At 61.2% G+C, this 55596-nt stretch carries 59 protein-coding genes (2 of these 59 cut by a window edge); 30 read left to right on the top strand and 29 right to left on the bottom strand.

Annotation, left to right across the window (positions count from 1 at the left end):
- Positions 1-305 carry the 3' portion of a sensor domain-containing diguanylate cyclase gene (locus tag J3A65_RS16730; protein ID WP_209902368.1) on the top strand. Its footprint begins 724 nt before the window's first position, so the window shows 305 of its 1029 coding nt (coding positions 725-1029); its start codon lies beyond the left edge, outside the window; the stop codon is at positions 303-305.
- A gap of 30 nt (positions 306-335) precedes the next feature.
- Here J3A65_RS16730 and J3A65_RS16725 read toward each other — a convergent pair whose 3' ends face one another.
- The 3 genes from J3A65_RS16725 to rplS form a co-directional block, all read right to left on the bottom strand.
- Positions 336-1172 (bottom strand): amino acid ABC transporter permease, encoded by an 837-nt coding sequence (locus J3A65_RS16725; RefSeq protein WP_113165675.1) that lies wholly within the window; start codon positions 1170-1172, stop codon positions 336-338.
- A gap of 40 nt (positions 1173-1212) precedes the next feature.
- Entirely contained in the window at positions 1213-2010 is a 798-nt protein-coding gene (locus J3A65_RS16720) for a transporter substrate-binding domain-containing protein (RefSeq protein ID WP_192077865.1), read from the bottom strand.
- A gap of 205 nt (positions 2011-2215) precedes the next feature.
- Entirely contained in the window at positions 2216-2752 is a 537-nt protein-coding gene (gene rplS / locus J3A65_RS16715) for a 50S ribosomal protein L19 (RefSeq protein WP_062462300.1), read from the bottom strand.
- 270 nt (positions 2753-3022) lie between these two features.
- On the opposite strand from rplS, the gene J3A65_RS16710 reads away from it, so the two are divergent.
- Entirely contained in the window at positions 3023-3769 is a 747-nt protein-coding gene (locus J3A65_RS16710) for a sulfite exporter TauE/SafE family protein (protein ID WP_209902366.1), read from the top strand.
- Here J3A65_RS16710 and trmD read toward each other — a convergent pair.
- From trmD to ffh, 5 genes are all read right to left on the bottom strand, one after another.
- A complete protein-coding gene (gene trmD, locus J3A65_RS16705; protein ID WP_113111881.1) occupies positions 3766-4446 on the bottom strand; it encodes a tRNA (guanosine(37)-N1)-methyltransferase TrmD in 681 nt (226 codons plus the stop codon). The genes J3A65_RS16710 and trmD overlap by 4 nt on opposite strands.
- A gap of 5 nt (positions 4447-4451) precedes the next feature.
- On the bottom strand, positions 4452-5018 hold the full coding sequence (gene rimM / locus J3A65_RS16700) for a ribosome maturation factor RimM (protein ID WP_209902365.1): 567 nt from the start codon (positions 5016-5018) through the stop codon (positions 4452-4454).
- Between the two features lie 131 nt (positions 5019-5149).
- Positions 5150-5515, bottom strand: coding sequence for a 30S ribosomal protein S16 (gene rpsP, locus J3A65_RS16695; RefSeq protein ID WP_062462306.1), 366 nt, complete (start codon positions 5513-5515; stop codon positions 5150-5152).
- Between the two features lie 58 nt (positions 5516-5573).
- The gene (locus tag J3A65_RS16690) at positions 5574-5888 is read right to left on the bottom strand and encodes a chorismate mutase (RefSeq protein WP_209902363.1); all 315 of its coding nucleotides are present in this window, start codon (positions 5886-5888) and stop codon (positions 5574-5576) included.
- 12 nt (positions 5889-5900) lie between these two features.
- Complete coding sequence (ffh, locus tag J3A65_RS16685) at positions 5901-7478, bottom strand: signal recognition particle protein (protein WP_209902361.1); 1578 nt, start codon at positions 7476-7478, stop codon at positions 5901-5903.
- A gap of 406 nt (positions 7479-7884) precedes the next feature.
- Between ffh and J3A65_RS16680 the strand changes: the two genes are divergently transcribed.
- From J3A65_RS16680 to J3A65_RS16650, 7 genes are all read left to right on the top strand, one after another.
- A complete protein-coding gene (locus tag J3A65_RS16680) occupies positions 7885-8958 on the top strand; it encodes an MBL fold metallo-hydrolase (protein WP_062462318.1) in 1074 nt (357 codons plus the stop codon).
- Positions 8959-9021: 63 nt separating this feature from the next.
- Positions 9022-9609, top strand: coding sequence for a biliverdin-producing heme oxygenase (locus tag J3A65_RS16675; protein WP_209902359.1), 588 nt, complete (start codon positions 9022-9024; stop codon positions 9607-9609).
- Positions 9610-9721: 112 nt separating this feature from the next.
- The gene (gene dapF / locus J3A65_RS16670; protein ID WP_209902357.1) at positions 9722-10642 is read left to right on the top strand and encodes a diaminopimelate epimerase; all 921 of its coding nucleotides are present in this window, start codon (positions 9722-9724) and stop codon (positions 10640-10642) included.
- The gene (mtaB, locus tag J3A65_RS16665) at positions 10639-11925 is read left to right on the top strand and encodes a tRNA (N(6)-L-threonylcarbamoyladenosine(37)-C(2))-methylthiotransferase MtaB (RefSeq protein WP_209902355.1); all 1287 of its coding nucleotides are present in this window, start codon (positions 10639-10641) and stop codon (positions 11923-11925) included. The genes dapF and mtaB overlap by 4 nt, the downstream gene beginning before the upstream one ends.
- A gap of 16 nt (positions 11926-11941) precedes the next feature.
- Positions 11942-13318, top strand: coding sequence for a signal recognition particle-docking protein FtsY (ftsY, locus tag J3A65_RS16660; protein WP_209902353.1), 1377 nt, complete (start codon positions 11942-11944; stop codon positions 13316-13318).
- Between the two features lie 55 nt (positions 13319-13373).
- On the top strand, positions 13374-14024 hold the full coding sequence (locus J3A65_RS16655) for a septation protein A (protein WP_209902351.1): 651 nt from the start codon (positions 13374-13376) through the stop codon (positions 14022-14024).
- Entirely contained in the window at positions 14021-14608 is a 588-nt protein-coding gene (locus J3A65_RS16650; RefSeq protein ID WP_209902349.1) for a DUF2585 domain-containing protein, read from the top strand. The genes J3A65_RS16655 and J3A65_RS16650 overlap by 4 nt, the downstream gene beginning before the upstream one ends.
- A 36-nt stretch (positions 14609-14644) precedes the next feature.
- On the opposite strand, the gene J3A65_RS16645 is transcribed toward J3A65_RS16650, so the two are convergent.
- The 5 genes from J3A65_RS16645 to ccmA are packed head-to-tail and all read right to left on the bottom strand — an operon-like array spanning position 14645 to position 17558.
- Complete coding sequence (locus J3A65_RS16645) at positions 14645-15259, bottom strand: DsbE family thiol:disulfide interchange protein (RefSeq protein ID WP_209902347.1); 615 nt, start codon at positions 15257-15259, stop codon at positions 14645-14647.
- Positions 15256-15429 (bottom strand): heme exporter protein CcmD, encoded by a 174-nt coding sequence (gene ccmD / locus J3A65_RS16640; RefSeq protein ID WP_209902345.1) that lies wholly within the window; start codon positions 15427-15429, stop codon positions 15256-15258. The genes J3A65_RS16645 and ccmD overlap by 4 nt, the downstream gene beginning before the upstream one ends.
- 1 nt (position 15430) lies before the next feature.
- On the bottom strand, positions 15431-16213 hold the full coding sequence (locus J3A65_RS16635) for a heme ABC transporter permease (protein WP_209902343.1): 783 nt from the start codon (positions 16211-16213) through the stop codon (positions 15431-15433).
- Positions 16214-16254: 41 nt separating this feature from the next.
- Positions 16255-16914 (bottom strand): heme exporter protein CcmB, encoded by a 660-nt coding sequence (ccmB, locus tag J3A65_RS16630; RefSeq protein ID WP_192077855.1) that lies wholly within the window; start codon positions 16912-16914, stop codon positions 16255-16257.
- Complete coding sequence (gene ccmA, locus J3A65_RS16625; RefSeq protein WP_209902340.1) at positions 16914-17558, bottom strand: heme ABC exporter ATP-binding protein CcmA; 645 nt, start codon at positions 17556-17558, stop codon at positions 16914-16916. The genes ccmB and ccmA overlap by 1 nt, the downstream gene beginning before the upstream one ends.
- Positions 17559-17839: 281 nt before the next feature.
- On the opposite strand from ccmA, the gene acnA reads away from it, so the two are divergent.
- The 4 genes from acnA (at position 17840) to J3A65_RS16605 (ending at position 23124) form a co-directional block, all read left to right on the top strand.
- Complete coding sequence (gene acnA / locus J3A65_RS16620) at positions 17840-20533, top strand: aconitate hydratase AcnA (RefSeq protein ID WP_062462356.1); 2694 nt, start codon at positions 17840-17842, stop codon at positions 20531-20533.
- 192 nt (positions 20534-20725) lie between these two features.
- Positions 20726-21463: a sulfite exporter TauE/SafE family protein gene (locus tag J3A65_RS16615; protein WP_209902338.1), complete on the top strand. Its 738-nt coding sequence runs from the start codon at positions 20726-20728 to the stop codon at positions 21461-21463.
- Positions 21464-21640: 177 nt separating this feature from the next.
- The gene (locus J3A65_RS16610) at positions 21641-22408 is read left to right on the top strand and encodes a thioredoxin family protein (RefSeq protein WP_062462362.1); all 768 of its coding nucleotides are present in this window, start codon (positions 21641-21643) and stop codon (positions 22406-22408) included.
- A 326-nt stretch (positions 22409-22734) separates the two neighbouring features.
- Complete coding sequence (locus J3A65_RS16605) at positions 22735-23124, top strand: DUF2794 domain-containing protein (RefSeq protein WP_062462366.1); 390 nt, start codon at positions 22735-22737, stop codon at positions 23122-23124.
- Positions 23125-23130: 6 nt separating this feature from the next.
- On the opposite strand, the gene J3A65_RS16600 is transcribed toward J3A65_RS16605, so the two are convergent.
- From J3A65_RS16600 to J3A65_RS16585, 4 genes are all read right to left on the bottom strand, one after another.
- Positions 23131-23688 carry a GNAT family N-acetyltransferase gene (locus tag J3A65_RS16600; RefSeq protein ID WP_209902335.1) on the bottom strand — a complete coding sequence of 186 codons (558 nt, stop codon included), beginning with the start codon at positions 23686-23688 and terminating at the stop codon, positions 23131-23133.
- Positions 23689-23812: 124 nt separating this feature from the next.
- Positions 23813-24559, bottom strand: coding sequence for a Bax inhibitor-1/YccA family protein (locus J3A65_RS16595; RefSeq protein WP_062581634.1), 747 nt, complete (start codon positions 24557-24559; stop codon positions 23813-23815).
- A gap of 156 nt (positions 24560-24715) precedes the next feature.
- On the bottom strand, positions 24716-27259 hold the full coding sequence (locus tag J3A65_RS16590) for an ABC transporter permease (RefSeq protein ID WP_209902333.1): 2544 nt from the start codon (positions 27257-27259) through the stop codon (positions 24716-24718).
- Positions 27256-27966, bottom strand: coding sequence for an ABC transporter ATP-binding protein (locus J3A65_RS16585; protein WP_113111718.1), 711 nt, complete (start codon positions 27964-27966; stop codon positions 27256-27258). Before J3A65_RS16585 ends, J3A65_RS16590 begins: the two co-directional genes overlap by 4 nt.
- Before the next feature lie 75 nt (positions 27967-28041).
- Between J3A65_RS16585 and J3A65_RS16580 the strand changes: the two genes are divergently transcribed.
- From J3A65_RS16580 to J3A65_RS16565, 4 genes are all read left to right on the top strand, one after another.
- The gene (locus tag J3A65_RS16580) at positions 28042-28692 is read left to right on the top strand and encodes an arylesterase (RefSeq protein ID WP_113167784.1); all 651 of its coding nucleotides are present in this window, start codon (positions 28042-28044) and stop codon (positions 28690-28692) included.
- A gap of 66 nt (positions 28693-28758) precedes the next feature.
- A complete protein-coding gene (gene thpR, locus J3A65_RS16575) occupies positions 28759-29346 on the top strand; it encodes an RNA 2',3'-cyclic phosphodiesterase (protein WP_092659293.1) in 588 nt (195 codons plus the stop codon).
- A gap of 20 nt (positions 29347-29366) precedes the next feature.
- Entirely contained in the window at positions 29367-29684 is a 318-nt protein-coding gene (locus tag J3A65_RS16570; protein ID WP_209903575.1) for a 4a-hydroxytetrahydrobiopterin dehydratase, read from the top strand.
- A gap of 64 nt (positions 29685-29748) precedes the next feature.
- Positions 29749-30150 (top strand): YkvA family protein, encoded by a 402-nt coding sequence (locus J3A65_RS16565; RefSeq protein ID WP_062462639.1) that lies wholly within the window; start codon positions 29749-29751, stop codon positions 30148-30150.
- Between the two features lie 18 nt (positions 30151-30168).
- On the opposite strand, the gene J3A65_RS16560 is transcribed toward J3A65_RS16565, so the two are convergent.
- Positions 30169-30732, bottom strand: a complete 564-nt coding sequence (locus J3A65_RS16560) for a sigma-70 family RNA polymerase sigma factor (RefSeq protein ID WP_062462388.1) — start codon at positions 30730-30732, stop codon at positions 30169-30171.
- Between the two features lie 417 nt (positions 30733-31149).
- Between J3A65_RS16560 and J3A65_RS16555 the strand changes: the two genes are divergently transcribed.
- The 3 genes from J3A65_RS16555 to J3A65_RS16545 all read left to right on the top strand — a co-directional run bounded on the left by J3A65_RS16555 (position 31150) and on the right by J3A65_RS16545 (position 34531).
- Positions 31150-31677 (top strand): invasion associated locus B family protein, encoded by a 528-nt coding sequence (locus J3A65_RS16555; RefSeq protein WP_062462391.1) that lies wholly within the window; start codon positions 31150-31152, stop codon positions 31675-31677.
- Between the two features lie 237 nt (positions 31678-31914).
- Positions 31915-33153 (top strand): 23S rRNA (adenine(2503)-C(2))-methyltransferase RlmN, encoded by a 1239-nt coding sequence (gene rlmN / locus J3A65_RS16550; protein WP_062581643.1) that lies wholly within the window; start codon positions 31915-31917, stop codon positions 33151-33153.
- A 307-nt stretch (positions 33154-33460) separates the two neighbouring features.
- On the top strand, positions 33461-34531 hold the full coding sequence (locus tag J3A65_RS16545) for a hypothetical protein (protein ID WP_348635222.1): 1071 nt from the start codon (positions 33461-33463) through the stop codon (positions 34529-34531).
- Between the two features lie 54 nt (positions 34532-34585).
- Here J3A65_RS16545 and J3A65_RS16540 read toward each other — a convergent pair whose 3' ends face one another.
- Both J3A65_RS16540 and J3A65_RS16535 read right to left on the bottom strand, forming a co-directional pair.
- Positions 34586-35227: a LysE family translocator gene (locus J3A65_RS16540; protein ID WP_062462396.1), complete on the bottom strand. Its 642-nt coding sequence runs from the start codon at positions 35225-35227 to the stop codon at positions 34586-34588.
- Positions 35228-35299: 72 nt separating this feature from the next.
- Positions 35300-36157, bottom strand: coding sequence for an SDR family NAD(P)-dependent oxidoreductase (locus J3A65_RS16535; RefSeq protein ID WP_192085702.1), 858 nt, complete (start codon positions 36155-36157; stop codon positions 35300-35302).
- Between the two features lie 150 nt (positions 36158-36307).
- On the opposite strand from J3A65_RS16535, the gene J3A65_RS16530 reads away from it, so the two are divergent.
- The 3 genes from J3A65_RS16530 to J3A65_RS16520 all read left to right on the top strand — a co-directional run bounded on the left by J3A65_RS16530 (position 36308) and on the right by J3A65_RS16520 (position 38184).
- Positions 36308-36562, top strand: a complete 255-nt coding sequence (locus J3A65_RS16530) for a type II toxin-antitoxin system ParD family antitoxin (protein ID WP_245341568.1) — start codon at positions 36308-36310, stop codon at positions 36560-36562.
- Entirely contained in the window at positions 36559-36849 is a 291-nt protein-coding gene (locus tag J3A65_RS16525; RefSeq protein ID WP_209902331.1) for a type II toxin-antitoxin system RelE/ParE family toxin, read from the top strand. Before J3A65_RS16530 ends, J3A65_RS16525 begins: the two co-directional genes overlap by 4 nt.
- A gap of 111 nt (positions 36850-36960) precedes the next feature.
- A complete protein-coding gene (locus tag J3A65_RS16520) occupies positions 36961-38184 on the top strand; it encodes an argininosuccinate synthase (RefSeq protein ID WP_092659300.1) in 1224 nt (407 codons plus the stop codon).
- Between the two features lie 59 nt (positions 38185-38243).
- On the opposite strand, the gene J3A65_RS16515 is transcribed toward J3A65_RS16520, so the two are convergent.
- Together J3A65_RS16515 and J3A65_RS16510 are read right to left on the bottom strand one after the other, a co-directional pair.
- Positions 38244-39419 carry a multidrug effflux MFS transporter gene (locus J3A65_RS16515; RefSeq protein ID WP_209903570.1) on the bottom strand — a complete coding sequence of 392 codons (1176 nt, stop codon included), beginning with the start codon at positions 39417-39419 and terminating at the stop codon, positions 38244-38246.
- A 37-nt stretch (positions 39420-39456) separates the two neighbouring features.
- On the bottom strand, positions 39457-39960 hold the full coding sequence (locus J3A65_RS16510; RefSeq protein WP_209902328.1) for a MarR family winged helix-turn-helix transcriptional regulator: 504 nt from the start codon (positions 39958-39960) through the stop codon (positions 39457-39459).
- Positions 39961-40151: 191 nt separating this feature from the next.
- Here J3A65_RS16510 and J3A65_RS16505 point away from each other — a divergent pair, with 191 nt between their 5' ends.
- The 4 genes from J3A65_RS16505 (at position 40152) to ppa (ending at position 45572) form a co-directional block, all read left to right on the top strand.
- Complete coding sequence (locus J3A65_RS16505; RefSeq protein ID WP_209902326.1) at positions 40152-42242, top strand: M3 family metallopeptidase; 2091 nt, start codon at positions 40152-40154, stop codon at positions 42240-42242.
- 150 nt (positions 42243-42392) lie between these two features.
- The gene (gene typA, locus J3A65_RS16500) at positions 42393-44216 is read left to right on the top strand and encodes a translational GTPase TypA (RefSeq protein WP_062581654.1); all 1824 of its coding nucleotides are present in this window, start codon (positions 42393-42395) and stop codon (positions 44214-44216) included.
- A gap of 200 nt (positions 44217-44416) precedes the next feature.
- Complete coding sequence (locus tag J3A65_RS16495; RefSeq protein WP_062462422.1) at positions 44417-44923, top strand: GNAT family N-acetyltransferase; 507 nt, start codon at positions 44417-44419, stop codon at positions 44921-44923.
- Between the two features lie 115 nt (positions 44924-45038).
- On the top strand, positions 45039-45572 hold the full coding sequence (ppa, locus tag J3A65_RS16490; protein ID WP_062462425.1) for an inorganic diphosphatase: 534 nt from the start codon (positions 45039-45041) through the stop codon (positions 45570-45572).
- A gap of 147 nt (positions 45573-45719) precedes the next feature.
- Here ppa and J3A65_RS16485 read toward each other — a convergent pair whose 3' ends face one another.
- Positions 45720-46013, bottom strand: a complete 294-nt coding sequence (locus tag J3A65_RS16485; RefSeq protein WP_062462428.1) for a YggT family protein — start codon at positions 46011-46013, stop codon at positions 45720-45722.
- A 142-nt stretch (positions 46014-46155) separates the two neighbouring features.
- On the opposite strand from J3A65_RS16485, the gene J3A65_RS16480 reads away from it, so the two are divergent.
- Positions 46156-47391: an MFS transporter gene (locus J3A65_RS16480; protein ID WP_062462443.1), complete on the top strand. Its 1236-nt coding sequence runs from the start codon at positions 46156-46158 to the stop codon at positions 47389-47391.
- 1 nt (position 47392) lies between these two features.
- Here the strand turns inward: J3A65_RS16480 and J3A65_RS16475 are convergent, their stop codons facing one another.
- From J3A65_RS16475 to hemC, 6 genes are all read right to left on the bottom strand, one after another.
- The gene (locus J3A65_RS16475) at positions 47393-48160 is read right to left on the bottom strand and encodes a glutamine amidotransferase (protein WP_092659304.1); all 768 of its coding nucleotides are present in this window, start codon (positions 48158-48160) and stop codon (positions 47393-47395) included.
- Positions 48161-48186: 26 nt separating this feature from the next.
- Positions 48187-48681 (bottom strand): TerB family tellurite resistance protein, encoded by a 495-nt coding sequence (locus tag J3A65_RS16470; protein WP_209902324.1) that lies wholly within the window; start codon positions 48679-48681, stop codon positions 48187-48189.
- Positions 48682-48708: 27 nt separating this feature from the next.
- Complete coding sequence (locus tag J3A65_RS16465) at positions 48709-50334, bottom strand: heme biosynthesis protein HemY (RefSeq protein WP_209902322.1); 1626 nt, start codon at positions 50332-50334, stop codon at positions 48709-48711.
- Between the two features lie 21 nt (positions 50335-50355).
- On the bottom strand, positions 50356-51720 hold the full coding sequence (locus J3A65_RS16460; RefSeq protein ID WP_245341567.1) for a mitofilin family membrane protein: 1365 nt from the start codon (positions 51718-51720) through the stop codon (positions 50356-50358).
- 83 nt (positions 51721-51803) lie between these two features.
- On the bottom strand, positions 51804-52517 hold the full coding sequence (locus J3A65_RS16455) for a uroporphyrinogen-III synthase (protein WP_062462456.1): 714 nt from the start codon (positions 52515-52517) through the stop codon (positions 51804-51806).
- 4 nt (positions 52518-52521) lie between these two features.
- The gene (hemC, locus tag J3A65_RS16450) at positions 52522-53451 is read right to left on the bottom strand and encodes a hydroxymethylbilane synthase (protein WP_062462652.1); all 930 of its coding nucleotides are present in this window, start codon (positions 53449-53451) and stop codon (positions 52522-52524) included.
- A 66-nt stretch (positions 53452-53517) separates the two neighbouring features.
- Between hemC and tsaD the strand changes: the two genes are divergently transcribed.
- Together tsaD and J3A65_RS16440 are read left to right on the top strand one after the other, a co-directional pair.
- Entirely contained in the window at positions 53518-54615 is a 1098-nt protein-coding gene (tsaD, locus tag J3A65_RS16445; RefSeq protein WP_209902318.1) for a tRNA (adenosine(37)-N6)-threonylcarbamoyltransferase complex transferase subunit TsaD, read from the top strand.
- A gap of 11 nt (positions 54616-54626) precedes the next feature.
- Positions 54627-55596: the 5' portion of an NAD(P)H-dependent glycerol-3-phosphate dehydrogenase gene (locus tag J3A65_RS16440; RefSeq protein WP_209903568.1), read on the top strand. 17 nt of this gene lie beyond the right edge of the window; the window shows 970 of its 987 coding nt (coding positions 1-970); it begins with the start codon at positions 54627-54629; its stop codon lies off the right edge, out of view.

The raw sequence follows: 55596 nt of genomic DNA, 5'->3' as shown, positions 1-55596 counted from the left end.
AACGCATTACCGAATGCCTCGGTGTCCAGGAAATTGCCGTCAGGATGGGTGGCGACGAGTTCGCCGTCTTTGTTCCGAACCTTGCCAATGCCGATGCGCTGGCCGGTCTTTCGGAACGCCTCGTGAAACGGTTCCGCAGCCCGTTTGCCGTGGGCAGGCATATCGTCAATGCACGTCTGAGCGTGGGTGCTGCCCTCGCACCGCATGCAGGGTCGGATCGCCTCAGCCTGTTGCAGGCCGTGGATGAAGCGCTGTACGAGGCGAAGGCATCCGGCCGCGACAGGTTCGTCCTCAGGTCCTCCTGACGGCTCGCAAAGGAAACGTCCTGCGCCGCACTATCGGCGGCTTGCCTTTCTGATCCCCTGTTCCCGCATCTTCTTTTCGACCTGCCGCAAGGCAATCGACAGGCCGATCGTCAGGATCAGGTAGATATAGGCGACGATCGAATAGGTTTCGAAAAACCGGAACGAGCCGGACGCATAGATCTTGCCGGCCTGGCTGATATCGGCCACGCCGAGAACCGAAACGAGAGAACTGTCCTTCACCATGGCAACGAAGTCGTTCGAGAGGGGTGGGAAGATCACCCGTATCGCTTGCGGAAACACGACAAGGCGAAAGCGCTGACCCCGCGTCAGCCCGAGCGCCATGGCCGCTTCGACCTGGCCGCGATCGATGGACTGGAAACCGGCGCGAAAGATCTCGGCGATAAAGGCGGAATAGCCGATCGTCAGCGCAATGATCGCTCGCCACATCAGCGACAGATCGCGGACCTGCATCGGCTCCAGCCAGCCGCCGTCGACCAATGGCGTGATCAGGACATTGTAAAAACCGACGATCGCCGGTGCGCCGGCAAAGGCAATGTAGAATAAAAGCACCAGGATCGGGATGCCGCGCACGACTTCCACATAGAAGCGCGCCGCTTGCCGGAGGGCCAGGCGATCGGAAAGGCCCGCAAGGGCGATGGCCAGCCCCAGAGCGGTGGCAAGCACGAAGGCCGTGACCGTCACGAACACCGTCACCCAGATGCCGCGCGAGACGGTGGCGAAAACCTGGGCATAGAGATCGTTGACGACGATCACGGCTGCGAGCGCGAGGCCTATGACGACGACGGCTGCGAGCCACCACGGACGATCACCATCGCCGCCCGATGTCGGCAGGGTCTGAAAGGTCATCAGGTTTCGACCCTGTCCGCAGGGACTGCCATCTTGGTGGTCACTGGCCCATCTTGTAGTCGAGGAACCATTTCTTGTTCAGGGCATCCAGCGTGCCGTCGGCTTTCAGCGCGGCGATCGCGGCGTTGACGGGCGCTGCGAGATCCGATCCCTTCTTGAAGATGAAGCCGAAATCTTCGGCTCCGAGCGGGCCGCCGATCACCTTCAACCCGCCGTTCGACGCGTCGACATAGCCTTTGGCCGCGACGCTGTCGGTCAGCACGAGATCGACGTCGCCGCCTTTCAACGCCTGCACGGTTGCGCCAAAGGTCTCGAACAGCTTGATGCGCGGGTTCTGCTCGTTGCCGTCGAGGATGCTGTAGACTGACGTGTAGAAGGGCGATGTGCCCGGCTGGGCGCCGATCAGTGCGCCGTCTACGGCCGCAAAGGCCTTTTCATCGGCAAAGCGGGTTTCGTCGCCACGCACCAGCATGAACTGTTCGGAGCGCAGGTAGGGATCGGAGAAGTCGACCTGTGCCTTGCGTTCATCCTTGATGGTGATGCCGGTCATGCCGATGTCGTACTGGCCATCGGACACGGCCTGGATCATCGCGTCCCAGCTGACGTTCTGGTACTCGACCTTGAAATTCAACCGCTTGGCGATCTCGTTCATCGCATCATACTCCCAGCCGATCGCCTTGCCCGTCTTCGGATCGACGAACTGCAGGGGCGGGTAGGCGTTTTCGGTGACGACGACGACCGATCGGGCCTTCAGGTCCGGCAGGTTTTGCGCAAAAGCAGTGACCGGTGCCAGGCTTGCAACTGCGAGGGCGGCAATGACAAAACGTCTTTTCAGCATGGGGCGATCCTCAAGAGAAATATCTCAGCCAAATCTCACCAATTTCTGCGGGAAGACAAGCACAACCATTCCCTCAGACGAAGATCGCTGGGTTTGCCTTTGCAGACGCAACTGCAGTGGGGTCGATATCAATGCCCGAGGGCAATCGCAGGCAATAAAAAAGGCGGCCAACCGGCCGCCTTTTCTCATCCCATGAAGGGAAATCTTATTCAGCAGATGCTGCTTCTGCAGCCTTTGCTTCTTCCGCAGCCTTCGCTTCAGCGGCTTCTGCTGCTGCCTTGTCGGCGGCGAGAGCCTGTGCTGCTGCGATCTTTTCAGCTTCGATGCGTGCCTTTTCTTCGACAACTGCAGCGCGCTCGGCTTCGTTCAGCTTGCGTGCACGCGTGCCGGTGTTCTCGACGATACGAGCCGACTTGCCGCGACGATCGCGCAGGTAGTACAGCTTGGCGCGACGGACGCGACCGCGGCGAACGATTTCGACGCCTTCGACGAGCGGCGAGTAGACCGGGAATACGCGCTCGACGCCTTCGCCGTAGGAGATCTTGCGAACGGTGAAGCTTTCGTTGATGCCGCCGCCGGAACGGGCGATGCAAACGCCTTCATAGGCCTGTACGCGGGTACGGGTGCCTTCCGTCACGCGGACGTTGACGCGGACGGTGTCGCCCGGGGAAAATTCTGGAAGCGAGCGCTTGGCTTCGATCTTGGCGACCTGTTCGGCCTCAAGCTGCTGGATGATGTTCATGTGTCAAACCTCAGGTTTTTCTGAAACAGCCAGAGCGCTCTTAGGATCCGTTGGTCAAAGCCTCTGGATCTGCCTTGCGGCAGAGCGTTTCGCCATTCTTTGTTGCTGGCAGACGGGACAGTTTTCCCATTTCCGTTCGCGCCATTACACGAAAGGCATGCGCTTGTCATCGGGCATGCCGCAATTTTGTGGCGATCGGTGGCGTTTTCGCCGCTTGCTGCCTCTCTATAGCAGGTCTAAAGGCTGACCGAAAAGAATTCGGGAGGATTCATGTCGATCACCATGGCGGTGCTGCTGGCCGCTGCCGGCTTTTTCTCGGGTGCCGCCAACGCGATTGCCGGCGGCGGAACGTTTCTCGTTTTCGGCGCCTTGACGCTTGCCGGCGTGCCGCCGATCGCGGCCAACGCAACATCGTCGATCGTGCAGTTTCCGGGCTATGTCACCTCGACGCTTGCCTATCGCCGCGAGATTGCCAGGCACTGGCGAAGTGCTTTGGCGCTCGCAATCGTCTCCGTCATCGGCTCGATTTTGGGAGCGTTGATCCTGCTGGCGCTCGACAATGACGCGTTTCGCCAGGTCGTGCCGTGGCTCCTGGGCGCTGCGACCGCCGTGTTTGCGGCAGGCCCGTGGCTGAAGCCGAAAGCCTCGTCCGAGCGCCCTGCCAACTCGCCGCTTTCGGTCATCGGTCAGTTCCTGACATCGATCTATGGTGGGTTCTTCGGGGCCGGAATGGGGATCATGATGTTGGCGGTGCTGGGGCTGACGACCGGCGGCAGCTATCACCATCTCAATGCGCTGAAGAACATGCTGGCGGCGCTGATTGCCGGCGTCGCGATCGTCGTCTTCGTCGGCGGCGGCGTGATTGCCTGGCCGGAAACGATCATCATGATGCCGGCCGGCGCGCTCGGCGGCTATTGCGGCGTGTGGCTCGCACGACGCGTTCCGCAGGCAGTGCTGCGCTGGTGCGTGGTGGCGGTCGGCGCAGGCCTGACCGTCTACTATTTCGTCACCGGCTAGCTTTCGTTCAGCAGGTCCGGGCGGCGTTCCCGAGTAAGCCGCAGCGACTGTTCGAGCCGCCATTTCTCGATCGCGGCATGGTTGCCGGAGGTCAGAATAGCGGGGATTTCCCGGTCTTCGAAGACCTGTGGACGCGTATAGTGCGGGTGTTCGAGCAGGCCGTGCTCGAAGCTTTCGTGGGTGCCGGACAGCGCATTGCCCATCACGCCCGGCAGAATGCGAACGACGCTGTCGAGCAGCGTCAAAGCGGCCGGCTCGCCGCCCGAAAGGATATAGTCGCCGATCGACACTTCCTCGAGCTGGCGTGCATCGATCACCCGCTGGTCGACGCCTTCGAAACGTCCGCAGACGATCACCACGCCCTCGCCCTCGCCAAGCTCGCGAACGCGCTTTTGGCTGAGCGGCTTTCCGCGCGGGCTCATCAGCAGGCGGGGACGGTTGTCATCTGCGAGGGAATCGATCGCCTTGCCGAGAATATCCGCCCGCAGCACCATGCCGGCGCCGCCGCCGGCCGGCGTGTCGTCCACGGTGCGGTGCTTGTCCTCGGCGAAATCACGGATCTGCATCGCCTCAAGCGACCACTGCCCGCGTTCCATCGCTTTTCCGGAGAGGGAAAAGCCGAGATGGCCGGGAAACATTTCCGGATAGAGGGTGAGCACCGTGGCGCGAAACGGCATCGCGGTCACTTGTCCTTACGCGGAAAATTCGAGTTCGCGCCGTCTTCGTCCGGGTTTTCGATGAGGCCTGCGGCTTCGGGATCAATCAGGATCTTGCCGCCTTCGAGATCGATCTCCAGAACGGCTGCCTCGGTAAACGGAATGAGCGACGGACGACGGCCGAGGCCTTTCAGCTCCAGAAGGTCGCCCGCGCCGAAATCGAACACGGCGCTGACCGTGCCAAAGCTCTTGCCGTCCTTGTCGACCGCTTCCAGGCCCTCTAGGTCGGCGTAGTAGAATTCGTCGTCGTCCAGTTCCTCGTCCGGCAGGTTGTCACGGTCGACGAACAGCTCGATGCCGTTCAGCGCTTCTGCATCCTCGCGGCTGTTGATGCCGCGGAAGCGGACGATGACGACGGTTTTCGCCTCGCGGATATCGAGGATCTCGAAGACCCGGCCGTCCGCGGTGTAAAGATTGCCGTAGTCGCCGAGCGCCATCGGATCCTCGGTAAAGGATTTCACCCGCACCTCGCCCCGCAGGCCCTGGGCAGCGCCGATCGTTGCCATCAGAACTGGGTTTTCGAGCTTGGTCATGCGGGAAGGCTCCGGTTTCTTCGCGCCCATTTAAGCGCAACACAGTGAAATGAAAACAGTCTCGGCTGAATGAAAACAGCAAAACGGGCGGTGCGTTGCCGCACCACCCGTTGATTGAGAAGAGGCAGATCTTATTCCGCGGCAGCAGCTGCCTTGGCGTCTTCGATCTTCTTTGCGCGCTCGGCAGTGCGTTCCTGAGCCTTCTTGCCCGGCTTTGCCTTTTCCGGGTTGCTCTTGGCATCGCGCTGGCCAACGCCGGCTTCTGCCAGGAAGCGCAGAACGCGGTCGGTCGGCTGTGCGCCGTTGTCGAGCCAATGCTGAACGCGCTCTACGTTGACTTCAACGCGCTTTGCGTCGTCCTTGGCAAGCATCGGGTTCCACGAACCGACCTTTTCCAGGAAGCGGCCGTCACGCGGCGAACGGGCGTCAGCGACGACGATCGTGTAGTAAGGACGCTTCTTCGAGCCACCACGGGCAAGACGGATCTTCAAGGGCATTGTATTCACTCCTAGGTTTGTCTGGGCCGCCGTCCCGGCGGGCCGTGTCGTTATTGGTTTAAGCTGTTTCCTTACCGCCGTGTTCGGCGGCGATGGCTTCATGATGCCGGATGACTTCGGTGATGACGAAGTTCAGGAACTTCTCGGCGAAATCCGGATCCAGATGGGCATCCTTCGCCAGGCGGCGAAGGCGTTCGATCTGGTATTCCTCGCGCGCCGGGTCTGCCGGCGGCAAATCGTATTGGGCTTTGAGGACGCCCACTTCCTTGGTGCAGCGAAAGCGTTCCGCCAGCATATGCACCAGTGCCGCATCGATATTGTCGATCGATTGGCGGTAGCTCGAAAGCTTTGCCTTGATTTCAGGGTCAACCATCGTGTCCTCCCCTTACTTCTTCTTGCCAGGCAGGCCGGGAAGACCCGGGAAGCCGCCGAGGCCGGGGAGCTTTCCGCCGCCAAGACCCGGCATTCCACCGCCGAGACCCGGCATGGAGCCAGGCTTCATGCCGGCAGCTTCGGCCTGCTTCTGCAGGGCTTCCAGCTGCTTCGGATCGAGCTTGGAAAGATCGGGCATGCCGCCCATTCCACCCATTCCGCCACCCATGCCACCAAGACGCATCTTGCCGGCAAGGCCGCCCATCATCTGCTTCATCATGCCGCCCTTGCCCTTGCCGCCCATCATTTTCATCATGTCGGCCATCTGGCGGTGCATTTTCAGCAGCTTGTTGATTTCGGATGCGTCCGTGCCGGAGCCGGCTGCGATGCGTTTCTTGCGGGAGTGCTTCAGCATATCCGGGTTGGCGCGTTCGGCCTTCGTCATCGAGCCGATGATGGCGATCTGGCGGTCGAACATCTTGTCGCTCATGCCGGATGCGGCAAGCTTGTCCTTCATGCCGGCCATGCCGGGCATCATTCCCATGATGCCGCCCATGCCGCCGAGCGATTTCATCTGGCGCAGCTGGTCGGCAAGGTCGTTCAGGTCGAACTTGCCCGACTGCATCTTCTTGGCCATCGCCGCGGCTTTTTCCGCGTCGATGTTTTCGGCTGCCTTTTCGACCAGGCTGACGATGTCGCCCATGCCGAGAATACGGTCGGCGATGCGGCGGGGATGGAACTCTTCGAGTTCGTTCATCCGTTCGCCGACACCGATCAGCTTGATCGGCTTTCCGGTGACAGCGCGCATCGAAAGCGCTGCACCGCCGCGTCCATCGCCATCCATGCGGGTCAGAACGAGGCCGGTAATGCCGACGCGTTCGTCGAAATTGCGCGCCAGGTTGACGGCGTCCTGGCCGGTCAGGCTGTCGGCCACCAGCAGGATTTCATGCGGGTTGGACTTCCGCTTGATTTCCGCCATTTCGGCCATCAGCGGTTCGTCGATATGCGTGCGGCCGGCGGTGTCGAGGATGACGACGTCGTGGCCGCCGAGCTTTGCAGCCTGCACGGCGCGCGCGGCGATATCGGTCGGCGACTGGCCGGCGATAACAGGCAGCGTATCGACGCCGGTCTGGACGCCAAGCTGGCGCAACTGTTCCTGAGCTGCCGGACGTCGCGTATCGAGCGACGCCATCAGCACCTTTTTCTTTTCGCGGTCGGTCAACCGCTTGGCGATCTTGCCTGTGGTCGTGGTCTTACCCGAACCCTGCAGACCGACCATCATGATGACAACAGGGGCCGCGGCATGCAGGCTGATGCCGACGCCTTCGGTCCCGAGCATTTCGACCAGTTCGTCATGGACGATCTTGACGACCATCTGGCCGGGCTTGATCGATTTCAGAACCTCGGCGCCGACGGCCTTTTCGCGAACCTTGTCGGTAAAGGCGCGCACCACTTCCAGCGCCACGTCGGCTTCCAGAAGCGCACGGCGAACCTCGCGCAGGGCGGCGGATACATCCGCTTCGCTCAATGCGCCACGGCCGGTCAGTCCATTCAGAATGGAGCCAAGACGGTCCTGGAGGTTTTCGAACATCGTGTATTCCTTCTTCGTTTCCGGGTGCCCAAAAACGTCGGTTCTTTCGCCGGCAAATACAAGGCACCAAGGAGTACGCAAAGCCAAATAGCACCCGAGGGCGCCACGCGCTGTCGGGTGTTGACCTCCGGGTTTCCGAATAGTTCGGCTCCCGGTCGGCGGCTCCAAGTTCTCGGACTTGTCAGCAGATTGCCGGGCTTAAACAGGAAATGGGGGTGGAAGTCAAGGCGCGCCGGGGTTTTGCCGCGGGCGAGGGCGTCCGCTGACGAGATGCCGGAGATCTGATGTTGCCGCAAGCTTCCGCCCGTGCGCGAATTGCCGTATTCTATAGGGGATATATGCGAACCTAGATAGAGGTGGCCTTGATGGCGCAGCTCTTGCAAACCCTGGTGATCGAACAGACCTCATGAAACGTCGCAATTTTCTCAAATGGTCCGGGATCGGCGCAGTGGTAGCCCTTGCCGGCGGGTTGACCGCAAGAGGTGCCATGGCAGCCAACAGCTATTATTCCGGGCCGGTATCCGATCACTTCGACGGAACGCATTTCTTCAATCCCGGCGGAGAGGAGCCGCGCGGAACTCTCGATCTCCTGCGCTGGAAGTTCGGCAACGGCAATATTCCCTGGCCGGACACGTTTGCCAGCCCGTTTCCGCAGGCCGTGCCGGAGACGCGCGTGACCGGCAATCGTCTTGTCGTCACCATGGTCGGCCATGCGTCGCTGCTGATCCAGGTTGCCGGCGTCAATATTCTGACCGATCCGGTCTGGTCGGAGCGTGCCAGTCCGGTCTCCTTCGCCGGGCCCAAGCGGGTCAATCCGCCGGGTATCCGCATCGGTGATCTGCCGCCGATTGATATCGTGCTCGTTACCCACAATCACTACGACCACATGGATCTCGAGACGCTGTGGGTGCTTGAGGGCCGCGACAAGCCGCATTTCATCACGCCGCTCGGCAATGATGCGATCATCCGCTCGAAGGTTCCGGATGCGAAGATCACGGTCATGGACTGGGGCGGCAGCGAGACTGTCGCGCCCGGCGTCGTGTTTCACTGCGAGCCCTGCCATCACTGGTCGGCGCGGGGTCTCGGCGACCGGCGCAAGGCGTTGTGGGCGGCCTTCGTGTTTGAAACGCCGGCCGGCAAGGTCTATCATGTGGGCGATACCGGATTTCACGAGGGCGTCAACTATCGCGCCGCGGGCAGTAAGCATGGTCCTTTCCGCCTCGCGAACCTGCCGTTCGGCGCCTATGAGCCGCGCTGGTTCATGAAGGCGCAGCATCAGGATCCGCAGGAAGCCGTCGAAGGGATGCAGCTTTGCGGAGCCTCCTTTGTTGCCGGGCATCACTGGGGCACGGTCAAGCTGACGGACGAGGGCATCGACCAGCCGGTCGAGGCGCTGTTTGCGGCGCTCGACAGTCGTGGTATTGCGCGTGAACGATTCCGGCCGATGCGGGCAGGTGAGGTTTTCGACGTTCCGGCGTGACGGAGCTTGACGAGCCACTCCACAGTTTGCTTGATGCGGAAACATGAGTGAATGGGGCAAGATATGCAGATCGAACTGGACCGCCTGACGGACGCTACTCGCATCCAGCGCCTCAAGGCGCAGACAGCGGGCACGCATGATACGCTCGACAAGCGGATCATGCGGGCGGAGCCATTCGCCAATCGCGAGCGCTATGCCTTGTTTCTCGACGTGCAGCATCGGTTCCACGCCGATGTCGCGCCGCTCTACGCGGCCGCCGAACTCAACCGGCTGCTGCCCGGCCTTACCGAGCGTTGCCGGTTGGAAGCGCTTCGCCACGACATCGCGGATCTCGGCGGCGTGCCGGAACAGCTGGGATCAACGACCGGCCCCCTGAACCCTGCGACCGCGCTCGGCTGGCTCTATGTCGCCGAAGGCTCCAATCTCGGCGCAGCCTTCCTGCGCAAGGAAGCGGCCAAGCTCGGGTTGTCGGACGATTTCGGTGCGCGGCATCTGGCCGGCCACACGGACGGCCGCGGCTTGCACTGGCGCAACTTCGTTTCGGCCTATAACGAGCTTCTGCTGACCGAGGCGGAGGAACTCGAGGCAGCAGAAGGCGCCAGGGCGGCGTTCCGCCGGGTGCATGCGCTGGTCGACCAGATCTTCGGATGACACGATCGGAGAATGGCGCTCGCCGCACAAGTTGCGCGCGCTACTGGCAATTCGTGGCGATTTCCGCCATATACGGCCGATGACCGGTAATTTACCGCACGGGTTGGCAATCATGGCAGAACAGGTCGAATTTGCGCGCATGAACGGGCTTGGCAACAAGATCCTGGTCATCGACATGCGCGGTCGCGCCGACAAGGTCACGCCGGAAGCAGCCGTTGCGCTCAACGCGGATGCTGCGACCCAGTTCGACCAGATCATGGCGATCCACGATCCGAAGATAGCGGGTACCGACGCGTTTATCGACATCCTGAACTGCGACGGCAGCAAGGCCCAGGCCTGCGGCAACGGCACGCGCTGCGTCGTGCAGGCCTTGAGCTCCGAGACTGGCCGCAAGGTTTTCACCTTCCAGACGGTTGCCGGCATTCTCAATGCGCGTGAGCACGAGGATGGCACGATCTCGGTCGATATGGGCAAGCCGGCCTTTGCCTGGGACAAGATCCCGTTGTCTGAAGAATTCTACGATACCAGCCGGATCGAGCTGCAGATCGGCCCGATCGATGCGCCGATCCTGCATTCGCCGTCCGCAATGGCGATCGGCAATCCGCATGCGATCTTCTGGGTTGATCGCGATCCCATGAACTTCGATCTGGAACGGTTCGGACCGCTTCTCGAAAACCATCCGATCTTTCCGGAAAAGGCGAATATCACGCTGGCGCAGGTGACATCGGAAACATCGCTGCGCACCCGCACATGGGAACGCGGCGCGGGGCTGACGCTTGCCTGCGGCTCCGCCGCCTGTGCCGCCGGCGTGTCCGCTGCGCGCACCGGCCGCACGGGTCGCACCGTGACCATCGACGTTGCCTCAGCGCCCACCCGGCAGCCGCTCGTCATCGAGTGGCGTGAAGACGATCACGTGGTGATGACCGGCCCTGCGGAATGGGAATGGTCCGGCAAGGTCGATCCGGTCACCGGTGAATTTTCGCGTGACGAGGAAGTCGGGCAGGGCGCTTACCAAGGGGCGAAGGTCCATTGAGTGGCGTCGAGGTCATCACCTTTGGCTGTCGGCTGAACACCTACGAATCGGAAGTGATGCGGGCGGAGGCCGAAAAGGCCGGGCTCAACAATGCCGTGCTGGTGAATACCTGTGCTGTGACCTCGGAAGCGGTGCGCCAAGCCCGCCAGACGATCCGCCGCGTGCGTCGTGACAATCCCCATGCCCGGATCGTCGTCACGGGATGCGCCGCCCAGACCGAGAAGCAGACATTTGCCGAGATGCCCGAAGTGGACATGGTGCTCGGCAACGAGGAGAAGCTGAACAGCCAATCCTATCGCGCGCTTCCGGATTTCGGCGTGTCTTCTGAAGAAAAGCTGCGCGTGAACGATATCATGAGCATCAAGGCGACGGCGCCGCAGATGATCCGCCATATCGATGGTCATGTGCGCGCCTTCATCCAGGTCCAGAACGGTTGCGACCATCGCTGCACCTTCTGCATCATCCCTTACGGTCGCGGCAATTCCCGTTCGGTTCCGATGGGTGCCGTCGTCGAACAGGCGCGCCGGCTTGTCGAAGGCGGGTATCGCGAGATCGTGCTCACCGGCGTCGATGCCACCAGCTACGGCGGTGACCTTCCCGGCCAGCCGACGCTCGGGCTTCTTGCCAAGACGCTTCTAAGGCAGGTGCCTGAAATCCTGCGGCTGCGGCTGTCTTCGATCGACAGTATCGAGGCGGACAATCATCTCTGGGATCTGATCTCCGACGAGCCGCGTTTCATGCCGCATCTGCACCTCTCGCTGCAGCATGGCGACGACATGATCCTGAAGCGGATGAAACGCCGCCACAGTCGCCGCGAAGCATTGGACTTTGTCGAACAGGCCCGCCGGCTGCGGCCCGAAATCGCATTCGGCGCCGACATGATCGCCGGGTTTCCGACCGAGACGGAAGAGATGTTTGAAAATTTGGCGACGCTTGCGCAGGACGCCGGCATTTCCTTTCTGCATGTTTTCCCCTATAGCCCGCGTCCCGGAACGCCGGCCGCGCGGATGCCGCAGCTCGACCGGGCACTGGTCAAGGAGCGCGCCGCAAGGCTTCGCGCGACGGGTGAGGCGTTGCATAAAGCCCATCTCGACCGCATGGTGGGGACCGAACAGATCGTCATCGTTGAAAACAACGGCCTGGCGCATACCGAAAACTTTTCGCTGGTTGCTGTGCCGGGGCTGGTTCCCCGGGACATCCAGCGCATTATGATAACTGGCCATAACGGCAAACATCTCGACATGCGGGTCATGGCCGCTCCCGCCACAGAGCGGGCGGCCTGACCGGAACGGATTTCTTATGGCACTGAGTTTCATCAAACGCGTCTTCACCTTCGGCGACGTCCCCCCCGAACAACAGGTGGAAGATCGCGCTCCGGCACCGATCACAGAAGCGGATGCCGTTCAGGCGGAGCTGGAACCCAAGACGCGCGCGGAAGATCTGCCCGTCGTTGCTGTCGATCCGGTGGCCGCGATCGAGATGGAGACCGCTGGCGGACCGGCGTCGGATGCGCCGGCCGATATGGCTGACGTCGACGAGCCTGTTTCAGAGGCTGACGCAGAGAACGACGCCGCCATTCTCCCGGGTGTCGAGGAAACCTCCGAACTCGGTATCGTGCCGCTGTCGCTGCTCGAAGCCGAAGCGGCGGCAGACGTCACGTCCGCCCCGATCGAGGCGCCGGTTCTGCCCAGGGGCTTTTCCACTGCCAGTGCGGCACCGGAAACCGTCACCATCGTGCCGCCTGCCAAACTCACCTGGTTCCAGCGTCTGCGCGAAGGCCTGTCACGGACCTCGTCGCAGCTGACCGGCCAGATTGCGGCGCTGTTTACCAAGCGCAAGCTGGACGACCAGACGCTCGAGGATCTCGAGGACCTGTTGATCCAGGCCGATCTTGGGGTCGAGACCGCAATGCGGATCACCGGCACGCTGTCTTCCGAACGCTACGGCAAGGACGTGACCGGCGAGGATGTGTCGCGCATCATGTCGGCGGAGATCACCAAGGTGCTGACGCCGGTCGCCAAGCCGCTGCAGCTCGATCTCAGCCACAAGCCGCATGTCATTCTCGTCGTCGGCGTCAACGGCACCGGCAAGACGACGACGATCGGCAAGCTTGCGGCAAAACTTTCGGGCTCGGGGCTTAAGGTGATGCTGGCGGCCGGCGATACGTTCCGTGCCGCTGCCATCGAACAGCTGAAGATCTGGGCCGACCGGACGGGATCTCAGTTTATCGGCACCAAGCTCGGCGCCGATGCGGCAGGCCTTGCCTATGACGCTTTCGAGCAGGCGCGTGCCAACAAGTCGGACGTGCTGATCATCGACACGGCCGGCCGGTTGCAGAACAAGACCGAGCTGATGGCGGAACTCGAAAAGATCGTTCGCGTGCTGAACAAGCTCGATCCGGACGCGCCGCATACGGTGCTGCAGACGCTCGATGCGACGACGGGCCAGAATGCGATGAACCAGGTCGAGATCTTCCGCAATATTGCCGGCGTCAGCGGTCTGATCATGACCAAGCTCGACGGCACCGCGCGCGGCGGTATCCTTGTCGCGATCGCCGCCAAGCACAAGCTGCCGGTCTATTTCGTCGGTGTCGGCGAAGGGGTCGACGATCTCGAGCCTTTCGAGGCCAAGGATTTCGCCGAAGCGATTGCCGGGCTGGCGCCCGCGCCGCATTGATGACACACAGAAACGATTTTGCTCCAGGCAATCACTGGCTTTGAAGTTGGACCCCATGCAGACGATTGAAAGCGACACCAAGCCGACCAAGGACGAGAAGAAGCATCCGGGCCTGAAAATGGCGCTGGAGCTCGGGCCGCTCCTGGTGTTCTTCTTCGGCAACCTGCGCGGCGAATGGCTGGTGCAGAAATTCCCGGCACTTTCGGCCGTCGGCGGCCCGCTTCTGGTGGCAACCGCGCTGTTCATGGTTGCCACGGTGATCTCGCTGGTGATCTCCAAGATCGTCTTCAAGCACCTGCCGGTCATGCCCTTTGTCTCGGGCGTGGTCGTTATGGTATTCGGGTCGCTGTCGATCTGGCTGCAGGACGAAACCTTCATCAAGATGAAGCCGACCATCGTCAACACGCTGTTCGGCGTGGTGCTGCTCGGCGGGCTTTTCTTCGGCAAGTCGCTGCTCGGCTATGTCTTCAACGCCGCCTTCAACCTGAATGAAGAGGGCTGGAGAAAGCTCACCCTGCGCTGGGGGATCTTCTTCCTGTTTCTCGCCGTCCTCAACGAGGTGGTCTGGCGCAATTTCTCCGACGAGGCCTGGGTCAACTTCAAGGTCTGGGGCACGATGCCGATCACCATCCTGTTCACCCTTTCGCAGATGCCGCTGATCATGCGCCACTCCGTCGAAGAGCCGAAAACGGGTTCCGAAGTGTGACTGCCGGGCTCCTGCCCTCAAGCGGTTCATCCGGACGACGCTGGCTTGTCGCAGCGCTGGTGCTGTTTGTGGCGCAGATCCTCATTCTCTACGCGATGGGCCGCGTCCCGATCTGCGAATGCGGCTACATAAAGCTGTTCGAGGCCGAGGTGAATTCGTCGGGCAATTCGCAGCATCTGGGCGACTGGTATGTGCCGTCCCACATCATCCATGGTTTTCTGTTCTACGGGCTCGGATGGCTGATCCTGCGCCGTGCGTCGGTGCCGGCCCGGTTCTCGCTCGCTGTCCTCATCGAGGCCGCGTGGGAGATCGCCGAGAATTCGCCTGTTATCATCGACCGCTACCGGACCGCGACGATGGCGCTTGGCTATTCGGGCGACAGCATCCTCAACTCGGCGATGGACACGGTGTTCATGGCGCTCGGCTTCCTTTTTGCCGCGCGTGCGCCCGTCTGGCTCACGGTGTGCATCGCCCTGTTCTTCGAACTCTTCACCGGCTGGCTGATCCGCGACAACCTGACACTGAATGTGCTGATGCTGGTCTGGCCGGTGGATGCCATCAAGGTTTGGCAAAACGCGCTGTGAGGGGTTGAGCAAGGTTTAGAACCAACAAGTACTGGCTCAGCCTTTTCCCGCTGCCGCCTTCTCGATTGCCGGTAGCAGATCCTGGGTGACGCTGCGGGTGTCGAAGGGGCCGACCTTCTTATAGAGGATGGTGCCGTCGGGGCCTACCAGATAGCTTTCCGGAATGCCGTAGACGCCCCAATCGATCGCGGACTTGCCGTTCGGATCGATGCCGATCGCCTTGTAGGGGTTGCCGAGCTCGCCGAGGAAGCGCAGCGCGTTGTCGTTGCGGTCCTTGTAGTTGATGCCGACGATGGTGAGCCTGTTGTCTTCCGCCAGTTGCTTCAGGATCGGGTGTTCCTGCCGGCAGGGGACGCACCAGGAGGCAAAGACATTGACCAGCGTCAGCTTGCCGGAAATGGCCGAGGAGGTCAGCGCCGCGGTCTGCGAGCCTTCGAGAGGCGGCAGCGCCAGGGACGGCGCTTTCTTGCCGATCAGGGCTGACGGAATGGCGGAGATGTCGCGTCCGTTGACATCCTGGTCGTAGAGCATCTTGCCGGCGACTGCGGCAAAGCCTGCGAAGGCGAGAAGCGGGATGAGCGCGAAGGCGTAACGGGCGAGACCGCGGCGCTTCGGCTGGATGTCCTGCGAGGACGAGGGTTCGGCGCTCATGCCTTGCCGCCTTCCGGGGCCTTTGCCGAGCGGCGGCGGATGCCGGCTGCTTCGAGCTGCGCAAGTTCCCGGCGGCGGGCGCGGCCATCGAGCCAGACCCAGCCGATCAGACAGAGCGAGATGAGGCCGGCAATTCCATAGGACATGGCGATATAGAATGTGTGGCTCATGTCAGGTGCTCTTCTCGATCGTCAGGCCTGGCTTGTCGCCTGCCATTCTTGCTGCCATCCGGCGCTGCGCGGACACGCGGCGACGCCAGATCTCGTTGCGCATGGCAGCGATGTGCAGGGTGAAGAACAGCATCGTGAAGGCGAGTGCCATGACAAGCAGCGGCCGCAGGAACGACGCGTCGATGCTCGATCCGCCCATGCGAATGACGCTTGCCGGCTGATGCAGCGTGTTCCACCAGTCGACCGAGAATTTGATGATCGGAATGTTGACGAAGCCGACGAGGATGAGGATGGCGCAAAGGCGGGCGGCCTTGCCCGGATCGTCCATGGCGCGGTTGAGCGCGATCAGGCCGAGATACATCAGGAAAAGCACGAAGACGGAGGTGAGGCGCGCGTCCCAGACCCACCAGGTTCCCCACATCGGCTTGCCCCAGAGAGAGCCGGTGGCAAGCGCGATCAGCGTGAAAGCGGCGCCAAGCGGGGCAGCAGTCTTGTGGGCAACGTCCGCCAGCGGATGGCGCCAGACCAGCGTGCCGATCGCTGAAAGCGCCATCACCGTGTAGCACATCATCGAAAGCCATGCCGCGGGCACATGCACATACATGATGCGAACCGTCAGCCCCTGCTGATAGTCGCCTTCGCCGGCAAAGCTCAGATAGAGGCCTGCTGCAAATAGAATCGCGGTCACCGCCGACAGCCAAGGTAGGAGGCGCGACGCCAGGCCTATAAACCGGGTCGGGTTGGCGAGATCGCTGAGTTTGGTGATGGCAAGGCTTTCGGACATCTGGGCTTTTCTACTTCAGGGCGAGAAGAGGTTCCATCTAATCAATCGTCGGCGTTTCTCAAAGCGAGTGCCGCGCCAAGGGGGCCAAGCACTGCAAAAAACATCGTGATTGCCACCAGTATCAGAAAAGGTGGCAGGAATGGAGCGGGATCCTCCACCGCCGCATAGGAGGCGCTGACCCCAAAGATCAGCACAGGCACGGCAAGCGGCAGGACGAGGATCGAGACAAGCAGTCCGCCGCGCGGCAGCGTGACCGCAACAGCGGCACCAACGGCACCGATGAAGGTGAGCGCCGGCGTACCGACCAGAAGCGTCAGCATGGTGGCGCCGATCGCCACTTCGTCCATGTTCATGAACAGGCCAAGCAGCGGCGAGGCGATGACCAGCGGCAGGCCGTTGCCGATCCAGTGGGCGAGGCATTTGACGAGCACGGTCAGAACCAGCGGATGTTCCTGCATCAGCATCACGTCGAGCGATCCATCCTCGCGGTCGGTCTGGAACATCCGGTCGAGGCCGAGCAGGGCGGAGAGAAGCGCTCCGATCCAGACGATCGCCGGGCCGATTCGCGACAGAAGGTTGAGATCGGGACCAACACCGAAGGGAATGACGGCGACAACCGTGATGAAAAACAGGACGCCGATCAGCGCGCCACCGCCGGCACGGACGGAAAGCTTCAGGTCGCGCAGAAGGAGAGCGGTCATCACCAGACCTCCTCCGCAAAACCGGCAAAACCCGCCATCTTCAATTCCTGGGCGTTGTCCAGCCCGAGCGGTTGGTGCGTGGCGGCGATCAGGATGCCGCCATTTCGCAGATGTGATTCGATAAGGCCGGTGAACACACGTTCCGCGCTGACATCGAGTGCTGCCGTCGGTTCGTCGAGGATCCAGACCGGCCGAAAGGAGACGAGAAGCTTGGCAAATGCCATGCGCCGCTGCTGGCCGGCGGAAAGATATCCGAACGGAAGATGGGTTATGTCGGAAAGCCCGACCGCATCGGCCGCTTCCTCGACCGGAAGACATTTTCCCTGCGGGGACTGGCCGAAAAACTGCTGCCAGAATGTCAGGTTCTCATGCACCGAAAGCTCGGTTTTCATGGCATTGCGGTGGCCGAGGTAGTGACAGGCTTCGGCTGCCCGCATGCCCTTGTCAGCAGTCTCTGCCTGCCATGTGACGGTGCCGCTTTCGGGGCGCAGGAGGCCTGCCACGACGCGCAGGAGCGTGGATTTGCCCGATCCGTTTTTCCCCGTCAGAACAAGGCTTTCGCCGCCAGACAGTGCGAAGGAGACGCCCTGGAAGATCAGATCTTCGCCGCGCCGGGCGCTCAGATTTTCGGCAATCAGCCGCATATGGTCTATGCCTTTTCGGGCCGGATTAAGCCTTCGATCACACCGCTGCCAAAAAATGTTTGGCGACCTGCGTCAAAGTGTCTGGAACGCTTCTTAGAAATTATCTATAAGCATCGCAACACGCCAGCGGCCGGCGTGATTTTCATCTAGCGCCGAACTTGAGGATCATCAAAAGTCCTTTCGTGCGGACAGCGGAAATGGTCGTACCCGCATCCTGATGTGCATGAAGTGCATAGGCGTCCGCACGCGCGTGTTGGCTCTTACATCAGCGGGGTTTATCCGTGGCTAAATCTGTCGACAGTTTCAATTGTCGCTCCGTCCTTACCGTAGGCGGTAAGGACTATGTCTATTACAGCCTTCCGAAAGCCGAGCAGAATGGTCTGCCGGACGTTTCCAAGCTGCCCTTCTCGATGAAGGTTCTGCTTGAAAACCTGTTGCGCTTCGAAGACGGAAAGTCCGTTACCAAGGACCAGATCCTGTCGGTTGCCGAATGGCTCAACAACAAGGGTCTGGCCGAGGCTGAGATCGCTTATCGTCCAGCCCGCGTGCTGATGCAGGACTTCACCGGCGTTCCGGCAGTCGTCGATCTCGCAGCCATGCGCGACGGCATCAAGGCACTCGGCGGCGATCCTGAAAAGATCAACCCGCTGGTTCCGGTCGATCTCGTCATCGACCACTCGGTCATCGTCGACGAATTCGGCACACCGACTGCTTTTGCCCGCAACGTCGAGCTCGAATACGAGCGCAACGGCGAGCGTTACCGCTTCCTCAAGTGGGGACAGCAGGCGTTCAAGAATTTCCGCGTCGTTCCGCCCGGCACCGGCATCTGCCACCAGGTGAACTTCGAATATCTCGGCCAGACGGTCTGGACCAGTGAAGAAGACGGCGAAACCGTCGCTTATCCGGACACCTGCGTTGGCACCGATTCGCACACGACCATGATCAATGGTCTCGGCGTTCTCGGTTGGGGCGTCGGCGGTATCGAAGCGGAAGCCTCGATGCTCGGCCAGCCTGTCTCCATGCTTCTGCCAGAAGTCATCGGCTTCAAGCTGACCGGCAAGCTCAAGGAAGGCGTCACCGCGACCGACCTCGTGCTGACAGTCGTGCAGATGCTGCGCAAGAAGGGCGTGGTTTCCAAGTTCGTCGAATTCTTCGGCCCAGGCATGGACAACATGCCGGTCGCAGACCGTGCGACGATCGGTAACATGGGTCCGGAATACGGAGCGACTTGCGGCTTCTTCCCGGTCGATGCCGAAACCGTCAGCTACCTCCACATGTCCGGCCGCACCAAGGAGCGCATCGCGCTCGTCGAAGCCTATTCGAAGGCTCAGGGCATGTGGCGCGACACCGACGGTGCCGAGCTGGTCTTCACCGACACGCTGGAACTCGACCTCAACGACGTCGTGCCGTCGATGGCCGGCCCGAAGCGTCCGGAAGGTCGCATCTCGCTCGAGAACATCGCCTCCGGTTTCGCTGGCTCGATGGACACCGACTACAAGAAGCCGGGCCAGCTTGAAAACCGCTACCCGGTTGAAGGCACGGATTACGATCTCGGTCATGGCGATGTGGCGATTGCCGCCATCACGTCCTGCACCAACACATCCAACCCGTCGGTGCTGATCGCGGCTGGCCTTCTCGCCCGCAACGCAGTCGCCAAGGGTCTGACGTCCAAGCCGTGGGTAAAGACGTCGCTTGCACCGGGATCGCAGGTTGTTGGCGAATATCTCGCCAAGTCCGGCCTGCAGGATTCGCTCGATGCGATCGGCTTTAACCTCGTCGGCTTCGGCTGCACGACCTGCATCGGCAATTCCGGTCCTCTGCCGGCGCCGATCTCCAAGACGATCAACGACAAGGGTCTGATTGCTGCCGGCGTTCTTTCCGGCAACCGCAATTTCGAAGGCCGTATTTCGCCTGACGTCCAGGCCAACTACCTGGCTTCGCCGCCGCTCGTCGTCGCTTATGCGCTGGCCGGCTCGGTGCGCAAGGACCTGACCACGGAACCGCTCGGCATCGGCAGCGATGGCCAGCCGGTATTCCTCAAGGATGTCTGGCCGACCTCCAAGGAAGTTCAGGAGTTCATCCAGAAATACGTCACCCGCGAACTGTTCGAGAGCAAGTATGCGGACGTGTTCAAGGGCGACGAGAACTGGCAGGCAGTCCAGATCCCTGACGGCGACACCTATGCATGGGACGACAAGTCGACCTATGTGCAGAACCCGCCGTATTTCGTCGGCATGGGCAAGACGGGAACCGGTCTCAAGAACATCCACGGCGCACGCGTCCTTGGCCTGTTCGGCGACAAGATCACCACCGACCACATCTCGCCGGCCGGTTCGATCAAGGCGGCTTCGCCAGCCGGTGCTTACCTTTCGGAAAACGGCGTCGCCGTTGCCGACTTCAACCAGTACGGCACGCGTCGCGGCAATCATGAAGTCATGATGCGCGGCACGTTCGCCAACATCCGCATCCGCAACCACATGCTCGGCCCGAACGGCAAGGAAGGTGGCTACACCATCCACTATCCGTCCAAGGAAGAGATGTCGATTTACGATGCGGCCATGAAGTACAAGGATGAAGGCACGCCGCTGGTCATCTTTGCCGGCGTCGAATACGGCAATGGTTCCTCGCGTGACTGGGCTGCAAAGGGCACCAACCTGCTCGGCGTCAAGGCGGTCATCGCGCAGTCGTTCGAGCGTATCCACCGCTCCAACCTGGTCGGCATGGGCGTCGTTCCCTTCGTCTTCGAAGAGGGCGTGACCTGGGCCTCGCTCGACCTCAAGGGTGACGAGACGGTCGAGATCGTCGGTCTCGAAGGCGATATCAAGCCGCGCGAATGGAAGATCGCAAAGATCACCTATGGCGACGGTTCGGTGAAGGAAATCAACATCCTCTGCCGCATCGATACGCTGGACGAGGTGATCTACATGAACAACGGCGGCATTCTGCAGACCGTTCTTCGCGACCTGGTCGCCTAATAAACATCATCCACCCGCCGGTCAGACCGGCGGGTGGAATTTTTTTGTGGCGATCGGCTCTCCCTCGTGGCTGCGCTTGTCGCAAGACTTCGTCAGCCCGGATCCCTGGGCTGTACGCTAAATTCCCTGACCAGGTCGGGGATGCGGTGGTGAGCATTTCGCCTTGGCCACCGACGTTAAGGTCTTCATTCCTTGTCCCTCATCATTTTCATCGGCATGGCCGTTACGGTTTTCCTGACGTCGCTTCTGTCTGGGATTTTCGGCATGGCGGGCGGGCTGATCCTCTTGTGGGTGCTCCTGTTTCTCTATCCGGTCGGCACGGCAATCGCGATCCAGGGCGTCATCCAGATGGTCTCCAACGGATCCCGCGCCTGGTTCTCCCGCGCCTATATCGACTGGAAGATCCTCTCGATCCTGTGTTCCGGTGTGGCGGTTTCCGCCCTCATCCTGTTTCTGACGAGCTATACGCCAAGCCTGATCGTGGTCCTGATCGGTGTCGGCCTGATGCCTGTTCTCGTCTGGATACCGGTCAACCGACTGCAGCTCGATGCGTCGCGTCCCTCGCATGCGTTTTTGGCTGGGCTGCTGTCGGGTGGGATGACGATCAGCGTCGGCGTGGCAGGTCCGACGGTCGATATCTTCTTCATTCGCACCGAGATGGACCGGCGCAAGGTCATCGCCACCAAGGCGTCGATCCAGACGATCTCGCATCTGGCAAAGATCGCCTTCTACTGGGATGCCGCTTCGAACCTTCCGACCGTTGACATGGTGGCGGTGCTGATCGCCGCGCCGATCGCCATCCTCGGCGCACGGGCGGGCAACGGTATCCTGCAAAAGATGACGGACGCCAATTTTCGGAGCTGGACCCGATGGGTGGTGACCGGCGTCGGCGCGGTCTACCTGACCCAGGGATTGCTGAGCTTTTTCTAACAGGCGGAACGGGCCGGACACGCGATCGCAGAGAGCGATCACATGTCGGATCCTCACCCGTTCGTGACTTCCTCTTGAACCGGTGCCGCGGTTACTTATCCGGCGTCCCACCGTTATGGCCTTGATTGCCCCTCGCAATCGTGGATAACAAACAACCTATCAAAGGGTTTGCCATTCATGCTGCTTCGTTTTCGCTCCATGGTCCTCGTTGCCGGTCTGCTGATAGCAGGCTCGGCTTCGGCAGGGGAATCGAAGGCCCCGAAGGGCGTCGTGGAACTGTTCACCTCGCAGGGCTGTGCCTCCTGTCCGCCTGCGGACACCACGTTCAGCCAGCTTGTGGCCCAGGGCGACGTCGTGGCGCTGTCCTATCACGTCGACTACTGGAACTATCTCGGCTGGACCGATACGCTTGCCTCCAAAGAGAATACCGAGCGTCAGTACGGCTATGCCAAGACGATGGGCCGCAGCGGCGTGTACACGCCGCAGGCCATCATCAACGGTCGCGACCATGTCAAAGGTACGGACCTGGTCGGCATCAACTCCAAGGTCGATGGTATGCGCAGCAAGGGAGAGGGGCTGGTTGTTCCCGTCTCGGCTGCCATGCACGGAGACGAGATCGAGATCGAGATCGGCGCCGGCAATGCACAGATACCGGCCGAGGCCGAAGTCGTCGTCGCCTACTTCACGAAGAAGCAGCAGGTCGAGGTGACGAAGGGCGAAAACAGCGGCAAGAACATGGATTACTGGCATAGCGTCTACGACGTGCAGTCCGTTGGCATGTGGAACGGCCAGACCATGTCGCTGAAGCTGCCAGGCAAGCTGATGGGCAAGTCCAAGAAGGACGGTTGCGCAATCCTGCTTCAGGCATCGGGCCCGAATGGCGAGCCGGCCGAGATCATCGGCGCAACAATCCTGATGGCCGGGCGCAAGAAGCTGGACGACTGACAGGGCATACCAACACCGCTCACCAGCAAGCTGGTCGCGGAGCGCCGCGCGCTCATTCTTTTCGACGGGAAGTTTGTTGGCGGCCCGGTCCAAATCCACTGGGGGGCTGGGGGTAAGGGTCAGCGAACCGAACCGGGCCAAATGGCGCTAAAGAACGCGCCAAACCAACATCTGCAATCTCGCTTGCAATTCGGGCGCTGTTTTGACCGAAATACGGCTTTCTCAGAAAACATCGCGGCAGCCGGTAACCTGGTATGGCAGCGTTGCAATTTCTAAAATGTCGGGGCACACTGTCACTGCTTTGACATCTATGATTGGGAGTCTTGATGACCGATCAGCCTGAATTTCCGAGGGGCCACCGGCCTCACGATGCTGCCGTCGTCGTCAATCTCAGCGAATACCGACAGAGCCTCGATCCTGCGCCCGTGACATTTCACCGTCGAGAGCTCGACTCCATCCTGTGGATCTATGGTCGGATGGTGGGCGAGGGCGAGTGGAAGGATTACGCGATCGACCACCTGAAGGACAAGGCCGTCTTTTCGATCTTCAAGCGATCGGGAGAGCTGCCGCTGTTCAGGATCGAGAAGAACCCCAAGCTTGCCAACAAGCAGGGTGCCTATTCCGTCATCAACACGAACGGCGTGATCCTGAAGCGTGGTCACGAGCTGCCACAGGTGTTGAAAGTGTTCGACAAGGCGCTGAAGCTCATCGACTGAACTGGTTCACTCGGTGAACAGCGAACCGGGATAGACCGTCGGGTCAGGCGGTGTATCCTTAGCCTCGCCGAGTGCAATCTGCATCAGGACCGTGTCCAGCCACTGACCGTGCTTGAAGCCGGTGCCTTTCAGCGTACCGGTCATTTCGAAGCCTAGGCTCTTGTGGACCGCGACGGATGCGGGGCTTGCGCCACCGATCACGGCCACCATCTGGCGAAAGCCGAGCGCTGTGCAGCGGCTGAGCAGTTCCTGCAGCAGTGCTTTGCCGGCACCCTTTCCACGCGCCCCCGGAGAGAGATAGATCGAATCCTCTACCAGCCAGCGATAGGCCGGCCGCGTGCGGAAGGCGGATGCATAGGCATAGCCGATGAGGACGCCGGCGTCGTCGATGGCGGCGATGTAAGGATAGCCCTTCTCGCGGATGGCGTGGAAGCGCGCGGTCATCTCTTTCAGATCAGGCGGGGTGATCTCGTAGCTTGCGGTGCCGTTCAGCACACTGTCCCGGTAGATGGCCGTGATGGCGGGCAGGTCGTCGGTTGTGACGTCGCGAAGGTGCAGGAGCATGGCAGGACTTGGGGCTTGAGGTGAGGCAGCAAGCCTTATGACGCAGCCTCCCGGCGGGCAACAAAAAAGGCGACCTTGCGGCCGCCTTCTTGTGTGTCGTCTGGTCTGTCGTCCACTCCGTGGATCAGTTGTTACGGTTGCCCATGAACTGAAGCAGGAAGGTGAACAGGTTGATGAAGTCGAGGTAGAGCGTCAGGGCGCCCATGATCGCCTTGCGGCCCATGACCGTCGCATCATCCGCGTCGTAGTACATTTCCTTGATCTTCTGCGTGTCGTAGGCGGTAAGCCCTGCGAAGATCAGCACGCCGATCGCGGAGATCGCGAAGCCGAGTGCCGAAGACGCCAGGAAGATATTCACGATCGAGGCGATGATCAGGCCGAACAGGCCCATGATCAGGAACGAGCCCATTGCCGACAGGCTTCTCTTCGTCGTGTAGCCGTAGAGCGACAGAGCGCCGAACGAAGCTGCGGTCACGAAGAACGTCTGCACGATGCTCTGGCCGGTAAAGACCAGGAATATCGACGACAGCGAAAGACCCATCAGGGCGGCGTAGCCCCAGAATGTTGCCTGCGCGGCGCTTACGCTCATCTTGTTGATCCTGAAGCTCAGGAAGAACACGACAGCGAGCGGCGACAGCATCACGACCCAACGCAGCGGGCTTGCAAACAGCAGCTGGCCGAAGGGGGTCAGCTGGCCATCGGCGACGGCCATCTGCCAGGTCGCAAACGCCGCGATGCCGGTGATCGCCAGGCCGAGTGCCATCAGGTTGTAGACCTTGAGCATATAGGCGCGCAGGCCTTCATCGATCATCGCACCGGACTGCGCACCCGTCTGGGCGGCTCGGTTTTGATAGTTGTTGAAGTCAGCCATAGTATCCTCTTCAAGCTCCGGAATTTGTCACGGTGTCGGGCCCTAACGGTCAGACCCAGGCGCCGCTGCGGAGCCCAGCAAGCCTACCATCAAATATGAGGCGATAACCACGCCTATACAAGGGGGAAGGAACGCAATGGATCCCAAAGCTCCCGATCACAATTCCCGGAGGACCGGCGCCGCCTTCTGGCCGAGCACCCGCCATGTGCCGATAAGCCCAATGCCGACGGTCAGCACCAGCGAGGCCACAACTGTGATGATCGCCACATCCGGCAGGAAGGTCGAGGGAAGGCGCATGATGCGCGACACGATGAACCAGGCGGATACGCCGCCGGCCAGAAGCGCAAACACGGCGGTGGCGAAGCCGAGGATCATGTATTCGTAGCTAAAGGCACGAATGAGCATGGATCTCGTTCCGCCCAGCGTCTTCAGGATCACGGCATCGTGGGTACGGGCGCGGTTTCCGGCCGCGAGCGCCCCGGCAAGCACCAGCACCGAAGCGATCAGCGCCACGGCGGCAGCTGCCCGGATCGCGGTTGCCAGCTGGCCGATCAACTGGTCGACGATATCGATCGCATCCTTGACCCTAACACTCGTGATGGTCGGATAGGCATTGCTGACGGAGCGCAGGATTGTCGCTTCCTGCTGCGCCGTTGCCGATGGATCGGTGAGGGTCGCAAGCCAGGCATGCGGCGCGCCGCGGAACGTGTTGGGCGAGAAGACCATGACGAAGTTGATGGACAGCGATTCCCATTCGACGTTGCGGAAACTGGAGATCTTGGCGGTGATGTTGCGGCCGAGCACGTTGACGGTGACCGTATCACCGAGTTTCAGTCCGAGTTCGCCTGCCTCTTCCGCCGAAAATGAAACGAGAGGCTCGCCGTCATAGTCGGCCGGCCACCATTCACCCTGCGTCAGGGTCGAGCTTTCCGGCTTGTTCTTGGCGTAAGTGATGCCGCGATCGCCGCGCAGAACCCAACGGCCCTTTGCCGGAACATTCATCTGACTGACATCCTGACCGTTGAAGGCGAGGATGCGACCCCGCAGCATCGGCACCTCGAACAGCTTGGCGCCGGGTGCCTGCTCCTGCAGCAGCTTGCGGAAACCATCGACTTCGGCGCTCTGGACATCGACGAAGAAGAAGTTCGGCGCGTTGCGGGCGATGTTGCCGGTCAGCTGGTTGCGCATGTTGCCGTCGATCAGCGCCAGCGTCACCAGGAGTGCCAGACCGAGGCCGAGCGAGAGCACGACCGAGGGCGTCAGGGCGCCGGGACGGTGGATATTGCCGAGTGCCAGCCTCAAGGCCGGCGAACTGACGCGCGGGGCACGACGGGCAAGCCACGCGATCAGCGCTGCCACAAGCCGCAGCAGCACGAAGGCGCAGGCGACCGCGCCGAGGAAGACCGACGCAACGAAGTGATTATCGGAGGAGAAGATCGCAAGGATCGCGAGAGCGGCGAGTGCTGCGCCGGCCGCTGCCAGATACGGCCAGGATGGAAGGCGGCCCGTGTCGAAACTCTGTTCTCTGAACAAAGCTGTGGCAGGGACCTCGCGGGCATGTCCAAGCGGCAGAATGGCGAAGGCAAAGGTGATCAGCAGACCGAACAGGGCGGCAAGCCCAAGCGCCGACGGATAGATGTTGATGCCATCGGGTACCGGAAGCACGCCTTCGAGAAAGCGCAGTGCCACGATGGGCGAAACGGCGCCGATGACGAGGCCGGCCAGAATGCCGATCACTGCCAGAACCATGATCTGGAACAGGTAGATCAGCGTGACAACGGTTGCGGGTGCGCCGAGGCACTTGAACGTGGCGATCGTGGTGCGTTTGGCATCGAGGAAGGCCCGCACGGCGTTCGCCACGCCGACACCACCGACGATCAGTGCGGTGAGGCCGACCAGCGTCAGAAATTGCGAGAAGCGCTCGACGTTTTCGGTAAGCGACGGGGCAGCGCGGTCGCTGCTTCGGATCGACCAGCCGGCGGCCGGGAATTCGCGGTTGGCGCGATCGGCCAACCCGGTTCGGCTGGCAGGATCACGCAGCTTGATCTTGTAGGCGTGTTCGACAAGGCTGCCGTTTGCCATCAAACCCGACGCCTGCAGCGCTTCCCGGCTGACCATCAGGCGGGGCGCAAAGCCGAAGCCATCGGACACCGCGTCCGGTTCCGAGGCGATCGTGCCGCGCAGGACGAGCCTGATATTGCCGAGCAACAGTTCGTCGCCGGTCTTGATGCCGAGGCGCTCGAGCAGAAGCGGAGCGGCCAGTGCGCCGAAGGTCTCGCCCTGTTTGGCGACGAGTTCCTGCAGGGGCGCGGCCGGCTCGGCCTTAAACTCTCCGTAGAGTGGATAGGCGCCGTCGACGGCCTTGACCTCGACCAGCGCCTGTTCGGATCCATCCGGCTTGCGGGCCATGGAGCGCAGGCCGGTTGAGACAGACATTTCGCCGAGCCCGCTCAAGAAGGCGCGTTCCTGTTCGGTCGCTTCGCGGTTGTTCAGCTCAAAACGAATATCGCCTGCAAGCAGCTGCTGGCCCTGGCCGGCAATCGCTTCGGTAATGGCGCGCGAAACGGAATTGACGGCGGCGATGGAGCCGGTGCCAAGGGCGATGCAGGCGAGGAAGATGTAGAAGCCGCTAAGGCCACCGCGAATTTCCCGCAATGCCAGGCGCAGTGCAATTTTCAGCCGAGGGACCGCGACCATCATACGGATGCGACCTGAACGGCCGGAGCGCCTGCTCCGTCGTCGATGATTTCGCCGGAGCGGACGCGGATCTGGCGTGAGCAGCGGGCAGCGAGCGAAATGTCATGGGTGACGAGGATCATCGTCATGCCGCGCTCGGCCTGCTTGGAAAACAGAAGGTCGGCGATCTGGCGCCCGGTCTCGGTATCGAGATTGCCGGTCGGTTCGTCCGCGATCAGCACGGCGGGCGAGGGGGCAAGCGCGCGGGCGATCGCCACGCGCTGCTGCTCGCCGCCGGAGAGCTGGCCGGGATAATGGTGCAGGCGTTCACCCAGGCCAACGGCTGTCAGCTCGCGGCGGGCGATCTCGAACGGATCCTTCGCATTTGCAAGCTCCAGCGGGACCGCGACGTTTTCGAGCGCGGTCATGTTGGCGATGAGGTGAAACGACTGGAAGACGATACCGATATTGCGGCCGCGGAAATCCGCCAGCGCATCTTCGGAAAGGTTGTGAAGCGCCTGGCCGTTAATGACGATCTCGCCGCTGTCGAGGCGTTCAAGGCCGGCCAGCACCATCAGCAGTGTCGATTTGCCGGAACCGGAGGGACCAACGATGCCGACCGCTTCTCCTGTGTCGACGTCAAGATCCATGCTCTTCAAAACGTGAACGGATGCCGCCGCGCTGCCGAGGGTGAGATCGGCTTTTCGCAGCGTGATGATGGTTTTAGTCAATGCAGACCGTCCTATATAGGCTTCAAGAGCAATTCATGCCGCGCTGCGGTTAAGCCCAAATCTAGGAGACCGATCGTGCGTTTTAAAGCAAGACCGCTTCAATTCCTCGTCATGATACTGGCAGCACTGACCGCAGCCCCGGCTTTTGCCCAGGACAAGACCCTCCAGATCGTCGGTTTTGGAGACAGTCTGATGGCCGGTTACCAACTGGCGCCGGCAGAATCCTACACCGCCCAGCTCGAGGCAGCGCTGAGAGCGAAGGGCCTCAATGTGGCGATCAACAATGCCGGCGTGTCCGGCGATACCAGTTCCGGCGGGCTTGGACGCATCGACTGGTCGGTTCCAGATGGCACTGATGGCGTGATCCTTGAGCTTGGCGCCAATGATGCGCTGCGCGGCATCGCACCCGAGCAGACGGAAAAGAACCTCGATGCGATGATCACGCGGCTGAAGGCGCGCAACATTGCGATCTATCTGGTTGGCATCATGGCGCCGCCGAACATGGGCAGCGACTATGCGCAGAAGTTCAACCCGATCTACGAAAGGCTCGCCAAGAAACACGCGCTGCCGCTCTATCCGTTCTTCCTCGATGGCGTGACCACTGTTGCCGGAATGCAGCTCGAAGACGGCATGCATCCAAACGCAAAGGGTGTCGCGGCCATGGTCGAAAAGAGCCTTCCTTCGGTCGAAGCCTTCCTTGGGGACATCGGTAGTCAGCAAAAATAATATCTTGCGCGGAAGCGAGTTGCATGTTCCGCTGTTAGCATCTGCAAAAGATTCGAGGAGGTCCCTATGCCGAGACTTTTCATCGCCCTCGAAGTTCCACGCAATGTCGCGATGAGCCTGTCGCTGCTCCGTGGCGGCATCCCCGGCGCACGGTGGATCGATGTGGAGAACTATCACATCACCCTTCGCTTCATCGGCGATATCGACGGACGGACCGCAGACGAGATCGTCGACCGGCTGGACCGGATCGACCGTCCGGAATTCCAGCTAAAGCTGACAGGTATCGGTTCGTTCGGGTCCAAGAAGCCGCATTCGATCTTTGCCGGTGTCTCCCCGTCGCCCGAACTTCACGCGCTGCAGGGGGAAACCGAGCGGATCTGCCAGCGTCTCGGACTGGCGCCGGATCCGCGGAAATTCACGCCGCATGTCACTCTGGCACGTCTCAAACACTGCCGACTCGATGAAGTCGTACATTACCTTTCAGGGCGCGGGAATTTTCACACCGCGCCCTTTGTCGTTCCGCGTTTCGTGCTGATGTCTTCCAAGGAATCCTGCGGTGGCGGGCCCTACCTGACGGAGGAAATCTTCCCGCTGCGCGAGCTCAGCTACGGCTATGCCCAGGACGAGATGGAAACAGCCGAGCACCGTTTCTAGTCTCTGGCGAAGGTATGCTGATGGCTTATGAGGTGCTGGACAGAGAAGCGATCGAGCGCGAGATCGCCACTCTCGATGGCTGGACGATGGGCCCTGATGGCGACGCGATCACGAGGAGCTTTGTCTTTGCGTCGTTTCGCCAAGCCTTCGGGTTCATGGCGGAATGCGCGTTGGCGGCTGAAAAACTCGACCATCATCCGGACTGGTCCAACAGCTATTCGCGTGTCGAGGTGCAACTCACCACCCATGCGAAGAAGGGGCTGACAGGTCGTGATTTTAAGCTGGCGCGAGCCATGGACGAGGCATTTCGCGCACGGATCGTCACGCCCCGGAATTGAACTTCACACCGGCATTCCCATATGCTGATGCATTGAAGCGAGCATCTGGAGTGACGGAATGAGCGTGGATGACGTCAAGATCGGCGAGATCCTTCTGCCCGGCGACGAAAAAACGCAGGATCGCCGGGAAAAGCAGGTGCGTGCCAGGTTCTGGCCGACGATGCGGCGAGCCGCGCGGCAAATTCCATTCAGCCGCGATCTGGTCGCCGCCTATTACTGCGCCGTGGACCGAAAAACACCCTTGCGCGTTCGCGGGACCTTGCTGGCAGCGCTCGCCTATTTCATTCTCCCCATCGACATCGTCCCGGATTTCTTTGCGGTCGTCGGCTTCAGCGATGATATCGCGGTTCTTGCTGCGGCCCTGCGCATGATCCAGGGCCATATCAACGACGGACATTACGACGCAGCAGACAGCGCGCTTGCCGATCACCCCGATATTGCAGCCGGAATGAAGACGAGCGGCTGATCCGGCCGCCCCGCCGCTTCAGTTCGGTGAAGTCTCTTCCAGTGCTCGCCGCAGGCGCTCGAACGCCAGCCTGATGCGCGACTTTACGGTGCCCAGCGGAAGCCCGGTCGAAGCGGCGATTTCGGAATGGGACTGACCCAGGAAAAAGGCCGCCCGCACCAGCTTCATCTGCTCGTCCGGAATCTGAGAAAGGGCATCACGGACTCTCTCGTCGCGCTCCTTGCTTTCAAACAAGGTGTCGACGCCCGGTACCTCCGCCAAGGCAAGAAATGTCTCCTGGCCGTCAAACTTGCGGTTTCGGGCGCGGCGCTTTGCATCGATGTGGCGGTTTCGTGCGACCCGGAACAGCCAGGTCGACAGGCTTGATCTTGCGGGATCATAGAGGCTGGCACGATGCCAAAGGATGGTCATGACATCCTGGACGAGTTCTTCTGCCTCGTCCGAATTCATGCCGCGCTTCATCAGCCAGGATTTCAGGCGTGGCGCGAAATGATCAAAAAGCGCAGTGAACGCGTCTTGATCACGCGTTGCAGCCACTGCCCTGACCAGGCGGGCGAAGCGGTCTCTCTCGTCCCCTAGCATCTAACCGGCAGTAGGCTTTCTTTGTGAGTAGGCGTCAGCTTTGCGACTATCCTACCGTATCGGTAGAAAAACGGGTAGCGGTTTTAAGCAGGATTTATACGTAGTTTCAAAGTGCTGCGGCCTGCGTCATCGGACGGACAAACTCTTGCCCAAATCGTTGTTGAGTGATGCGCCCAGAAAACCCGACGTCTGGAACGGGCATCATCAAACGCAACCCTGCGCCGCATTCGACCACATCCCGGTTCACTACATATTCAGCATCCAACCGATAGTGTTGACTCTTTGGTAACCGGAATGAAGTCAAAATGGGACCCGACCGTTGGGACGCCGCATATGACGCCCAGACATGACGCCGAGAAGGCATGTCCGTACTGGCCCGGCTCGGGCCCTTGAAATTACGAAAATTGGCAGGAGATCATGGCCGCTAGAACCGTCGCAATCGCATTGGCGCTTACTCTCGCCGGAATTGGCGCAGGACTTGGCGCCGGCACGGGTACCGCTTCCGCCCAGACGCCGAACCGCATCCAGCAGTTCAAGGCGTGGGGTGCGTATTCCTACAAGCAGGGCGCGGCTACGGTCTGCTACGTCTTGTCCGTCCCGACGACCAAGGAGCCTGCAAGCGTCGATCACGGCGATATCTTCTTCATCGTGTCGCAGCGCCCGGGCCAGAACATCTCCTACGAACCGCAGGCGATGATGGGCTACACGATGCAGACCAATTCCAAGGTCACCGTGACGATCGACAACAAGAACTTCACGATGTTCACCAAGGACAAGGCCGCTTGGGTCGAGAACGCCGCCGAAGAACCGGCTCTCGTTGCAGCGATGCGCACCGGTCAGAAGATGAGCGTCAGCGCCGTATCCGGTCGCGGCACCAAGACGTCCTACGCCTATTCGCTGCAGGGCATTTCAGCAGCTCTGAAGCAGGTCGAATCCTGCAAGTAAGCAGAGATTGCCACCACCGCATTGGAAGGCCGGTCATCGACCGGCCTTTTGCGTTTGACGAAGAATAGTGACGTGGCGTCGTTTTGATGATAAAGCGCCCGTCAAGATTAGTCCTGCGCGACCGTTCCTCGGAACGTCGCTTACCCGGGACGCCACGATTTCACAGAAAGACATGCCACGGCGATGCGCGAAACCTGCGCTGGGCGAAGGCATGTTATTCGAACGGGATATGAAGAAATGTCGGTCTCCGAGGCCTTTGCGCCTGTCGCCATCAAGAAGCCGCTCGTCGCCAATCCGGACCTGTTCAGTGAAAAGCCGTCGCTGATCGGTATGTCGCGCGAGGATATGAGCGCGGCGCTGAGGGAAAAGGGCATACCGGAAAAACAGGCGCGCATGCGTGTCAGCCAGCTCTGGCACTGGCTCTACATTCGCGGCGTGTCGGATTTCGACGCGATGACGAATGTCGCCAAGGACATGCGCGAAATGCTGAAGACGCATTTCACCATTGCGCGTCCCGAAGTGGTGGAAGAGCAGATTTCCAACGACGGCACCCGCAAGTGGTTGCTGCGCTTTCCGCCGCGCGGTGCCGGTCGTCCGGTCGAGGTCGAAACGGTTTACATTCCCGAAGAGGGCCGTGGCACGCTCTGCATATCGAGCCAGGTCGGCTGTTCGCTGACCTGTTCCTTCTGCCATACCGGCACCCAGCGCCTCGTGCGCAACCTGACGGCCGAGGAAATTCTGAGCCAGTTGCTTCTGGCGCGCGACCGGCTGGGCGATTTTCCAGGAGCCGACACGCCGCCCGGCGCTTTCGTGCCGACTGGCGACCGCAAGGTCACGAACGTCGTCATGATGGGCATGGGCGAGCCGCTCTACAATTTCGAAAGCGTCAAGACGGCGCTGCTGATCGCGACAGACGGCGACGGGCTTTCGCTGTCGAAGCGTCGTGTCACGCTGTCGACGTCGGGCGTCGTGCCGGAAATCTATCGGACGGGCACGGAGATCGGCGTGATGCTGGCGATCTCGCTGCATGCGGTGCGCGACGAGCTGCGCGACATGCTGGTGCCGATCAACAAGAAGTATCCGCTGAAGGAACTGCTGGAAGCCTGCCGCCAGTATCCGAGCCTGTCCAACGCCCGTCGCATCACATTCGAATATGTCATGCTGAAGGACGTCAACGACAGCCTCGAGGATGCCAAGCTGCTGACCCAGATGCTGAAGGGCATTCCGGCGAAGATCAATCTCATCCCGTTCAACCCGTGGCCCGGCACCAATTACCAGTGCTCGGATTGGGAGACGATCACCAAGTTTGCCGATTTCATCAACCAGGCCGGCTATGCCTCGCCGATCCGCACGCCACGCGGCCGCGACATCCTTGCCGCCTGTGGTCAGCTGAAGTCGGAATCGGAGCGCATGCGCAAGACGGAGCGTCTCGCCTTCGAAGCCATGATGATCGCCGGTCACGGCGAAGACGACTGACGCCGGGAGGGCTTCGATTGCTGGCTGAACCGGCTCGAAGCCTGGAAACCTCTCATCAGTCCTTTCGTTTCTGACACCGAGCGCTCGAGGGGCGGCAAAAATGCCGCCTGGCGCGGCGCAAATGCGCTTGATTCCGTTGTAGGGGTCATATGCAGACTGCAATAATCTGATATCGATGTGGCTCATCCAGGTGCAACCGGAAGATGCCGCCATGTTTCAGCATCCCATTAGGAAGTCTGCATTTTATGTCTCACTAACAGGCGGAACGATAGTTGCTGCCTTAATTTCCACAACCGCAGAAGCGCATGTGAAATGGTTCGCACCCTACATCGTGGGTGCGCCACTGCAGCCGGTCGAAACTGTTCTGCGTGATATCTGGTTTTGGGTAGCGATCGCACTCGTTCTCGTTTGTTTCGCCGCAGCCCGGGCGATCGAAACTAGCCGTTTTGGACCGTTGATCTTCGAAGCGCTTGATCGCTTTACCTCGCCGCTCTGGGCGAGGATCGACGATTATGTCCGCGTCGTCATTGCCTCGTTCTTCGTCGCGATCTTTGCCACGGGTGGCGTTTACCTGACGCCGGACCTGAAGACGCCTGCCGAATGGGTGTCCTGGCTGCAGTTGCTGATCGCTGCCCTGATCTTCTCGCGGCGGACCATGCCTTTCGCCGGCCTTGGAATTGTTGCCCTATGGCTGCTCGCGGCGCGGGACTACGATCTCTTCCACTTGTTCGACTATTTGGCGCTCGGGCTCGGCGTTGCCGCCTACCTGATCATCGAGCCGATGAAAGACGACTGGCGTGTCCACCGTTTTGAAGTGCTGCGCTGGGGGTTAGCCATCGCGCTCATGTGGTCGAGCCTCGAAAAATTCGCCTATCCCGAATGGTTCTATCCGCTGGTGCTGGAAAAGCCCTTTCTCACGATGGGCATGCCCCGCGATGTCTTTATTCCCATGGCCGGTATCGCCGAATTCACCATGGGCTTCGGTCTTCTCTGGACCGCGCTTATCCGCCGCCTTTCGGCCATCGCAATGATCGTCATCTTCACCTCGGCCGTCTTGCCGTTTGGGCGTATCGACCTGATCGGCCACGGATTGATCACCGCCATCCTGGTGGCGGTTGCCTGCGACCAGAACCGGGCAGACGGGCTGCTGCCCGGACTGAAACAAAAGCTTTCGGCCATCCCTGCCGGGCTGGCTGTCGCCATCGTGGTTTTCATGAGTGGCTATTGGGGCCTGCATCTCGCCTTCTATGGTGCCGGAGGCTTTTCCGGGCCGGCGGCGGCCGAAAAGACCACCCATTCCCACAGCGTCGAATACCCGCATGGCCCACAGTCCGACATCGGAATTGGTGCCCCGCCCACCCGCGGCCAGGGGGAGTAAGAGAAGAGTCGTCCTTCGACGCGAAGCGAAGGTAGTTGAAACGAAAGGGCGACCTTATCTCGACTGCGTCATGAAGATCTTCACGGCGAAGACCGAGAACACGCCGGCGAAGGTGTAGTCGAGGCCGCGCAGGACTTTCGGATTTCTTTGCAGCCAGTTCGCAAGCCGATCGGCGGCAAGCACGACGATCAGGTTCACCGGCATGCCGATGGCGATGAAGAAGATCCCGAAGAAGACCAGTTTTCCCGTCACATGCGGATCTGTCGCCGTCACGAACTGCGGCAGGAAGGTCATGAAGAAGATGATCACCTTCGGATTGAGGATATTCACCCAGAAGCCGATCGAGATATTTGCGAGCGGGCTTGCCGTTGCGCGCTCCACGGTTTCGACGGAGAAGCTGGAGCCGAAGCGGATCGCCTGGATCGCCAGCCACAGCAGATAGGCGGCGCCGCCGGTTTTCAGGATGAAGAAGGCGGTGGGCGATGCGGTAATCAGCGCCGAGATTCCGAAGGCGACCAGAAGCGTGTGGCAGACGACGCCAAGACTGGTGCCGAGCACCACGAACAGTGCCGATCTGCGCCCTTGCGCAAGCGCCCGGCTGATCGACAGCGTCATATCAGGCCCAGGCGTCAGCGCCAGAAGCAAGCCGGCTGCGGTGAAGGCCAGAAGCGATGCAAGGCTTGGCAGGAATTCCATTAAGTGTCCTCGAAAGCCGGATGACGGTTGTCGCTTTTTATCCGGCTTTCGAAGTCCTGCCAAACCTGTCGATCAACTGCCGCTGATGAATTCTTTTGATGCATCCGCAAAGTCCGGATGCCAGCGCGACAGAGGCGGACGGTTTTCGATGATGTCGCCGATCGCCCAGGCCATACGCCGCTCGTCCGTCTTGCGGTCGACGTCGTTGTCCGGGCAAAGGATGTAGAAATCCCCGCGTTCGAGACTTTCCAGCATGAACTGCACCGTCTGTTCTGAGGTCCAGGCGGCATCGGGCTTTTCGGTGCGGTCTCCCTTGGTCAGTCCGGTATAGACGAAGCCGGGGATGAGAAGGTGGGCGCTGACTTTGCATTCGGGCATGTTGCGCAATTCGTGCTGCAGGGCTTCGGTAAAGGCTTTTACGCCGGCCTTGGAGACATTGTAGGCGGGATCGCCGGGCGGCGTGGTGATGCCCTGTTTCGAGCCGGTGTTGATGATCAGCGCCGGTTCGCCATGGGCGATCATGCGGGGACCGAAGGTTCTGCTGCCATTGACGACGCCCATCAGGTTGACGGCCAGAACGTTGTCCCAGTTGACCTGCGGGCCGAACAGGCTGCTGCCGGGCTGGATGCCGGCATTGTTCATGAGCACGTGCACCCGGCCGAAGCGCTGCAGAACGGCACGTTCCAGAGCTTCGATCTCCGCCGGCTTCGAGACGTCGGTGCCGATTGCCACGATATCGGCCTCGCCATCGTCGGCAAGGGCGGCCACCTCGCGGCAGGCCTCTGACAGCCGGTCGCCCTCGAGATCCGCGAGGACGACGCACATGCCAAGTTTCGCAAATTCCTTGGCAGCGGCAAGGCCGATACCGGAGGCGGCGCCGGTGACGACGGCGACATTGTCTTTCTTCAGAGCAGGGTGAGTGATGGACATGGAAAGTCTCCTCTTTAACGCTTCTGTTGAAAGGTTTTGGCGTTCGAAGGTTCGGGCTGTTCTGAGACCCAAAGGTGTTCAACGGCTCGGCGCGATATGGTATGCTACAGCAGATCCGTCAACATGACGCGAGACCGAACCGGAGCCGGCATGATGGGCGAACTTGGATCTATCAAAGTTGACGAAAGACTGGCCGCCTTTGTTGAAAAGCAGGTCGAAGACGGACGATATGGCTCCGCCAGCGAAGTGATCGAGGACGCTCTGCGGATGCTGCAGGAAAGCGACGCGGCCTCGCTGGAGGCCATCCGCGCGGCAATCCAAGAAGGCGAAGATTCTGGTGAGCCAGAGCCGTTTGATTTCGATGAATTCATAGAGCAGAAGCGGGCGCGGCGCCTGCAGCCATGAAGGCGCTGGTTTTTGCGCCGAACGCCGTCGCCGATATCGATGGGATTTACGATCATACGGAAGAATTTTGGGGGTTCGAACAGGCTGAGGACTATACCTTCAGCCTGAGGCAGGCGTGCCGGATCCTCGCTGCGGGCGAACGACGCGGCCGGCATGTGCGCGGGATCAAGACCGGGTATCTGGCGCTGACCTATCGGTCTCACTTTATCATCTATCGCGAGACGAAAACCCAGATCGTGATCATCCGCATCCTCCATCAGCGCATGAACCTGTCGCGCCATCTCTGACGCGATCCTTTCCGGGTTTTTCTTGCGCGGCTTTTGAAACTCGCTAAAAGTGCGCCATCCCAGACACGACGGTTGATCCAACCGCCACCACCCGCAGACGGACAATTCGACATGGCACTTCCGAAAGACGTAAAAAAGGTCGTTCTCGCCTATTCCGGCGGTCTCGACACCTCGATCATCCTGAAATGGCTGCAGACCGAACTCAACGCGGAAGTGGTGACCTTCACCGCCGATCTCGGTCAGGGCGAAGAGCTGGAACCGGCGCGCAAGAAGGCCGAGATGCTCGGGATCAAGGAGATCTATATCGAGGACGTCCGCGAGGAATTCGTCCGCGACTTCGTCTTCCCGATGTTCCGCGCCAATGCCGTCTATGAAGGCGTCTACCTGCTTGGCACGTCGATCGCCCGGCCGCTGATTTCCAAGCATCTGATCGAGATCGCCCGCAAGACCGGCGCCGATGCGATCGCGCATGGCGCCACCGGCAAGGGCAACGACCAGGTCCGCTTCGAGCTGTCGGCCTATGCGCTCAACCCGGATATCAAGGTCATCGCGCCTTGGCGCGACTGGGCGTTCAAGAGCCGCACCGACCTTCTGACGTTTGCCGAACAGAACCAGATCCCGGTTGCCAAGGACAAGAAGGGCGAGGCACCGTTCTCGGTCGATGCCAACCTGCTGCACTCGTCTTCCGAGGGCAAGGTTCTGGAAGACCCGGCGGTCGAGGCTCCCGAATACGTGCATATGCGCACGATTTCGCCGGAATCTGCACCGGATCAGGCGACTACCATCAAGGTCGGCTTCCGCAAGGGCGATGCCTGCTCGATCAACGGCGTCGAGATGTCTCCGGCAACGCTGCTTGCCGCCCTCAACACCTATGGACGCGACAACGGTATCGGTCGTCTCGATCTGGTCGAGAACCGGTTCGTCGGCATGAAGTCGCGCGGCATCTACGAAACCCCCGGCGGCACGATCCTGCTCACCGCTCACCGTGCCATCGAATCCATCACGCTCGACCGGGGTGCAGCGCACCTCAAGGACGAGCTGATGCCGAAATATGCCGAGCTCATCTATTACGGCTTCTGGTACTCGCCGGAGCGCGAGATGCTGCAGGCCATGATCGACAAGAGCCAGGAGCATGTGGAAGGCGAAGTGACGCTGAAGCTCTACAAGGGCAACGTCATGGTCATCGGCCGCGAGAGCGCGAAGTCGCTCTATTCCGACCAGCTGGTCACGTTCGAGGACGATCAGGGCGCCTACGATCAGAAGGATGCAGCCGGCTTCATCAAGCTGAATGCTCTGCGCCTGCGTACGCTCGCCAAGCGCAACCAACTCCGCTAAGCGCCTTCGCATCGGATTAGTCTTAGAGGCCCGCTTCCGAAAACGGAGGCGGGCTTTTGTCATTGGCGGCGGTTGATCATCCGGTACGCGATGTAGCTGCCGACGGCGATATATTCCATGGCGGGAATGATCGTGCCGATCGCCGTCAGCGGGTCGCCGAAAAAAGCGGCGAGAAGGCCGCCGACAAAGCCGCCGCCCATCTGGATGAAACCCATCAGTGCGGAAGCGGAGCCTGCCGTCTTCGGGAATGGGGCGAGGCCGACCGTCACTGTGTAGGGCGAGATGAACGCGATGCCGAAGGTGGAGACGCCGACCGGCAGCATGATCGACAGGAAGGATGGCGGCAGCAGATATACGGAAAGCGCCATCATCGTGCCCCCGATACCGCTGAACATGAGCCCGATCACCACCGTCGTCGGCCCGCTGATGCGCCCGGACACAAGCCGCAGTGCAATCGACCCGCTGAGAAAAGCGCCGGTCTGGATGAGCATGCCGAGGCCGAACTGCGTCGGGGTCAGCCCCACTTCACCGATCAGCACGAAGGGAAGCATCGTTCCCTGGGCGTAGAGCGCGCCGATCGCGCCGCCGAGAACAAGCGAAGGAAGCAGAAAGCGCAGGTCCTTCAGAAGCGAAACGTAGGTCGCGACAAGGGTCGAGGGTCTGAGCCGGCTTCGGTCGGGAACCGTTGTTTCCTTGAGGAACAGCAGGCAGCTTGCAAGCACGATAACGCCGAAGATGACCATCAGCACGAAGACGGATTTCCAGCCGAATACCGACAGCGACAGGCCGCCGATCGTGGGGCCGATTGCTGGACCCACCGCCAGCATGATGCCGATCATGTTCATGATTCGGGTGGCTTCAAAACCGACGAACTGGTCGCGAACCGCGGCACGGGCAACGGTCATGCCGACGGAAGCGCCGATCCCCTGCACCAGCCGTCCGGCCAGGATCCAGTCGACCGAGGGCGCAAAGACCGCCATCAGCGAGCCGACGAGATAGATCAGCAGGAATGCGATGCTCGCGGACCGGCGACCGAATGCGTCTGAGGCCGGTCCTGCCAGGAGCTGTGCGACGGCAAAGCCGCCGAAGTAAAGCGTCAGACTGAGCTTGATTGCCGCTTCCGACGTGCCGAAGGCTTTCACGAGTTCCGGCATGGCCGGCGTGTAGATCGCCATCGAGACCGGGCCGATCGCCGTCAGCAGCGCGCCGAGCAGCGTGGTTCGCAGCGCGGTCATCCTGTTGGGCGGTGTCGTTGCGGAGGCGGCCTGCGTATCAGCCGTCATCAATGTCGGCCTGAGAAGAATTGAAGCTTTGCAGGTTGCCGTTGAAGATTTTCATGGCCTCTGCGATGCGTGTCGCGGTTTCGGCATCGAAGCCTTCAGTGGCGCAGGTGATGATGGCGCGCAGTTCCTGCTGGATTGCAGCCAGCATGTCGGCGGAGGTCGATGTCAGCATGATGCGCTTTGCCCGCCGGTCGGCGCAGCATTGCTGCCGCTCAACGAGCCCAAGCGCCTGCAGCCTGTCGAGATAGGCGCAAAGCGTCATCGGTTCGACGCCCATGCGCAAGGCGATGTCGAGCTGGCGGCTTCCGTCGACTTGCGCGATATGGATCAACGCTCTTGCCTCGCCGGCGGTGAGGCCAAGGCCCGCCTGGGCGATGCGACGTTCGAAAGCCGTGCGCAAAAGCCTCGCGGCATCGGCGATCAGAAAGCCAAGCGTTTCACCATGCACGTCCTGGCCGGGTGTTGTCGGGCACTGTTCAATCGCGAGCTTCATAAGGCTGCCTTACTATCTTTCCCCGACGAGGCAAATCGAAAAGCCCGGAAACCGCATGACGGGGCCATTTCGGCACGATGTCCGTTCCAAAAATCGGCTTCGACGGATGAAGCCCTTGCCGTGCGGGCCTATATATGGTCGCTCTACCTACATAGACCCGATATCGAAGCAGCACACTGAAGGACGACCCAATGGCAACTTTCTCAGCGAATTCAGCGCTTGTCGACTGGAACGGGCATCATGGCCTGCCGCGCTTCGATCAGGTGAAGGACGAAAATTTTGCACCGGCCTTCGATGCCGCCATCGCCCTGCACGAGGCGGAAATTGCTGAGATCGCCGGAAATTCCGATGAGCCCAGCTTCGAAAACACGATCGTTGCGCTGGAAATCGCCGGCGACGAGCTGTCGCGTGTTTCCTCGATCTTCTGGGGCAAGGCGGGTGCGCATACCAACGATACGATCCAGGCGCTGGAACGCGAAATCGCGCCCAAGATGTCGCGCCACTATTCGAAGATCGGCACCAATGCCGAACTGTTCGCACGCATCGATGCACTCTGGCAGAAGCGGGACGACCTTGATCTGACGGTCGAGCAGCAGCGGGTGCTGGAACGTCACTGGAAGGGGTTCGTCAAATCAGGCGCCAATCTGCCTGAGGACCAGCAGAAGCGGCTGTCGAGCATCAACGAGACGCTTGCCGGTCTCGGCGCCAGTTTCGGCCAGAATGTTCTCGGCGACGAGAAAGGCTGGTCGTTGAAACTGACCGAAGAAGCCGATCTCGAGGGTCTGCCGGTTTTTGTGAAAGAAGCGATGGCGGAAGCTGCCAAGGAGCGCGGCGAGGGCTCAGGCTATCTCGTCACGCTGTCGCGCTCGATCATCGAGCCTTTTTTGACCTTCTCGACCCGCCGGGATCTGCGCGAACAGGCGTTCAAGGCCTGGGTGGCGCGCGGCGAAAATGGCGGCGAGCGGGACAATGTCGCGATCGTTCGCGAAACGCTGGCGCTGAGGGCCGAAAAGGCCAAGCTGCTCGGCTATGAGAATTACGCCGCGTTGAAGCTCGACAACACGATGGCGAAGACACCGAAGGCGGTGAACGGTCTGCTCGGCCAGGTCTGGCAGAAGGCCCGAACCAAAGCGCTGGAGGAAGAGGCAAGTCTTTCAGGTCTGATCTCGGAAGCGGGCGGCAATCATCCGGTCATGCCCTGGGACTGGCGCCACTACGCCGAAAAGCTGCGCGAGCGGACGTTCTCTTTCTCCGAGAGTGAGCTGAAGCCCTATCTCCAGATCGAGAAGATCATCGAGGCGTCCTTCGATGTGGCCGAGCGGCTGTTCGGCATCAAGGCTGTCGAGGTGAAGGGCTTGCCGGTCTATCATCCTGATGTCCGCGTGTTCGAGATCCATGACGAGGACGGCAATCTAAAAGCGCTTTTCCTCGGCGATTATTTCGCCCGCTCCTCGAAGCGCTCCGGCGCCTGGATGAGTTCGTTCCAGTCGCAGCACAAGCTGACGCTGAAGAACGGCACTGAGGGTGAGCTGCCGATCATCTACAATGTCTGCAATTTCGCGAAGCCTGCCGAAGGCAAGCCGGCGCTTCTATCGCTCGACGATGCGCGCACGCTGTTTCATGAATTCGGCCATGCGCTGCACGGCATGCTGTCGAACGTGACCTATCCATCGGTATCGGGCACCGGCGTCTCGCGCGATTTCGTGGAGTTGCCGTCGCAGCTTTACGAACACTGGCTGACGGTGCCGGAAATCTTCGAGAAATATGCGGTCCATTACAAGACGGGCGAGCCGATGCCGAAGGAGTTGCTCGACAAGGTTCTTGCCGCGCAGACCTTCAACGCCGGTTTCTCGACGGTGGAATTCACCTCGTCGGCGCTGGTGGATATGGCTTTCCACACACAGGAAAGCACGGTCGAAGACCCGATGGCGGTGCAGGCCAAGGTGCTGGCCGAGCTCGACATGCCGGCTTCGATCGTCATGCGCCATGCCACGCCGCATTTCCAGCACGTGTTTGCCGGTGACGGATATTCGGCCGGCTACTATTCCTACATGTGGTCGGAAGTCCTTGATGCGGATGCCTTTGCCGCGTTCGAGGAGGTCGGCAACCCGTTCGATCCGGTGACGGCGCGCAAGCTCAAGAACAATATCTACTCGGTCGGCGGCTCGATCGATCCGGAGGAAGCCTATGCAGCCTTCCGCGGCAAGCTGCCGGATCCGACTGCGATGCTGAAGAAGCGTGGGCTCTCCATCATGGCCGAGCTTTCGGGCGGAGACGGCTGACAAAAGCCATCCACGCGGAAAGATGAAGAGCGGGCGTTGATCGCAGATCGCGCTCGCCCCCTTTCGCATTTGCGAAAAACAGGGTATGAGCGCGCCAACGAAATAGGTGCGGTCCGTCGATCTGCGCCCCGAAACATCCGAGATCTAAAAATGGCTATGCGGAATATCGCGATTATCGCGCACGTCGACCACGGCAAAACGACCCTTGTCGATGAACTTCTGAAGCAGTCCGGCTCGTTCCGCGACAATCAGCGCACCGTCGAGCGCATGATGGACTCGAACGACCTCGAAAAAGAACGCGGCATCACCATTCTCGCCAAGGCAACTTCGGTCGAGTGGAAGGGTGTTCGCATCAACATCGTCGACACCCCCGGCCACGCCGACTTCGGTGGCGAAGTCGAACGCATCCTGTCGATGGTGGATGGCGCCATCGTTCTGGTCGATAGCTCGGAAGGCCCGATGCCGCAGACCAAGTTCGTGGTCGGTAAGGCGCTGAAGGTCGGTCTTCGCCCGATCGTCGCGATCAACAAGATCGACCGTCCGGACGGTCGCCACGAAGAAGTCATCAACGAAGTCTTCGACCTGTTCGCGAACCTCGACGCCACCGACGAGCAGCTCGACTTCCCGATCCTCTACGGTTCGGGTCGCGATGGCTGGATGAACGTCAACCCAGAAGGTCCGAAGGATGAAGGTCTTGCACCACTGCTCGATCTGGTCCTGAAGCACGTTCCGGAGCCGAATGTCGGCGAAGGCCCGTTCCGCATGATCGGTACGCTTCTCGAAGCCAACCCCTTCCTCGGTCGTCTCATCACTGGCCGCATCGCATCCGGCTCGATCAAGCCGAACCAGGCCGTCAAGGTTCTGTCGCAGGACGGCAAGACCGTCGAAACCGGCCGTATCTCCAAGATCCTCGCATTCCGCGGCATCGAGCGTCAGCCGATCGAAGAAGCCCATGCAGGTGACATCGTCGCGATCGCCGGCCTTTCCAAGGGTACGGTTGCCGACACGTTCTGCGATCCTGCGGTCACCGAAGCGATGACGGCTCAGCCGATCGATCCGCCGACCGTCACCATGTCCTTCCTCGTCAACGACAGCCCGCTTGCTGGCACCGAAGGCGACAAGGTCACCAGCCGCGTCATTCGTGACCGCCTGTTCAAGGAAGCCGAAGGCAACGTTGCGCTGAAGATCGAAGAGTCGGACGGCAAGGATTCGTTCTTCGTTTCCGGCCGCGGCGAATTGCAGCTCGCCGTTCTGATCGAGACCATGCGTCGCGAAGGCTTCGAGCTTGCCGTTTCGCGTCCGCGCGTCGTCATGCACAAGGATGAAGCAACCGGCCAGACGCTGGAGCCGATCGAAGAAGTCGTGATCGACGTTGACGAAGAGCATTCCGGTATCGTCGTGCAGAAGATGTCCGAGCGCAAGGCCGAGATGGTCGAGCTTCGTCCGTCCGGCGGCAGCCGCGTTCGCCTGGTATTCTACGCGCCAACCCGCGGCCTGATCGGCTACCAGTCGGAACTTCTGACCGACACGCGCGGCACGGCGATCATGAACCGTCTGTTCCACGACTATCAGCCTTACAAGGGTGCGATCGTCGGTCGCGTCAACGGCGTTCTCCTGTCGAACCAGTCCGGTGAAGCCGTCGCCTACGCGATGTTCAACCTGGAAGACCGTGGCCCGATGATCATCGAGCCAGGCGAAAAGGTTTATGCCGGTATGATCATCGGCATCCATACCCGCGACAACGACCTCGAAGTCAACGTTCTCAAGGGCAAGCAGCTGACCAACATCCGCTCGGCCGGCAAGGACGAAGCCGTTCGCCTGACGCCGCCGATCCGCATGACGCTCGACCGCGCGCTGTCCTGGATCCAGGACGACGAGCTGATGGAAGTCACGCCGAAGTCGATCCGCCTGCGCAAGATCTATCTCGACGCAAACGACCGCAAGCGCTTCGACAAGTCGAAGGCCGCTCTCTAACAGCGCGCCTCCTAAGACCATCCAAGACCCCGGCAGAAATGCTGGGGTTTTTTTGTGGCTTGGTCTGGGCCACGCTTGTGGCGAAGGTAAAAAATGCGTTAACCTCCTTGCCATCGTCCACATGAGAAGCTTGTGGGCAATCCACTTTACCCCGGTCTCGGGAATGGCGGAGAGCCCATGGCAGGACCTAGAATCGCGTTATGAAAACGTTATCGATCGATGTCAGGCGTGCGGAGCCGCAAGACGCCCCGGCTATCTCCGAGGTGCACCGCCAGGCATGGTCGCAAGCCTATGCCGGCCTCATTCCGCACAAGCCGCTGATCCAGATGCTGGAGCGCCGCGGCGAGGGGTGGTGGCGCAAGGCCGTCCGCGGGCCGGCGACGCTTCTGGTTCTGGATATCGGTGGCGTTATCGCGGGTTATGCGACGATCGGCCTCAACCGCGCCCGTGCGCTTCCTTATGACGGCGAGATCTACGAGATTTACCTCCGCCCGGAATATCAGGGCGTCGGCCTTGGCCGCCGCCTGTTCGGCGAAAGCCGCAGGCTTTTGAAATCGCTTGGCTGCAAGGGCTTGGTCGTCTGGTGCCTGGAAGACAGCGAGCATGCCGTCCGCTTTCTGCGATCCCATGGCGGGGCGGATTTGGCAGAGGGCATGGAGGACTTCGACGGAAAGTCCCTGAAGAAGATTGGTTTCGTCTGGCACTGACTTCGGGGCGGAAAGGTGCGCCACGACTTAACCTTGGCGGCAAACCTGTGTTGCCTTGCCAGCCAATTCCCGCTATCGACGGTTCACAAGTTCGTAAACCTCATCGGGGAAGACTATGCGCATCGATGCAATTTCTGTTGGCAAGAATCCGCCTGAAGACGTCAACGTAATCGTTGAAGTACCTGTCGGCGGCCAGCCCATCAAGTACGAGATGGACAAGGAAGCCGGCGCGCTGATCGTCGACCGTTTCCTGTACACACCGATGACCTATCCAGGCAATTACGGCTTCGTGCCGCATACGCTGTCCGAGGATGGTGATCCGATCGACGTTCTGATCTGCAACACCCGCCCGCTGGTACCCGGTTGCGTCATCAATGTCCGCCCGATCGGCGTGATGGTGATGGAAGACGACGGAGGCAAGGACGAGAAGATCATTGCCGTGCCGGTTCCGAAGCTGACCCAGCGCTACGACAAGATCAAGAACTACACCGATATGCCAGAGATCACGCTGAAGCAGATCGAGCACTTCTTCACGCATTACAAGGATCTGGAGCCCGGCAAGTGGGTGAAGATCGAAGGCTGGAAGGACGTTGACGTCGCCAAGAAAATGATCGTCGCGGCGATCGAACGCTTCAACGCTCAGAAGTAATCTTTACCGCTGACCGCTTCCAAAATCCTCCGGTTCGTCTCGAGCCGGGGGATTTTTTGTTTCCGCTCGTAAGCCCAAAACAAAAACGGCCCGCGCGGGAAATTTCCCAGCGCGGGCCGACCGTGTCCGTGCTGAAAGTCTTTGGCTTCAGCCTGCGAGAGCAGGATAGATCGAGGTCCACATCAGCGAGCGAATGAAGAAGATGATCAGAAGCACGATGATGGGCGAAATGTCGATACCACCGAGGTTCGGCATGACCCGGCGGATCGGCGCGAGGACGGGCTCGGTGACATTGAAGAGAAACCGGCCGATCGCATCGACAAACTGGTTGCTCGAATTGATCACGTTGAAGGCGAAGAGCCATGAAAAGATGGCGCTGGCGATCAGGATCCAGGTGTAAAGGTTCAAGGCCAAGTCAATGGTCTGAAACAGGGCGAGCATTCACGTCTCCATTTCTTTGTTGACAGACATGTAGACATTGGCGAACTAACGGGCAAGTGCCGTCTATGGCCCGCGTCGCAGGATGTTTAACGGCGGCGTGTGCATATCGTGGGTTTCCGGCTTCGCTGAAAGTACAGGTTCCATGTCCATACCCACATCGGGTGATCGCTTCGCCGCCTTTCGTCACGCAGCTTATACGCGTTTCTTTCTCAGCCGGTTCTTCGCAGCCTTCGCGATCCAGATTGTCAGCGTCTCCGTCGGCTGGCAGATGTATGACGAGACGCGCAATCCGCTCTATCTCGGTCTGATCGGGCTTTTCCAGTTTCTGCCGTCGCTGCTTTTGATCCTGGTGACGGGTTCGGTCGCCGATCGCTACAACCGACGCATGATCATGGCGATCTGCATGGTCGTCGGCGGACTGTGTTCGGCGGCGCTTTTGGCGCTCACCATCACCGACTCATTCACGCCGTGGCTGGTGTTTTCGATCCTTGTCGTCTTCGGCATCGAGCGCGCCTTCATGGGGCCGGCGGTGCAGTCGCTCGGACCGAACCTCGTGCCGGAAGAAGATCTTCCCAACGCCATCGCCTGGAATTCATCCTCATGGCAGACGGCATCGATCTTAGGGCCGGTGTTCGGCGGGCTACTCTACGGCGCCAGCTCGATTGCGGCCTATTCGGTCGCCTGTTTTCTGATGACGGTTGCCGCCATCCTCGTGTTTATGATCCCGAAGCCGGCGCAGCGCACGCCTGCCTCGAAAGTCAGCTGGGACGAGATGCTGGCCGGTTTCCGCTTCATCGCCGGCGAGAAGATCGTGCTTGGTGCAATCTCGCTCGATCTGTTTGCTGTGCTGCTCGGTGGCGCCGTGGCGCTGATGCCGATCTTTGCCCGCGACGTGCTGGAGCTTGGTCCCTGGGGCCTCGGCCTGCTGCGCGCGGCGCCCGGCATCGGCGCGATCGGCGTTGCGGTCTGGCTTGCCATCCATCCGATCCGCCACCACGCGGGTACAGCGATGTTCATTGGCGTGGCGCTGTTCGGTCTCGGAACGCTTATCTTCGGCCTCTCGGCCACGCCGTGGATCTCCATCGCAGCCTTGATGCTGATGGGTGCGGCTGACATGATCTCGGTCTATGTCCGCGAGACGCTGATCGCGCTCTGGACGCCGGACGAGGTGCGCGGCCGGGTGAATGCGGTCAACATGGTGTTCGTTGGCGCATCCAACGAGCTGGGCGAGTTCCGGGCCGGCACCATGGCGCACGCGATCGGCGCGGTCCCTGCCGTCGTGATCGGCGGTATCGGCACACTGGCGGTCGCCGTCATCTGGTCGATCGGCTTTCCGAAGCTGCGCAAGATCGACAATCTGGAAGCACCGCAGCGCTGAGTTATCCGTTGCCCTGGGCGGGGTAGGCAGGTGCTGCCGGTCGGTTCGCATCGGCGGCGGGTCGATCGAAGACGATGTCGAGGAAGGTCCACAGCCAGTCCTTCAACGCGTGGTCGAAGATCATCCGTCCTTCCAAGTGCTGGTTTCCCTGCTGGGCATTTGGCATGCCGAAGCGTTCGGCGCCGTGCACCACCCAGCGATGCATCATGGCGCGGGTCAGTTCCGCATGGAACTGGACGCCCCAGGCATTCTCGCCGTAACGGATCGCCTGATGCGGATAGGCGTCGCCTTCCGCGAGCAGCTTTGCGCCCCGCGGCACGTCGAAGCCTTCGCGGTGGAAGTGGTAGACCATTTTCGGCCAGTGCATGAGAAGCCGGCCGTGTTCGGTGGCGCGCAGCGGATACCAGCCGATCTCGGTCACTTCGCCCTTCTGCGGCCCAACGCGGCCGCCGAGATTGCGCACCAGCATCTGGGCGCCGAGGCAAATCCCGAGATAGGGCTTGTTCTCCTTCAACGGCACGTCGATCCAGTCGATTTCCGTCTTGATGAAGGGGTCCGGGTCGTTGGCACTCATCGGACCGCCGAAGACGACGGCGCCTGCGTGGCCGGACATCGTGTCGGGGAGGGGATCGCCAAGAGCGGGCCTGCGGATATCCAGCGCAAAGCCCTTGTCGACGAGCATCTGGCCGACGCGTCCGGCGGAGGAGGTTTCCTGATGCAGGATCGCGAGGATCGGGAGTTTGGAGGATGGGCGGGAAGGGGTTCTCATGACGTCACGTCCTGGAGCGTTCCTGGCTAGACCTTTTCTTCCTCTTCCCCTGCGGCCGGATGAGCCGAGGTGCGCGCGGCCGCCTCCTGCCGCTGGAGAACCCGATCACGGGCAGAGACGCCCAAGAGATCGGCGATCCGCCAGATCACATGATCCTCGATCTCGCTGCGCTGCCCGTCCGCATAGACGATATCCCAGAGAATGCCGAGAAGCTCGATCCGGTCCTCTTCGTCAACCAGATGCTTTCTGAGATCCGAGGTGAACCGGTAATAGTCGACGGCTTCGCTTCCAGCCTGCCGGCCCGCCTCGATCAGCGACTGCAACCCTTCCGGGCTCAGATCGTAACGATCGCGCATCAGATCGCGGAATTTCTGCTGCTCTTCCTCGGACATGTTGCCATCGGCTTCCATGACCTGGAAACAGAGCGCCACGAAGGCTACGCGCGGGTCGTCGGGCGCAAATTCATCCGTATGGTGCGGGGCTGTCAGCGTGTGGAGGAAGGCCTGGATGCGATCGAGCATATGTAATCTGGGCCTTCTCCGGTTTTTCTAATAAAGCCTCAGCCTCGTGGGAGACTTCTCGGCACTTGCGTCCTTGACACCGGGATCATCGGGCGGACGACCGAAAAAGGGAACGGGCTCGTCCTGCTTTTCTGCCTCCGGGGGCTGCTCCGCTGTCACATTCGTGGCCGTAGGTGTTTTTGCTGCAACAGCTAAGTCCTCCTGAGGCACTACAACGGGCTGCATGTCGGCAACAACCTGATTGATGCTCTCGTTTTCCGGTGTTTCGACAGCCGGCGTGACGTCTTCGCGAATCGTGATTGCCGGAAGCGTTGCGATCGCCTCGTCTGCGGCCAGGGTGCCGTCTTCCACGGGTCCTTCGATCTGGCCGAACGGGACTTTCCATTCGAAGGCATCAAGACGTCCTGTGACCGGCGAGAGCGGCAGCCATTTGTCCGAAACGATACCGTCGGCAACCCAGGCAGGGTCACGGCCGGCGCGCAGAGCCTGCGCCATCCAGTGACGGACGCGGCCCTGATCGCCGGTTTCCGCTTCCTCGATATCGGCCAGCAGGAGATAGGCGGCCTCACGCGACTGCATGCGGGCTGCAGCTTCCGCCTTGGCGCGCGCCTTGGGGAACTGCTGGGCATCGAGAGCTGCCTGCGCGACGACCAGCAGCGATTCGATGTTGTTGGGACGCAGCGCTTCGAGCTTTTCGGCACGCTTCAGACGGTCAAGCGTGCTATCGCCGCTGCGGGCGCGGACATAGGTGCGGCCGACATCGGGATGCGGCTCGATCTTCCAGGCGCTTTCGAGGATGCTTGCTGCCTTGCGGATATTGTCTTCGCGCAGATAGGCCTTGGCTGCAATGATCGCGGCGGGCACAAGGCCCTTGGCGAGCTTGAGAGAGGCCTTTGCATCTTCGCGGGCACCGTTCGGGTCGCCTTCCAACCGTTCGCCTGCCTTGGCGGTCAGAAGAACGGCTTTCAAGCGCTCGGCTTCACCGCGTTCCAGCACGCTTGCCGCCCGCTGTTGATCGAGTAGCTGGATGGCCTCGTCCCAACGGCCGGACTGGCTGCGCGATTCGAGCGTCGCCTGGGCTGCCCAGGGCAGGTAGGGCGCATGTTCGACGGCTTTTTCGGCATACTGGCGAGCAGCTTCGTTGGCGCCGAGACGGCGTGCTTCCATGTAAAGGCCGCGAAGACCGAGTTCACGGGTTTCCGGGTCTTCGGACATCTGTTCGAACTTGGCCCGTGCGTCCGCATGGCGGCCTTCGATCAGGGCCGCCTGCGCTTCCAAAAGGTGAATGAGCGGTTCCTGATCGGCGCTGAGCAGGCCGCGGGTGCGGATGCTCATCTTGCGGGCAAGAACGGCATTGCCGGCACCGGCTGCGATCAGGCCGGTCGAGAGCGCCTGATAGCCGCGGTCACGCTTGCGGGTACGGAAATAGCGACGTACCGATAGCGGCGATGTCCAGATGACGCCGATGACCCACCAGACGATCATGACAGCCGCAATCAGCGCAACGACCATCGTGGCGGCCACCATGATGCTGGTCTCGATCAGATGGTCCTGCCAGGTGATGGAAATCAGCCCGGGGCGATCCGCAATCCAGGAAAAGCCCCAGCCGAGGCCCAGAACCACGAGAAGAAAAATGAAGAGCCTGATGATCATCCGTTTCTTTCTTCTTCAGCCTTAAGAGCCTGATTTCGTGCCAGCAAGCGCGCGCGAAAGAGTTCCGCTCACGAGATTTTCAACCTGTACCCGCGCATCCAGCTTGCGCTTGAAGTCGGTAGACGCAGATTTCGCGGCGTCCGGCAGCGTATCCCACTGCTGGGCGGCAGCCTGCAGGTCGCCGTTGCGCAACCGGTCCTCGATGCGCGATACGATCGCGTCGACCGTGTCACCCTCGACATCGCCGACGCGGCGAACCTTGACCACCGACATGGCGGAGGACAGAAGCCGGCCGGCAATGCCCTGGTCGGGATCTGCAGGCACAGACGCCTGGATGATCGCATCCGCGACGGCGGGAAACTCGCTCTGCAGCTGTTCACGCGACGGCGCGCCGTCTGCGGCGAATGTCTTGAGCTCGGCGATCGCGGGATCGTCGCCGGCAATGTTCGTATAGGCCTGAAGCTCTGCCTCGAACGAGCCGCCACGATCGATGGCGGCCTTCAATCCGGCAGCAGCGACGGCGCGGGCAACCTGCTGTTCCGGGCCGCGATCGTTGATCTGGGCCTCGGCCGCTTCCAGCCGACGGGAAAGCTCGGCCGTCTGCGTGGCTGCCGCAGCCTTGGTATCTGCCAGCTGCTGCTGGAGGGCATTCAAGCTTTCTTCGGTCGGACCGCCGGAATTCTGCGCGACAGAACTTTCCAGCGCCTGAACGCGGCTTGCGAGTTCCGTATCGGGAGACGCCGGCTGGCTGCGCAGCGTCTGGATATCCTGGCGAAGAGCTTCGATTTCGTCCGACAGTTCGGTCGAGCCGGATGCTGCGGGGGTCGATGATGGAAGATAACCGGCATACTGCATGCTGCCCGCCAGCAGAAGCGCGACGATGCCGCCGAAAATGCCGGCAGCAATCAGCGTGGACGCCGAGGTCCCACCGGAGCGGGTGGCTTGCTGGGCGTCCGATGCCTTGTCAAAGGTTTCATGCTTAGCGGCAGGTTCGTCAAAACCGGGCGTGGGCGACGGGGTGAATTCCTCGGTCGGCGAGGGGGCAGCGTCACGAGCAGCGTCTGTCGCAATCGGTGCGTCCGGCTCGGTCACAACCGGATCGGCTGTTCCCGTCACACCTGGCTCGTCTCGCCCATGGGAGCTATCCGGCTCGCCGGTCACGTGGGTGTCGGTCTCTTCAGGCACGGTCGATGTCACCGGCTCGCCGGCCAGCGGGATGGCATCCGTCGTCTCAGAAGCTTCGACTTTTTCCGAAGCGGTTTCCGGGATGTCGCTGTCATTGCTGCGCACGGGCTCGGCCACCACGCCAGCGCCATCGGCCGTCAGGTCGATCGTGACCGGTTCTTTCTCCGCCATCGATCGGCGGGGTGGTTTTTCCGTTACCATCTCGACCTCTTTTCGCATCTGCTCAGGGAAAGTAGTTGGTGGGGCAGGGTAAGGAAAGGGGAGCGAGAGAATTTGGCTTGGCACTATGGTGAAAGAAACGCGAAAAGTGCGTCTTCGTCGGGTGTTTCAGCGACGAAGATAGCAGGATGAAATTTTTCAGGCACCGCGGTAGCGACGTTTTTGCTGAGGCAGATGACCTGCAAATGTTCGATCGAGGCTGCAAACGGCTGCACGAGTTCGAAGAACAGCGCGGCGTTGTGGCGCGAATAGAGAAGGACTGCGTCGGCCGCCGGACGGGTCAGAAGTGGTTCGATGATCTCGGTCCGGTAGCCGACCTTGACCATCCGGTAGATCTCGATCGTTTTGCAGGCGATGTCGCGGGCGTGTAACCCGTCCTCCAAATCCGGCGAACGCGGATTGCCGGCAAGATAGAGGAGACTGGATGTTTCGCCGACATCCTGGGCGATCCTCTCCACCAGATCATGCCCGGTGCCATCGCCGCAGCGGATATCGGTAAAGCCGAGGGTGCGTGCTGCCTCGCCGGTCGCTTCGCCGACGGCGTATATCTGCGTGGACAGGCGATGCCGGAGTTCGTGTCCAAGTTCGCCAAGCACGCGAACGGCTTCGGCGCTGGTCACGACAAGTGCGGAATGGGGTTCGGACAGCGCTTCTCGGGCGATCTCCAGGTGATGCTCGGCGCGGGTGAGCGGCAGGAAGACCGGCTGATGGCCAAGGGTTTCGAGCCGTGCTGCGGTTCGCCGGGCGGAATGGTCAGGGCGGGTAACGATGACCCGCATGGCGTCAGACCCAGCCTTCGAAGAAGCCCGGTCCGGCAGCGGCGCGGACGGTTTCTCCGGCCTGGCGACCAAGCGTTTCCGCATCCGCCCGTCGGCCGCTGATGTCGACCGCATGTTCGGTCGATCCGTCCGGCGTCAGGATCAGGCCTGAAAATTTCAGATGATCACCGTCGCAGATCGCGTAGCCGCCAATCGGCGTCCGGCATGAGCCATCGAGGGCTGCCAGAAACGCGCGCTCGCAACTGACCGCGTCAAAGGTGGGACAGTCGTTGACGGCTTTCAGCAGGTCATCGATGGCCGTGTCGCCGATGCGGCTCTCGAGGCAGATCGCGCCCTGTGCAGGCGCTGGCGGAAAATCGACGGGGTCGAGCAGTTCGGTCGCAACTTCCTCGCGGGCCAGCCGCTTCAGCCCGGCATACGCCAAAAGCGTCGCGTCCACATGGCCTTCATTGAGCTTGCGAAGGCGCGTGCCGACCGATCCGCGAAAAATCGCGACCTGGATATCGGGACGGAGACGGCGCACCAGCGCCTGGCGCCGAAGCGATGCGGTTCCGACGGTCGCACCATCTGGCAGGGCTTTGAGGCTCGGCGCCGTGCGGCCGATCACGGCGTCGCGGATATCCTCGCGGGGCAGGTAGGCGGAGATGTAAAGGTCCTCCGGAAGCTTGGTCGGCATGTCCTTTGAGGAATGGACCGCGAAGTCGAGATCTCCGGATGAGAGCTTTTCTTCCAGTTCCAGCGTGAACATGCCCTTGCCACCGATCTCGCTCAGGGCGCGGTCGGTGATGCGGTCGCCGGTCGTGGACAGGACGACAATTTCGAACATTTCCTCCGGAAGGTCATGGGCTGCCATCAACCGTGCACGGGTTTCGGCCGCCTGGGCGAGCGCCAGCGGGCTGCCCCGCGTTCCTATCCGGAAAGGTTTTGTTTGCATCCGCGTCATTCCATTGTTACCGGAAGCCCTCGTAAACCTGTTTTCCTCTTCAATCAACGATAGGTCATGGCGGCATTTCTTCGCATCCTCGGCATTGAAACAAGCTGCGACGAAACCGCGGCCGCCATTGTCGTGCGCCACGAGGACGGTCGTGGCGAAATCCTCTCCGATGTCGTGTTCTCGCAACTCGACGAACACAGCGCCTATGGCGGCGTCGTGCCCGAGATTGCGGCGCGCGCCCATGTGGAGGCGCTGGATGGCCTGATCGAGGAGGCGCTTTCGCGCGCCGACGTCTCGCTCAATGAGATCGATGCGGTGGCGGCGACCTCCGGTCCCGGCCTGATCGGCGGACTGATCGTCGGGCTGATGACGGCGAAGGCGATTGCGCGCGCCACCGGCAAGCCTCTGATGGCGATCAACCATCTCGAGGGACATGCGCTGACGGCGCGGCTGACGGACGGATTGTCGTTCCCCTATCTCATGCTGCTGGTCTCCGGCGGCCATACGCAGTTGGTTCTTGTGCGCGGCGTCGGCGATTATGAGCGCTGGGGCACCACGATCGACGATGCGCTGGGCGAAGCCTTCGACAAGACGGCAAAGCTGCTTGGCCTGCCATACCCGGGCGGTCCGGCCGTCGAGAAGGCGGCGCTGACGGGCAATCCCGATCGTTTTCAATTGCCGCGGCCGCTGGTTGGTGAAGCCCGGCTGGACTTTTCCTTCTCCGGTCTCAAGACCGCCGTGCGTCAGGCCGCGACCGAGATCGCGCCGCTGTCCGAGCAGGATATCGCCGACATCTGCGCCTCGTTCCAGAAGGCGATCTCGCGAACGCTGCGCGACCGGATCGGGCGTGGACTTGCGCGGTTTGCCAAGGAATTTGGCCATCTGGATGTCGGTCCTGCGCTGGTGGTTGCGGGCGGCGTTGCCGCCAACCAGGAGATCCGCCGCACGCTGCAGGCGCTCTGCATCGAACACGGATTTCGCTTTATTGCGCCGCCGATGAAACTTTGCACCGACAACGCGGCCATGATCGCCTGGGCAGGGCTTGAACGTCTGGCCGAAGACATGCCGTTCGACGGGATGGATGTCGCGCCGCGCTCACGCTGGCCGCTGGATGCCAATGCGCAGACGCTGCTTGGCTCCGGCAAACGGGGTGCCAAGGCATGAACGGGGCAGAGATGCCGCAGGAACGGATCGTCGTGATCGGGGCCGGCGCCTTCGGCACGGCACTGGCAGCCGTCATCGCGCTCGAAGGTCGTCACCCGGTAACGCTGATCGGCCGCAATACCGGCCTGATGGCCGATCTCCAAAACGACCGGGTGCATGATGCGGCACTTCCCGGCGTGCAGCTGCCGGATGATCTCGAATTTTCAGCCGAACCCGACGCCATCTCGGAGGCGAGCATCGTGCTGTTTGCCATGCCGTCGCAGGCGCAGAGCGATGCGGCGCGGTATTACGGTCCATATCTCGCAAAGGATGCGGCGGTCGTTACCTGTGCCAAAGGCATCGACCGCATGTCGGGCCGTCTGCTGACGGACGTGCTGGAAACGTCGCTTCCAGATCACCAGATCGCGGTTCTCTCCGGTCCCGGTTTTGCGTTCGACATCGCGCGGGGGCTTCCGACGGCGATGGCGCTTGCGGCGGAGGACCAACTGCTCGCGGAGCGTCTGGCGACCGTGCTGTCCAGCCGGACCTTCCGGCTTTACGCCTCGTCCGACCGGATCGGCGTGCAGCTCGGCGGGGCGATGAAGAACGTGCTGGCGATTGCCTGCGGCATCGTCGAGGGCGCAGGCCTTGGTGATTCGGCCCGTGCCGCGCTCATTTCGCGCGGACTTGCGGAAATGTCGCGTCTGGTCGAGGCGATGGGCGGCAAGGCGGATACGGTGCGGGGCCTGTCCGGTCTCGGCGATCTGGTGCTTACCGGTACCAGCCACCAGTCCCGCAATCTGCGCTTCGGCATTTCGCTCGGGCAGGGGCAGCCGGCATCGGCGTCCAGCGGACCGCTGGTCGAAGGCGCCTTTGCCGCGTCGGTCGCTGCCCAGCTCGCGCAGACCCACTCCGTCGATCTGCCGGTGACGGAGGCCGTTGCCGCGATCATCGACGGACGGCTTGGCGTGGCTGACGCGATGGAACGCCTGATGACCCGCC

The organism is Rhizobium sp. PvP014 (assembly GCF_017876855.1).
Lineage (GTDB): Bacteria > Pseudomonadota > Alphaproteobacteria > Rhizobiales > Rhizobiaceae > Neorhizobium > Neorhizobium soli.
This window is presented reverse-complemented; position numbering and strand designations above follow the sequence as displayed.

Coding starts and splice junctions, on each gene's coding strand:
- J3A65_RS16495 (WP_062462422.1), top strand. CDS start 44,417: ATGAAAACGTTATCGATCGATGTCAGGCGTGCGGAGCCGCAAGACGCC.
- J3A65_RS16605 (WP_062462366.1), top strand. CDS start 22,735: ATGACCGATCAGCCTGAATTTCCGAGGGGCCACCGGCCTCACGATGCT.
- J3A65_RS16595 (WP_062581634.1), bottom strand. CDS start 24,559: ATGGCTGACTTCAACAACTATCAAAACCGAGCCGCCCAGACGGGTGCG.
- J3A65_RS16590 (WP_209902333.1), bottom strand. CDS start 27,259: ATGATGGTCGCGGTCCCTCGGCTGAAAATTGCACTGCGCCTGGCATTG.
- J3A65_RS16475 (WP_092659304.1), bottom strand. CDS start 48,160: ATGAGAACCCCTTCCCGCCCATCCTCCAAACTCCCGATCCTCGCGATC.
- J3A65_RS16635 (WP_209902343.1), bottom strand. CDS start 16,213: ATGTCCGAAAGCCTTGCCATCACCAAACTCAGCGATCTCGCCAACCCG.
- J3A65_RS16725 (WP_113165675.1), bottom strand. CDS start 1,172: ATGACCTTTCAGACCCTGCCGACATCGGGCGGCGATGGTGATCGTCCG.
- ftsY (WP_209902353.1), top strand. CDS start 11,942: ATGGCACTGAGTTTCATCAAACGCGTCTTCACCTTCGGCGACGTCCCC.
- ccmD (WP_209902345.1), bottom strand. CDS start 15,429: ATGAGCCACACATTCTATATCGCCATGTCCTATGGAATTGCCGGCCTC.
- J3A65_RS16655 (WP_209902351.1), top strand. CDS start 13,374: ATGCAGACGATTGAAAGCGACACCAAGCCGACCAAGGACGAGAAGAAG.
- J3A65_RS16530 (WP_245341568.1), top strand. CDS start 36,308: ATGATGGGCGAACTTGGATCTATCAAAGTTGACGAAAGACTGGCCGCC.
- J3A65_RS16520 (WP_092659300.1), top strand. CDS start 36,961: ATGGCACTTCCGAAAGACGTAAAAAAGGTCGTTCTCGCCTATTCCGGC.
- J3A65_RS16555 (WP_062462391.1), top strand. CDS start 31,150: ATGGCCGCTAGAACCGTCGCAATCGCATTGGCGCTTACTCTCGCCGGA.
- ppa (WP_062462425.1), top strand. CDS start 45,039: ATGCGCATCGATGCAATTTCTGTTGGCAAGAATCCGCCTGAAGACGTC.
- J3A65_RS16645 (WP_209902347.1), bottom strand. CDS start 15,259: ATGAGCGCCGAACCCTCGTCCTCGCAGGACATCCAGCCGAAGCGCCGC.
- J3A65_RS16610 (WP_062462362.1), top strand. CDS start 21,641: ATGCTGCTTCGTTTTCGCTCCATGGTCCTCGTTGCCGGTCTGCTGATA.
- rimM (WP_209902365.1), bottom strand. CDS start 5,018: ATGACCAAGCTCGAAAACCCAGTTCTGATGGCAACGATCGGCGCTGCC.
- J3A65_RS16560 (WP_062462388.1), bottom strand. CDS start 30,732: ATGCTAGGGGACGAGAGAGACCGCTTCGCCCGCCTGGTCAGGGCAGTG.
- J3A65_RS16540 (WP_062462396.1), bottom strand. CDS start 35,227: ATGGAATTCCTGCCAAGCCTTGCATCGCTTCTGGCCTTCACCGCAGCC.
- J3A65_RS16680 (WP_062462318.1), top strand. CDS start 7,885: ATGAAACGTCGCAATTTTCTCAAATGGTCCGGGATCGGCGCAGTGGTA.
- J3A65_RS16470 (WP_209902324.1), bottom strand. CDS start 48,681: ATGCTCGATCGCATCCAGGCCTTCCTCCACACGCTGACAGCCCCGCAC.
- J3A65_RS16510 (WP_209902328.1), bottom strand. CDS start 39,960: ATGAAGCTCGCGATTGAACAGTGCCCGACAACACCCGGCCAGGACGTG.
- J3A65_RS16505 (WP_209902326.1), top strand. CDS start 40,152: ATGGCAACTTTCTCAGCGAATTCAGCGCTTGTCGACTGGAACGGGCAT.
- hemC (WP_062462652.1), bottom strand. CDS start 53,451: ATGCAAACAAAACCTTTCCGGATAGGAACGCGGGGCAGCCCGCTGGCG.
- J3A65_RS16465 (WP_209902322.1), bottom strand. CDS start 50,334: ATGATCATCAGGCTCTTCATTTTTCTTCTCGTGGTTCTGGGCCTCGGC.
- rlmN (WP_062581643.1), top strand. CDS start 31,915: ATGTCGGTCTCCGAGGCCTTTGCGCCTGTCGCCATCAAGAAGCCGCTC.
- J3A65_RS16485 (WP_062462428.1), bottom strand. CDS start 46,013: ATGCTCGCCCTGTTTCAGACCATTGACTTGGCCTTGAACCTTTACACC.
- dapF (WP_209902357.1), top strand. CDS start 9,722: ATGGCAGAACAGGTCGAATTTGCGCGCATGAACGGGCTTGGCAACAAG.
- J3A65_RS16720 (WP_192077865.1), bottom strand. CDS start 2,010: ATGCTGAAAAGACGTTTTGTCATTGCCGCCCTCGCAGTTGCAAGCCTG.
- rpsP (WP_062462306.1), bottom strand. CDS start 5,515: ATGCCCTTGAAGATCCGTCTTGCCCGTGGTGGCTCGAAGAAGCGTCCT.
- J3A65_RS16710 (WP_209902366.1), top strand. CDS start 3,023: ATGTCGATCACCATGGCGGTGCTGCTGGCCGCTGCCGGCTTTTTCTCG.
- ffh (WP_209902361.1), bottom strand. CDS start 7,478: ATGTTCGAAAACCTCCAGGACCGTCTTGGCTCCATTCTGAATGGACTG.
- J3A65_RS16675 (WP_209902359.1), top strand. CDS start 9,022: ATGCAGATCGAACTGGACCGCCTGACGGACGCTACTCGCATCCAGCGC.
- J3A65_RS16480 (WP_062462443.1), top strand. CDS start 46,156: ATGTCCATACCCACATCGGGTGATCGCTTCGCCGCCTTTCGTCACGCA.
- ccmA (WP_209902340.1), bottom strand. CDS start 17,558: ATGCGGCTGATTGCCGAAAATCTGAGCGCCCGGCGCGGCGAAGATCTG.
- tsaD (WP_209902318.1), top strand. CDS start 53,518: ATGGCGGCATTTCTTCGCATCCTCGGCATTGAAACAAGCTGCGACGAA.
- typA (WP_062581654.1), top strand. CDS start 42,393: ATGGCTATGCGGAATATCGCGATTATCGCGCACGTCGACCACGGCAAA.
- J3A65_RS16460 (WP_245341567.1), bottom strand. CDS start 51,720: ATGGTAACGGAAAAACCACCCCGCCGATCGATGGCGGAGAAAGAACCG.
- J3A65_RS16455 (WP_062462456.1), bottom strand. CDS start 52,517: ATGCGGGTCATCGTTACCCGCCCTGACCATTCCGCCCGGCGAACCGCA.
- ccmB (WP_192077855.1), bottom strand. CDS start 16,914: ATGACCGCTCTCCTTCTGCGCGACCTGAAGCTTTCCGTCCGTGCCGGC.
- J3A65_RS16690 (WP_209902363.1), bottom strand. CDS start 5,888: ATGGTTGACCCTGAAATCAAGGCAAAGCTTTCGAGCTACCGCCAATCG.
- J3A65_RS16515 (WP_209903570.1), bottom strand. CDS start 39,419: ATGACCGCGCTGCGAACCACGCTGCTCGGCGCGCTGCTGACGGCGATC.
- thpR (WP_092659293.1), top strand. CDS start 28,759: ATGCCGAGACTTTTCATCGCCCTCGAAGTTCCACGCAATGTCGCGATG.
- trmD (WP_113111881.1), bottom strand. CDS start 4,446: ATGCCGTTTCGCGCCACGGTGCTCACCCTCTATCCGGAAATGTTTCCC.
- J3A65_RS16525 (WP_209902331.1), top strand. CDS start 36,559: ATGAAGGCGCTGGTTTTTGCGCCGAACGCCGTCGCCGATATCGATGGG.
- J3A65_RS16570 (WP_209903575.1), top strand. CDS start 29,367: ATGGCTTATGAGGTGCTGGACAGAGAAGCGATCGAGCGCGAGATCGCC.
- J3A65_RS16600 (WP_209902335.1), bottom strand. CDS start 23,688: ATGCTCCTGCACCTTCGCGACGTCACAACCGACGACCTGCCCGCCATC.
- rplS (WP_062462300.1), bottom strand. CDS start 2,752: ATGAACATCATCCAGCAGCTTGAGGCCGAACAGGTCGCCAAGATCGAA.
- J3A65_RS16535 (WP_192085702.1), bottom strand. CDS start 36,157: ATGTCCATCACTCACCCTGCTCTGAAGAAAGACAATGTCGCCGTCGTC.